This window comes from Sulfuricurvum sp. (assembly GCF_036279695.1).
In the GTDB taxonomy this organism is placed as follows: Bacteria; Campylobacterota; Campylobacteria; order Campylobacterales; family Sulfurimonadaceae; genus Sulfuricurvum.
The window spans coordinates 1-47,970 of the sequence record NZ_DASUIQ010000103.1 but is presented as its reverse complement, the minus strand read 5'-3'; the positions used below and the strand labels follow the sequence as shown (position 1 = coordinate 47,970).

Here is a 47,970-nt window from a genome sequence, read left to right as displayed (position 1 = left end):
TGCTCGAAGCGAGCGGAAATATCACCCTCGAAACCATCGAAGAGTATGCTAGAACGGGTGTGGATGCGATCAGTACGGGGTCTATGGTTCATCAAGCCAATTGGATCGATATGTCAATGAAGATGGATTAAGTAAGTGGCTGACGATCAAGAAAAGACCGAGGAACCCACCGCCAAGAAGCTCGAAGATGCCCGAGCGGAGGGGAATGTCCCCAAGAGTCAGGACATCGTCGGGGTAGCGGTTCTTTTTGTCGCTATTTTAGCCCTTTTGATGATGTTTACCTTTATCGCGGATCGGATGCTTACTCTCTCCCGATACTATTTTTCTTTGATGACTCAACCTCTGGATCGGGAACTGATGCTCGACATCGCTATGGTAACGATGAGAGAGTTTATTATTATGGCGATCCCTATTTCAGTGATCGTAGCCATTGCGGGAGTGCTGGGTACTGTGGCGCAGATCGGGTTTAATTTTACGACCAAACCGCTCGTTCCCAATTTTTCTAAACTCGATCCGATCAAAGGGTTTGCCAACCTCTTTACTCTCCAAAAAGCGCTCGAATCTCTCAAAATAACGTTGAAGTCTTTTACGGCACTGGGGATCGGATTTCTCTATTTTTGGTACTATGTAGAGGAACTTCCGACGGTTGCGCTGTTTACTCTCCAAGATCAGATGCTCTGGTTGCGCGATAAAGCGATTGTGTTAGCCTCGGTGATGCTTATCATTATCTTCATCTATGCCATCATTGATTTGTTTTTGGTACGAAAGCAGTATTTTGATAAGCTCAAAATGTCGCTTCAAGAGATCAAAGATGAGATGAAAAACATGGAAGGGGATCCGCATATCAAGGCGAAAATCCGTCAGATTCAGATGCAGGCGGCGAAAAAGCGGATGATGTCGGCCGTTCCGACCGCCGATGTGGTCATAACGAATCCTACCCACTATGCTGTAGCGATTGTCTACGATGAGACCAAGCACAATGCTCCGGTCGTCGTTGCCAAAGGGGTCGATAATATAGCGATCCAGATCAAAAAGATCGCCCGTGAAAATGGGGTACATATCGTCCAAAATCCGCCGCTTGCCCGTTCTCTGTATGCTGAGGTAGAGCTTGACCGCCCGATTCCCGATATGCTCTTTGCCGCCGTTGCGGAAGTACTGGCCTATGTCTATAAGATGGGCAAAAAACAAAAAGGGTCACGCTAATGGATCGCTGGTATCGCATTTTTGCCGATAAAAGGACGATAGCGGGGGTGTTCTTATTTATTACGTTGGTGCTTGGGGGAGTGTTATGGTATTTGGAGCAAAAAGTGACCTCCCAAACACTGGAGCGTCTAAGCGATCAACTCTCACTGGGATTGAACAATCAGCTTGAAAAAGAGCGTTCTACCGCATTGCGTTATGCTCTGATCCTCTCTCAAAATACCGCGCTGAGCGATGCGCTGGAACAAGAGGACGAGGACAAAGGATTCAAGATTCTCTCGGAGGTGATGGAGTCGATCAAGCTCCATACCGACTCCTTGATCCGATCTCAAATCATCACCTCTGATTACATTATCTTCGCCCGCAGTTGGGATAACTCGTATGCGGGGATGCCGCTGGATTACCATCGTCCCGATTTGCTCTATTTTCAAACCCATAAGAATCCCCGTTCCGCTATCGAAGTGGGGCGAAAGTTGGGAGTAAAAGCAACCGTTCCCGTCTATCACGAGAATAACATGATCGGATTTATCGAGGTGGTCTCTTTCTTTGAATCGACACAGGAGTATTTCGACCGTTTGGGGATCAATATGTATGTTCTGATGGACGCAAGGTTTTATGAGACAGCCGTTTTTATGCAAGAGAATCCTACTATCGCTAAAGAGTATATTTTGGCAAATCCAAAATACACGCAAAGTGATTTAAAGCTCTTAAACGGTGTTAATTATAAAGCCTTAAAAGCGGCTCGCGTTATTTTTAGCGGGGGGCGCTATCTCTTTTATGAACCGATGTTAAACGGTGAGGGGGAGACGATCGGGGCATTCGTCTTTTCACTTTCGCCTAAACAGATCAATACCTACGCCCATTCGGATGAAGAGGACATCTCCTTTTTGATCCATCTCTCCCGTAATGAACTGTATGATGTTATGGTTAAAAAAACATTGGACAAAGGGCAGTTTCAAAGCGTATACGACAAAGAACTTCTTTATCTCAAAGATACGGTTCCCTCCGAAGATCGGGAGCTCTATATGCAAGAGGCTAGAGAGAGGCTCAATGCGTATTCGAAAGAAGAGTTGATAGGTATACTGCTCGATTATAAAGTGACCAAAGAGATAAAGGGGGAGATCAGGTGAGAGTACTGCTGCTCGAAGATGAGTATATGTTACGGGTGAGTATCACCGAATTTTTGGAAGAGATGGGATACGAAGTGGTCGGATTCAGCAACGGAGAACGGGCGTTTGATGCGATCTATGAGACCCATTTTGATCTCTATCTTCTCGATGTCAACGTTCCGGGGATGAACGGGTTTGAACTGCTCCGTACGTTACGAAAAGAGGGGAATAAAACCCCTGCGATTTTTCTCACCTCGATGGTCAATGTGAGCGATTTGCAAGAGGGGTACAAATCGGGATGCTGCGATTATGTCCGAAAGCCCTTTGATCTTACCGAATTGCAAATACGGATTATGCATGCGCTCAAAAGCTTTTATCATGACGGCGAGAGTAAAATCGATTTCGGCTCCGATTTGATCTACGATACCGAAAATTTTACCTTGATGCACGCAGGGGAGAACATCGCACTCTCCAAAACCGAAAAGGAGATTTTTACGGTACTGCTGAAACATACCAATCAAGTGGTATCGGTCGAGATGTTCCAAGATGAGATTTGGGGTGAGTACGTCGATCCCGCCAACATACGGGTACAGATCAATAATCTGCGTAAAAAACTCCCCATCGAGATCATCCAAAATCGACGAGGGTTAGGGTACATCATTGAACGATAATCGCTACGCCCTCAAAAATGCTTTCGTCTATACGATGCTTTTTGCGGTACTGTTATTGGTGCCGACTTATTTGTATGTCACTTATATGAAATATGTTACCGAAATCCAATATGAGTTTAAACTCAAGAGGCAGTCGCATCTCATCATCCGTGCGATGGAGGAGTTTGATCCCAAAGAGAAGCAAAGTTTCGATTATCCGAGGTTTAGGACGTTTCAGTCGGGACTGTATGACATCCATTTTAATCCGATATTCACCTTGATAAAAGCTCCTCTCGATGAGCAAAAAGTGGGGTATCACATTCATGAGGGATATGCGTATCAAGTAGTGGCTCTGCCGGAGGGGCGTTATTTCGATGCATCGTATCTAGTCGTCGGAGGGACAATATCGTATGCACGGATCTATCAGGATGTGGTGATGATCTTGCTCGGGGTTGCCGCGCTGTTTTTTGTCCTCTCCCTCTTTTTCTTGGATCGGTTTGCATTGCCGTTTCAGCGCCTCAATAAACGGTTGGATCAGTTTATCAAAGATTCGATGCACGAGATCAATACCCCTCTTTCCATTATCAACGTCAATATCGACCTCTACCATCGTGCCAATCCGAGTAACAAATATCTGCAACGGATCAAAGCGGCGACGAAAACCCTCTCCACCCTCTATAATGATATGGATTATCTTATCAAAAACGAGCGACTCTCGTTTGAATACGAGCCTATCGATTTTAGCCGATTTTTGAGGGAGCGGTGTGACTATTTTCATGAAGTGGCGGCATTGAAAAACATTACGATTGAACCGAGTATCGAGGAGAAAATCGAGATCGTGTTTAATCCGACCCAATTACAGCGTATTATCGATAATAACCTCTCCAATGCAATCAAGTACTCGAATGAAGAGGGGAAAATCGAAGTGATATTGGAACGCAATCCTGAGAGCTGTATTCTTCGCTTTCGCGATGACGGTGTCGGTATCGAAGATGTGGGGCGCATATTTGAGCGCTACTATCGTGAGAATCAGGACAAAGGGGGATTCGGTATCGGGCTGAATATCGTCAAATCGATTATCGATAAAGCCGGAATCGAACTTCAAATCAATTCAGTTTACGGAAAAGGGAGTACGTTTACCTATACTTTTTATCCTCCTCTTTGTACATCCGCTTAATTTCAAAATTTTTACATAAATTTTACACTCCTGTCCTACAATGTTCCTCGAAAACCAAATAGAGGAGAGCCAATGCGAAAAGTAATCATGCTCGGTCTTGCTACTTTTTTAAGTGCAGCCGATTTATCGCAGGTGATTGAAAGTCCGGATGCGACGGCTATCTTGAAAAAAGATGCCCTTCCTGTAGCCAAACTATATACGATGCCCCAGGGGTGTGTTAGCGATGATAAAGCTGCCATCGCTCGCGGACAATACATTTTTCATAATCTAAACGGGAAAGATGCAAAAGAGAATCCACCTGAAGGGCTTACCCGATTACTAGCGGATGGAAAACCTAAACAAATGGGTAACTGTGTCGCCTGTCACAATATCGAGGGGGCAAAAGGGTACGGTAATATCGGACCTGATTTGAGTAAATACAAAGAACTTTATATGGACAGCGGTGTACGCAATCCTCAGTTCGTGTATCAAAAAATTTCCGATCCTCGTATCGATAATCCGAAATCAGCGATGACGGTTAATTTGGCAAATGGTTTAATGAACGAGCGTGAAGTGTGTGATTTGGTATCCTACATCACAGCAGTCAAAAAGTAAATTCAAGGAGTATTCAGATGGAAAGAAGATCATTTTTAAAAGGTTTTGGAGCAGCGGCGGCGTGTGCGGTAGCACTCCCTCAAATAGCAAGTGCGGCTGAGGAGAAAAAGTCAGCAGGTCCCAATGAGATGAACTATGAGACGGCGGTAGCGGCGATTACCGGCGGTAAAGCGTTGGTCGCATCGAGCAAAGTAAAAATGGAAGCCCCTGAAATCGCTGAAAACGGTGCAGTTGTTCCGGTAAAAATCAGTGTTGATAGCCCGATGAGTGCTAAAGATTACGTTAAAGCGATCCACGTATTGGCATCTAAAAACGGAAATGTTCGTTGTGCAAACATCTATTTGACCCCTGCTAACGGTGAAGCGTATTTCGGAACGCGTGTTAAACTCGGCGGAACTCAAGATGTTGTCGCTATCGCTGAGATGAGTGATGGAACGTTCCTCACCGCGAAACAAAACGTCAAAGTAACCATCGGCGGATGTGGTTGATTTGATCAACCTTTTAGCATAATTAACAAAGATAATAAGGACCTATATTATGAAAACATTGATCAAAATCAAACCAAAAGATTACAAAGTAGGCGATATTGTAAAAATCGACTTTATGGCGATGCACCCGATGGAAACCGGTATGCGTAAAAACAAAGATACGGGTGTGTTGATCCCTGCTGAGTACATCGATGAAGTTAAATTTTCTTTTAACGACACACTGATTACGAAAATGGTGATTTGGGAATCGCTCTCGGTTAACCCTTTGATGTCTATCAGTTTCAAAGTGCCGGGTGCGGGAACACTCAAAGTGGTTGCGAAAGACAACAAAGGGCAAAGTGTCGAGACGACCAGTGCCATTACTCCAAAAGGATAAATCATGCGTACGTTATCAATCACGACGGCATTGGTGTGTTTAGCACTTTTGAGTTCAGTCAATGCGGAAGAGAAACTCAGTATGTCGGATGCGGATAAAGCGATGTATGCGGAACTACTCGAAAACAATCCGGCAGAGATGGAAGTGGGAGAGGGCGAAGCGCTTTTTAACTCTTTGATCGGAACTGCTGCTTATGCCAAAATGTTGGGTGTCAAAGAGAAAGATTTGCCGAAAACGATCGCAGGATTTCCTCGTGTTGTTAAAGCGGCAGGTAAAGTAGTTACTTTGTCTCAATCGCTTCAAATGGCATTGGCTGATCAGGGCAAACCTGTCTCCAAATTGGAAAGTCCTGAAATCGTTAAAATGAGCGCGTATGTCAAATCGTTGGCGAATGGTCAAAAAACTGCTATCGATGTCAAAGCGAATCCTCAAATGAAAGAGATGATGGCTCTAGGAGCGCAAGTGTTTGAAGAGCGTCGCGGCGGTCGCGGACTTTCGTGCAACAATTGCCACAGTGCCGACATCGTCGGGCAACGTCTCCGTATGCAACCGCTCCCTGATTTGGGTGCAAAAGTGACGGCAGCGGCGGGAACATGGCCGGCATATCGTATGACACAGGGACAAATGGTAACTTTGGATAAACGTATGCAACAATGTATGGAAAATGCCCTTTTGGCGAAAATCCCTCTCGGGTCACGTGAGATGGTAGCGCTAGAAGTGTATGTCACCAACAAAACCAAAGGCAACGCGATCCAAATTCCCGGTTTGAAACGTTAAGGGGGAGAGAATGGATTTATCACGAAGAGACTTTTTCCATATCGCCGCCGCTCTTGGGATCGGATTACCGGCTGTTGCCTCTGCAGCAGCAGGTCCTAAGCGTATTGACGAAGTAGGATTAAAAGATATTTACAGCTTCAACGCGAAAGGGAATGTGACGCTGTTGCATATCTGTGATATGCACGCCCATATTAAACCGCTCTACTGGCGTGAACCATCGACATTGATCTCGGCTCCGAATTTGACGGGTACACCGGGATTTTTGTGCGGTGAGTCGTTTTTAAAACATTACGGAATGCAGGGTAAAACCTTGGATGCCTATTTCGATACGTTTATGAATTTCGACTCTCTTGCCCATAAATTCGGAAAAATGGGGGGGATTTCACATATGAAAACCCTCATCAACCACGTCAAAAAAGAGCGTGGTGCCGATAACGTATTGCTCCTTGACTCAGGGGATACGTGGCAGGGGACGGGCGTTGCCCTTAAAACGACCGGTGAAGCGATCGTAAAAGCCCAAAATTACCTCGGTGTAGACGTTATGGTCGGTCACTGGGAATTTACCTACGGTAAAAAACGGGTCAAAGAACTCATCGAGATGTTGAACGCAAAATTTATCGCTCAAAATGTTATCGGCGATGATTCGTTTGCCGATGATTTTGAAGAGTCGATTTTTGAACCCTACACGATTATGGAACGCGGCGGAGCGAAGATCGGTATTATCGGTCAAGCGTTTCCGTTTACCTCTACGGCAAACCCGAAAGAGTTTACCCAAGGGTGGAGTTTCGGTTTACGTTTAGATACGCTTCAAACGTATGTGGATAAACTCCGTAAAGAGGAAAAAGTGGACTGTGTCGTTGTCCTCTCCCATGATGGTTTCAGTGTTGACCAAGAGGTTGCTCGCCAAGTCAAAGGGATCGATTTTATCCTCAGCGGACACACCCATGATCCCTCACCGCGACCGAGCGTTATTAACGGTACGGTAATCATTATCGCGGGAAGCCACGGTAAATATGTGGGACGGCTTGACATCGACATCCAAAATCACAAAGTCAAAGGGTATGAGTACAAACTCATCCCTGTAGCCTCCAACCTGATCCCTGCCGATCCTGAGGGTGAAGCGTTGGTCAAAGAGTTGTACTCACCGTATGATTCTGAACTTTCCGAAGTGTTGGGGATTACGAAAAACACGTTGTTTAAACGCGATACCTTCCACTCGACATTCGATCAGCTGATCAATGATTCGATCATCGATGCGATGGATTCGGATATTTCATTTACTCCGGGGTATCGTTGGGGAACCACGGTTTTGGAGGGTGATTCGATCACGATGGATCACGTCTATGATATGACGGCGATCACCTATCCGAACGTCTATACGTTCGAGCTAACGGGAATGCATATCCGCACCCTTCTTGAAGATATTGCGGATAACGTCTTTAATGCGAATCCTCTCTATCAACAAGGGGGCGATATGAGCCGTCTCGGCGGTGTGACCTATGAGATTCGTGTCGGTGCGCCGAGCGGTAAGCGTATTACCAACATCTTAGTTGGGGGGAAACCTCTGAGTGATTCGAAAGTGTACAAAGTCTCTTCATGGGGCGGTAATTTGCAAAATGCGGGATCAAACCTCAAGGAACAATTGACTCGTCCGGTGTATGATGTTACATCTGCGTATATTCGCCGTCAGAAAAATGTGAACATCAGCGGTAACAGCAATGTCCGTATCATGGATTATGATTGTGGATGTCCGAAAAAAGGTGCGAAAGGGTGCTAAGCACTCTTTTGTAAATCAATCAAACTTAAGGAGTTAGGAATGAAATTAGTTAAACTCAGTATGGTAGCAGCTGCTACTTGTTTATTGGCAACGTCGGCGCATGCGCTCAAAACGGAAGATCGTATCCTCAAAGCGAATTACCAAGTAGAATACACAAAAACACCGGGTGATGTAGAATCAATCGGTGAAATGTTGACAAAGGGTGACGTATACGGACGTCTTCGCTCAAATGCATTTTGGTGGGATTGGGATAATGAAAGTGCTGCGGTTCAAGATAACAACATGTGGGGTCTCGGCGGTAGTTTGGTATTTAAATCCGGATTTTATCACGGTTTCGGAACCACTGTAGGATTCTATGGAACAGCTCCAATGCATGAAAATAATACATTGGGAACCGGTACTACAAACTTCGGTAAAGCGGGTAAAGATACCTATCATACTCGTGCTGATGGTAGCGAAGGCGGAATCGGTGTTGTTGCGGAAGCGTACGGTGAGTTCAAAGCAGGTAAAACGGATGTCAAAGTGGGGCGTCAATTGATTGATAGCATTATGATCGGATCTAATGATACTAAAATGGTTCCACATACTTTCGAAGCGGCTATGATCGAAAATAAAGATATTCCTGATACGGCAATTCGTGCCGGCTATATCATGGCTGAAAAACTTCGTGACCATCAAACGTTTCACAGTGTTATCGCCTATACAAAATATACGGGCAATGATGATTCAGGTGTTCATAAAGGTTTGACACCGGCTAACATTCGTTCAAGAGGGAAAGGTGATGTCGATCCTGAGATGGTATTGGTAACGGCTTCTAATAAATCGATTCCTAATCTAAAACTCGACGGTGAATATATAGCGTTGGACGGATTTTTTAATACCGCTATTCTTGAAGCCAATTATCAAATCAAGCTAAACGATGCATGGACGCTAACTCCGGGGATCCGTTACCTTCGCCAAATGGATGATGGTGCCGGAAAAATCGGTGGTGCTTCATTAGCCGGTAGTGTTACTGCCGCAAATGCCGCATCAAAAGGGTATACCGTTGGTGATAATGTAGACGGAAGTATCATTATGGCGCGTTTAGTAGCGGCAAGCGGACCGTTGGAACTCTCAGCAGGGTATTCAAAAATTGCGGATGATGCCGACATCATTGCTCCGTGGCGCGGATTCCCGACGGGTGGGTATACCCGATCAATGGCACAAGTTGACTGGATCGCTAATACCAAAAACTGGGCAGTAAAAGCGGTTTATAATTTTGATAAAGCAGGATTGGTTCCGGGACTATTGGTTGCAGCAGACTATGAAAATATGAATTTCGATGATAAAAAAGCATTTACATCAACATTTACGGATCGTAATATCCTTCACATAGATGCAACACAAACATTCAAATCGCTTCCAAATACAGAGTTTAAATTCCGTTTTGCAACAGTTGATGCAGATCCGGCATATACCAGTGCAACGGTTCAATCGAGTGTTGATAACAACTCATACAACGAATACCGTTTCGAAATTAACTATCTTTTCTAAAGGCTGAGTGATGAGAGCGTTGTTGGGAACTTTATTGCTAGCCGTGACGAGTTTGAGTGCGTATGATTACGCCCTTAAACCGGTACGTGTAACTCCGGATGTCCATTGCTTTTTCGGCAAACCGGAGATTATGGATAAAACCAACAACGGCAACATCGTCAACAGCTGTTATATCGATGCAGGTGAGGGGTACGTCGTCGTCGATACGGGTCCCTCATACGCCTATGCAGAGTCCGCGTATAACGCAATGAAAAAAATCAAATCCCTCCCCGTTAAACTCGTTATCAATACCCATATCCATGATGATCATTGGCTGGGAAATAACTATTTTACCGAGCAGGGCATTCGTATTTTAGGAACTGATGATTTCAAGGTAAGTGCGGATATGAGCGAGCCTACCCGAATGCAAACCTATATCTCTCCCGAAGCCTACGCTAAGACTAAACCGACGATGCCGACCGAGATGATCAGCACCGATACGACCCTCAAAGTTGGGAATCAAACGTTGGAGTTGAAAATTGCCAAACGCAAAGCCCATACGGTAAAGGATATGGTGGTATATGTTCCGACATCCAAAGTATTGATTGCCGCCGATTTGGTCTTTAATGATCGACTCCCCTCCGTTAGAGGCGGAGACATCAACGGATGGATAGAGGCACTGGATGATTTGGATAAACTAGGTGCGGTGCATGTGGTGGGTGGACACGGAGAGCGAACGGATAAAAAAGCCGCAACTATGACGAGAGAGTATTTTACCCAGATGCGCACCGAGATCCGCTCAGCGATAGCCGAGGGGCTTAGTATCGATGACACTATCAAAAAAGTGACGATGGACGGCTATAAAAAATACAAGCTTTATGAAGGGACACATCGTCATAATGTCGAAGCTTCGTATAGGGTTTTAGAGTGGGAATGATGATGAAACGATTAGCTTTTTTAGGGTGTTTATTCTCTACCATTGCCTTTGGTGATGTCCGTTTTGCGGAACCTGTTCCCTCTATCGAAAAACCGCGTGAAGTCGTCATGGGGATCAGTCACGGAGATGATGAATCGATCCATCACGGTTTGAGCACCGCGAATAATGTCCTCAAATTTTACGGACCCGAAAAGATTCATTTACGAATTGTCGCCTATTATCACGGTATTCGTACATTGCTCAAAAGTGAAAAAGAGATCGCGGTGCGGGTTCGTGCATTGCAACAATACGGTGTCGAATTTGTCGCCTGCGGCAACACGATGGAGACGAAAAAGATCAAAGAAGATCAATTAATCGAAGATGTCGAGATTGTTTCTGCAGGGATTGCCGAAGTGATCGAACGCGCCACTGAGGGCGCATTTTACATTCAACCTTAGGAGTTACAACATGAAAATTCTTCTCATGAGCATATTAGCGGGATTCTTATCCCTTTTTGGCGGTGATCTTCACCTTTTCAGCGTTCCTAACGCAGATGGCAAATACAACGCATCTGTTGTAGAAAAAGCGTTAGAGGCAAACGGTTTTGTGATCTCTGCCAACAGCGAAATGAACGGTCCGTTTATGAAACAGTTCTCTCAAAGCGACTTTAGCCAGTTCAATCTCTTAACGGCGTATCATAAAGTACACGCGGAGAGTTTAGTAAAAGCTCATCCTGATGCGGGAATTTTTGTCCCGATGGGATTCGGTATCTATCAACGTAGTGGTGAAAAAGAGTTGCACGTATCTATTCTTACCGCCGCCGCCATGACAAAAATCGCCGGCTTTAAAGCTAAAGAGTTTGCATTGATCGAAAAAGAGGCTCTCTCATCCCTCAAAAAAGCGTTACCGAATGCGAAGATCACTATGAGCGAAACCTCACTTCCTGCCGAGGGTAAACTACTCAGCCGCTATGTTAAAGCAAGCAGTAGCGAGAGTTGGAAAAGTGACAAAGAAGAGACCGAGATGATGATCGAAGACGGTTTGAAACCTGCCGGTTTTGTGATGTCCAACTTTACCGACTATAACTTTGCTCTCGGCGAAAAGAGCCCGTTTGATTTTTATGATACCTATTCGATCTGTAAACTAAAAGTGATCTATACGGTAGCCAAAACACGTCCGGAAGCGGCGGCATTTGCTCCGTGTACCTTGATGGTGTATAAGAAAAAAGATGCGAATGAAATCGTTATGGGATTTCCGGGTGTGTATAACTGGATGAGCAGTGCTCGTGTTAATGACCCTGAAGCAAAAGCCGTGTTAGTACAGGCACAAAAAGATTTTGAAACGGTTCTGCAAAGTACGGTTGAATAAAATAAAGCATCATTTAACTTTTTCTTAAACTTAATCCTCTTATACTGAGCAGCAGCGAGGTATAAGATGATCAAAACTCTTTTTACTATCTTTTTTATAGTGAATATTCTTTTTGTTTCTTGCTGGGGGCAATCTGAGTCAAATGGCAAACCAACTGCTGTTATCGGCGTTTTGGCATTTCGTTCCAAAGCCGATACCCTCAAAGAGTGGCAGCCCTTAGCCGCTTATCTGAGCACAAAAATTCCGACACACCGTTTTTCTATTCGTCCTCTTACGTATGCCGAGTTCAATGAAGCCGCCGCAGCGGATAAACTCGATTTTATGTTTACCAATCCCGAACACTATATCTATCTCTCCGCGAAATACGGGGCGAGCCGGATGGCAACGCTCATTCGTGCGAATATCGGCGGAGAAGAGTTAACCCAGTTTGGCGGGGTGATTATCGCACGCTCTGATCGTAAAGAGATTCAAACGTTGAGCGATTTACGGGGTAAAAATATTGCCGCCGTGGATGAACTCTCTCTTGGAGGCTATTTAGCTCAGCGTGTATTGCTCAAAGAAAACGGAATTGATATAGTCGAGGAATCGAGTGTCCAATTCACCGATATGCCGCATGACAAAGTGGTCTATATTGTCGAAAGCGGTTCGGCGGATGCGGGGTTCATTCGCACGGGTGTATTGGAAAAAATGGTAAAAGAGGGGAAAATCGATCGCCATGATTTCAAGATTATCCACCGAATAGGAAATTTTCCTCAGGCGCTTTCCACACCCCTTTATCCCGAATGGCCGTTTGCCTCGTCCAAAAAAACGGATCGCTATTTGGCAAACAAGGTTGCAATCGCACTGTTGAATCTCCCTTACGGTTCGGAAGTGACCAAAACAGCAGGATATTACGGATGGAATATCCCCCTCTCGTATGAAGATATTCGGATGATGATGCAGGAACTTCGTCTAAAGCCTTACGACACCGCACCGGAATTTTCACTTAGTGATGTTATTCAACGCTATGGACTCATTGTCATTGTATTGCTTAGCGTGGGGATCGCTCTATTGATATTTTTGTTTGCGAATATGAGAGGTTTGGCGAATCGGTTGCGTTTTAAATCGGAGTCATTGGAAAAACAAATGGCCCTTATCCAAGAGCATGAGAAATCTCTTCGACGTGCCGCCGGTGTGTTTCATAACTCCCGAGAGGGGATTGTCATCACCGATCCGAATAAGATTATTATTGAGGTGAATGAAGCGTTTTGTGAATTGACAGGTTATACGCGAGAGGAATCGATTGGACAAAAGCCGCTGATATTGCGTTCAGGGACACACGACAAAGAGTTTTACGATCAGCTGGATGAAGCGATCAATACGACAGGGACATGGCGCGGTGAGATATGGAATAAAAAAAGAAACGGTGAGTTGTACGCGGAGTTTTTACGTATCGATACGGTACGGGGAAAAAATGGAGAAGTGGAAAACTATATCGGTATTTTCAGTGATATAACCGAGCATAAACAACGCCAAGAACAGCTCCATCATATGGCGAATTATGATCCGTTGACCAATCTCCCGAACCGTCACCTCTTTATGACGCTGGCAGAACAAATACTATCATTCTCTAAACGGAAAAAATCCAAAGCGGTCGTCTCTTTTCTCGATTTGGATGGTTTTAAAAACGTGAATGACGAGTATGGGCATGATGTGGGAGATAACGTTCTGCGTCAAGTCTCCCACCGTTTGGAAAAAGAGCTGCGTCAAAGCGATGCGATTGCCCGTATCGGAGGAGATGAGTTTGTCATCGTTTTTTGTGATGTTAACTCGATAGCTGACGTTCAGCCTCTTCTTGAACGCATATTGAATACGTTAAGAGAACCGTTTTTGGTGAATGGGAACTTGATGAATATCGGAGTAAGTATAGGTGCCGCATTTTATCCCGACCACGGAGAAGAGATTGAGAGTCTCGTTCGTCATGCCGATGCGGCAATGTACCGTTCCAAAGAGAACGGACGCAACAGAATAACCTATTTCGATCAAGAGAAAATGGGGAGAGACGTGTTATAATCTCCATATTTCCGCCTGAACATAGGCACGTTAGAGTATTTATGCCTTTATCCCTGATCGATACCTCTCGTCATATCGTGTTAATTGCCCATATCGATCCCGATGCCGATTCGTTGGGGTCAGCGTGTGCTTTTTACTCTCATCTGATTCGGACGCATAAAAAAGTGACCCTTTTCTGCGCTTCCGAGCACATCGATCCGAATCTCGCTTTTATACCGTGGTTTGAAAAATTCACCCACCGTTTTCCGGAAGATGCCGATTGTATGATCAGCTTTGATTGCGGCAGTTATGCTCGGCTTGGAGTTGACAGAGCGTTGCCGCTGATTGTCTTTGATCATCATGAGAGCAATAACGGCTACGGAACCCACACGATATTCAATACCGATGCGATCAGTACGACGGAAGTCGTTTATGAGTATTTTGTTGCCAACGGTGTAAAAATCAATGGTAAAATAGCGACGGCACTTTATGCGGGACTGCTTGACGATTCGAAATGTTTCCGTGCGAGCGAATGCAGTGCCAAAACATTTGCGATGGCACACGCATTGAACGAGTTAGGTGCCGATCACGCGCTATGCTGTGAGTGGCTTTTCAGACGTCGTTCGCTCTCTTCGCTTCGAGTGCGCGGATTTTTGCTTAAGCAGATGACATTATTAGCGGATGGACGGCTCGCTTTGTTTGAGGTTCCCCTCTCACTGTCGGAAGAGAGCGGGGCGAGCGTAGCAGAGTGCACGAGTGTTTTGGATGAGGCTCTGGAGATGCGATGCGTCCAAATCTCACTCATGATTATCGAACGTCCTAATGGCGGTATCAAGCTCTCTTTGCGTAGTGAGGGGCTGATCAATGCGGCAAATATGATGACCCCTTTGGGCGGCGGCGGACATGCCAAACGTGCCGGTGCCGTTTTAAGAGAAGAAAATCAAAACAAACGTGTCAAAGATTTAATAACCATGATAACAAAGGAGTTGGTGTGAGAAGAGGCCGAAATAATTCGGGAATAGTCGGATGGATAATAGTCGTAGCGGTATTGAGCGCATTAGGTTTTATGGCATTTTCGCCTCTTTTTGAGAGAGATGAGCCGAAAGTGACACTATCTCAACAAGGGTACTGGAATTTTAGAGATCCGATCCATGTTAGTGTCGAAGATGCAAGCGGATTGAAATCCTTTAAAGCGACCCTTTCAACACCGCATGATGAGTGGGTAGTCGCTGATCAAAATACGCCGTCAAAAGTCACCAAACAATCGTTTGATATTCTCCCTCCCAATGGGGTTCGACGTGTTGAAGCGACATCTATTGTCCTTAAAATCGAAGCGACGGATAACAGTTTGTGGGGACTTTTTATGGGGAATACCTATAAACAAGAGATCACCTTGGTAATCGATCAGCGTCAACCGCTCCTTTCCATTATCGCCAACTCCTATAAAATCCAAAAAGGGGGCTCGGCAATCGTTATTTTCAAAGCGGAAGATGCGAATATGGAGAGTTTGAAAATTCAGACCAATTTCGGGAAAACCTTTACCGCACAGCCGTTTATCAAAAAGGGCTATTATGCCTCTTTGCTCGCTTGGCCGGTTCAAGAAGCGAGTTTTAGCGCTACGGTCGTTGCCCGTGATAAAGCAGGAAATGAAGCCAAAAGCGGTATCCCTCTTCGTCTCAAAGATCATGTTTACAAAGTATCGAATATCGAACTTAAAGATCAGTTTTTAGACGGTAAAATCGCTGAACTCGCCAATACCTATGAGCAAACGGCAGGGGTAGATGATCGGTTGCAGCAGTTTAGTATCATCAATGAAAAAGTGCGCAGTGATAATGAAAAAATCATTCACGATATTACCTCAAAAGTCTCGACCAATTTGGTGAGTGATTTCCAACCTGCTCCGTTTTATCCGCTAGTAAACGGTCAAAAGGTGGCTGATTTCGGGGATCACCGTATCTACAGTTATCAAGGGAAAGAGAACCTTTCCAATGCCTACCATATGGGGCTTGATTTAGCGAGTATCCACATGGGAGTGATCACGTCATCCAACGGGGGGAAAGTAGTATTTGCTCAGAATAACGGCATTTACGGAAATCTGCCGATCATTGATCACGGCTTTGGGCTTTATACCCTTTATGGACATTGTTCGGAGTTGAGTGTTCAAGAGGGAGACAGTGTTGCAGGGGGGCAGCAAATTGCTAAAACGGGTCTGAGCGGATACGCGATGGGAGATCACCTCCATTTTGGAATATTGGTACAGGGGATTGAGGTGCGTCCGGAAGAGTGGATGGACAGTAAATGGATCAGCGATAATATTACCAGTGTCGTTGATAACGCCAAAGTTATCATTAACCAACGCTGAAACACGCTATAATTTCTCTATTAGTTTAAGAGCGAGGGAAACACCCATTATGATGCAAACAACGATAGGTAAAAGTGTCGAACTCGTAGGGATCGGTTTGCACCGAGGCTCTCCCGTTAAACTGCGACTTGAGCCTTTAGGTACCAACAGCGGGATTGTTTTTTATCGCAGTGATGCGGGGGTATCGATCCCGCTTATCCCTGAGAACGTCGTTGATACCAAAATGGCAACGGTCATCGGGCGTGAGGGGGTTACGATTTCAACCATCGAGCATATGCTCTCAGCAATTTACGCGTATGGTATCGATAACCTTCGTGTTATTGTCGATGCGGATGAGGTTCCGGTAATGGACGGCTCATCCATGAGCTTTTGTATGCTTCTCGAAGAGGCAGGGATAGTTCCTCAAGATACCCCTAAAAAAATCATGCGGATCAAAAAAGAGGTGATTGTTCAGGAAGGGGATAAGTATGTGAAACTGATCCCCTCCAATGACATGAACTACGATTTCACAATCAAATTCTCCCACCCCGTTATCGATCAGCAAAGCTATGTTTTAGCCTTTACCAAAGAGAACTATAAAAAAGAGATCGCCCGCGCACGAACGTTCGGATTTGTCCACGAAGTGCAGTATCTCCGTTCCAAAGGGCTTGCCCTTGGCGGAAGTTTGGAAAATGCGGTGGTATTGGACGATAAAAAAGTCCTTAACCCCGAGGGGCTTCGCTTCGGCGATGAGTTTGTCCGTCATAAAATCCTCGATGCGATCGGGGATATGTCGTTGATCGGGATGAACTTTATCGGCAACTACGAAGCGTTCGCGGGGAGCCATGATCTCAATCACAAATTGACGTTGGAGCTTCTCAAAGACCCCGCCAATTATGAGATCGTCGAACTTGCGTACGCAGAGTCCAAAGAGTTGGCCAAAGCGTATGCATGACGCCCTCGTCGTCGCGCTGAGTTCTCCCGTTCTTATCGGCGTTTACAAGGACGGCTCTCTCATCGAAGAGATACGTGATGATGGGATGAGCTCGGATGTGTTGGCAGAGATATTTGATGATTTGTTGAAGCGGTATACGTTTGAGCATTTTATCTATGCCAAAGGACCGGGGAGTTTTATGGGGATCAAGGTCACCTATCTTTTTCTCAAAACCCTCAGTATCACGAAAAAAGTTCCCCTTTTAGCAACGGATGCGTTCTTTTTTAACCAAAATAGCCCCATCAAAGCGTACGGAAAGCTCTATTTTGTTAAAAATAGCACAGAAATTGAGTTAAAGCCGCTGACCTCACCGGAGAGTGTTGCTTTTGAACTCCCAAAAACTATCGATTTAGAAAAATTTGATTCGGACAATCTCCCCTATTATGGGATTGATGCCGTAGGATAAGGAAGCCGTTTGTTCGTTAGTGTACCTGCAACGAGTGCCAATTTAGGACCGGGATTTGACTCATTGGGTCTTGCCGTCGATTTACGTAACCAAGTCGAATTGGTTCCGTCACGATTTTTTGCCGTCTCTATCAAAGGGGAGGGGGAAAACAACCCCCGCCTCAAAGGGAACAACCTGTTCGTCTCGATTTTCAACGAACATTATCGCCGTCTCACCCAAAAACGGCAAAATTTCAAATTTACGTTTTACAACCAAATCCCGATGTCACGCGGTTTAGGGAGCTCTTCAGCCGTCATCGTGAGCGCGATCAGCTGTGCCCATGAAGCGGCGGGGGTAAAAGTCTCCAAACGCCGTATTCTCAACCACGCACTGGTGTATGAGTCTCATCCCGATAACATTACGCCTGCGGTTATGGGTGGATTTAATTCGGCGATGGTGGAGAAACAAAAAGTGTTCTCCCAGCAAAAACATCTCCCCGATTATCTCAAAGCGGTCGTTGTTATCCCTAACAAACCGATCTCAACGGCTAAATCGCGCACGACCCTGCCTAAATCGTACAGTAAAGAGAACGCCGTGTTTAATCTCTCTCATACGGCGGTGACGGTCGGGGCATTTTTTAATGAGGATTGGGAGATGCTTCGTCTTGCAACCCAAGATCGGTTCCATCAAAAAGTGCGGATGAAAATGTTGCCGGAACTCTTTGCCGTCCAAAAAATGGCGTACGATAACGGGGCATTGATGTCGACATTGTCGGGCAGCGGCTCGACTTTTTTCAACATGGTCTATGACCAAGACGCCCAGATGCTCGCCGATAAATTCAAATCTGAATTCACCGATTTTGAGATCAAAATTTTGGGGTTTGACAACGACGGTTTAGTTGTCGAACGATAACTAAGAAAGTATTGGATATAATGGCGCAAAAGTTACATCAGCCTATCCGCATGTGCGTGGTATGTCGTGAGCGCTTTGCTCAAGTAGCACTTTTACGTCTTCAATGTCGCAACGGGTTATTGGAACCTTATGCGAACGGAGGGAGAAGTTTTTATATGTGTCGATCGTGTGTTGACCATAAGAAAACTCCGGGTCAGTTGTCCCGTCAATGTAAAAGCGGCGCTAGCATAGAGCTGATGAATCGGTTAAAGGAGATCATCGTTAATGATGGATAAAGTTAGAGTTCATGAAATTGCCAAAGAGCTTGGTATCAATTCAAAAGAGGTAGTGGACAAAGCAGCTGCAATGGGGCTCAATGTAAAAACTGCCTCAAGTTCGGTTTCGATCGAAGAAGCTGAGCAAATCATGAACTATATCATGAGCGGGGCATCGACGGAAACGGCGGCACCCAAGTCCTCCCCAAAAACACCTATCGCAGAAGAAACTCCGGTTGTTGCAGTAGCAGCTGTTGAGAGTATCAAGGTAGCACCGGTCGCCGAAGTAAGTGAAGAGAATACGGATGTCGTAGCTCCGGAAGAGGAAGCACCGAAACGTTCTGGGCTAAAAATCGTCAAGAAAAAACGTCCTCAGGAAGAAGAGTTTGTTGCTCCTGTACGTCATGAGAACACTCCGGTTTCGAGTTACGGAAAACTCAGTGAGCAAGCTCAACGTGAGTTAGAAGCGAAACGCTCTAAAAAAGCTCAAAGCAATAACGCTCCGGTTCAGAAAAAAGATCAAGGGGTACGTCTTGACATTTTCGGCGGCGGGATCTCTGACATCTCTATGGACTACGAAGAAGATCAAGTCGTATTGATGGATTTCAACGATCTGGGTGCTTCGTTGCCGCCTGAAGAAGAACAAAAACCGAAAGAGAAAAAGCCGATCGGTCGTAATTCAGGTAAAAAACAAGGCTCTAACCGCAATAAACCGCGTCAAGTATCTCGTGAAGCTCGCAAACGTTATACCAAAGATGCAAAAGAAGATGAAGTAATTACTCATGTTGAGATTGCGGAAGATGTGCGTGTTTATGAATTTGCAGAAAAAGTAGGGCAAAGTATCTCTGCGGTTATCAAAGTTCTTTTTGACCTCGGAATGATGGTGACCAAAAATGACTTCTTGGGCAAAGACGAGATCGAAATCTTGGCAAGTGAATTCGGTGTCGAAGTAACGACTATCGATCCGAAAGATGCCTTTAACCTTGAGAGTGCATACGATGAAGAGCATGAAGACAGTGAGGGTGCGGTAGAGCGTCCTCCGGTTATTACGATCATGGGGCACGTTGACCACGGTAAAACCTCTCTTCTTGATGCGATTCGTAATGCCAAAGTAGCGCACGGCGAAGCGGGCGGAATTACGCAGCACATCGGTGCCTACTCGGTTGAACAGCACGGTAAACTGATCACATTCCTCGATACTCCGGGGCATGAAGCGTTTAGTGCGATGCGTTCTCGCGGTGCACAGCTCACCGATATTATCGTCATCGTTGTTGCGGCGGATGACGGAGTTAAACCTCAAACCCGCGAATCGGTAAAACATGCGCAAGATGCGAAAGTTCCGGTTATCGTAGCGGTGAACAAAATGGATAAACCGGGTGCGAACCCTGATATGGTAAAAGCACAAATGGCGGAACTCGGACTTAACCCTACGGAGTGGGGCGGAGACGTCGAGTTTATCGGTGTATCGGCAAAAGCGATGACCGGTATCGATGAACTTTTGGAAGCGATCTTGCTTCAAGCGGAAGTGATGGAACTCAAAGCAAACCCTGAAGTTATGGCAAAAGCGGTTGTTGTTGAGTCTACGTTGGAAAAAGGGCGTGGACCGGTTGCTACCGTTATCGTTCAAAACGGAACCCTACACGTTGGTGACAACATCGTGTGCGGCGGTGCTTATGGGCGCGTCCGTGCATTGATAAACGACCGAAAAGCACAGCTTAGAGAGATCGGACCGAGTCAGACTGCCGTGGTTGTCGGACTTAGCGATGTACCGCCGTCAGGTGAAGTGATGATGGCGATGGAGAGCGATCGTGAAGCGCGTGAAGTAGCACAAAAACGTGCTGAGTATGACCGCCACCGCGAGCTTTCTCACAGTACGAAAACGACGTTGGATGAACTTGGTTCATTGATCGCTGAGGGTCGTTTGAAAGCCCTTAAAGTGGTTCTTAAAACAGACGTTCATGGTTCACTCGAAGCGATTAAATCGGCTCTTGCCGAATTGCGTAATGAAGAGGTCAAAGTTGAAGTGATCTCCAGCGGTGTCGGCGGTATTACCGAAAATGACGTCGCATTGGTAAACAACAGCGAAAACTGTGCCCTACTCGGGTTCAATGTCCGTCCGACGGGTAATGTCAACGCTATGGCAAAACAAATGGGTGTAGAGATCAAAACCTACTCTATCATTTATCAGTTGATCGACGATGTCAAATTGTTGCTCGGCGGTATGATGGCTCCGCAATTCCGTGAAGAAAATACGGGACAAGCGGAAGTACGTGATACGTTCCCTATGCCGCGCGGCGCCGGAACGATTGCAGGATGTGTGGTCGTTGACGGTAAACTCGTACGCGGCGGAATGGTTCGCGTTATCCGTGAGGGTGTCGTAATCCATGAGGGTGATTTGACCTCATTGCGCCGTTTCAAAGACGATGTCAAAGAGGTTACCAAAGGGTTCGATTGTGGTGTTGTCCTCAACGGCTATACCGATGTAAAAGTGGGTGACGTTATCGAAACCTTCAAAAAAATCGAGACTAAAGTAACCCTGTGACACCGGCACAAATCAAAATCAAGCGAACGGAGTCGATTCTCAAAGAGTTGATTCCTGAAGCGATCAGCCAGCTCTCCGATGCCCGTGTACGTGAAGTGGATGTTATTGACGTTCACTGCTCACGCGGTCGAAGCGATGCGAAAGTCTATCTCGATCCGCACGATTACACGCCACAAGAGCAAGCGGCATTTTTGAAACTGCTTGAAAAAGCCCGTCCTATCATCGAAGAGCACTGCATGAAAGATCAAGGGTGGTTCCGTAGTCCACGTATGACTTTTGTGTTTGATGATACCCTCAAACGAAGTCAAAATATCGAGGCACTGTTTGCCAAAATCGCCAAGGAGAAAAAAGATGAGTCTTGAATCTGACATCAAAAAAATGGTCGAATCGATCGGCTTGTCTCTTTACGATACGGCTGTTTTTAACGAAAATGAAAATACGATCTTCCGTGTCAGCGTGACCGCACCGGGCGGTGTGACACTGGATAAATGTGTTGAAGCGACCCATCTGATCTCTCCGTTGTTGGACGTAACCTCTCCTGTCGGCGGTGAGTACCGTTTGGAAGTGAGTTCTCCGGGGATTGAACGTAAACTCAAAACACTGGATCATTTTGCTCAATCGATCGGTGAAAAAGTCGTTTTTTCGACCATCAGCAAAGAAAAATACGACGGTGAAGTGGTTTCGGTTGAAAATGAAGAGATCACCATTAAAACCAAAGAGGGGGAAACACACAGTGTCCCTTTCCGCTCTATCAGCAAGGCTAAAACCTACTTCGAGTGGTAATGAAACCCTCAGACGCATATCATGCTATGTCCCTTGCCCTTGAAGCGGCGTGGGACTATCAACTCCTAACTTTCCCTAATCCTGCCGTCGGTGCAGCGTGTATATCTGCGGATGGTTTAATCCTATCACACGGTGCTCATAAAATCGCGGGCGGTCCCCATGCTGAAGTGTATGCACTGCGGGATGCTTACACACTCCTCAGCGGAGACAACACTATTGCCCAATGCGACGATTCCCACACTATACACGATTATCTCCGAACCCACAACAACGGACTTTTTAAATCGATTTCGATGGCGGTAACGCTGGAACCGTGTTCCCACAGCGGAAAGACCCCATCATGTGCACTCCTTATCCGAGATTTAGAGATTAAAGAGCTTTTTATTGCCTGCAAAGATCCTAATCCTGAGGCGGCAAACGGGGGCAAAATTCTCGAAGATGCAGGGATTAAATGTACTTTTGGGGTGATGGAATCTGAAGGGCAAAAACTATTAGAGCCGTTTATCCAGTGGCAAAATAATCCCTTTGTATTTTTTAAATGGGCACAGCGTTTGGACGGGACGATTGATAACGGAACGATCAGCTCAGAAATGTCTCGTGAACATGTCCACGCCCTTCGTGATAGATGTGATTTGATCGTGATCGGAGGCAACACGGTGCGACAGGATCGCCCGACGCTCGATGCACGCTTAGTAGAGGGAAAGGCTCCCGATGTGTTGATTTATTCGCATAATGAGGAATTTGATCGATCAATCCCCCTCTTTCATATCCCTAATCGTCACGTTTTTATTGCCGCTGATTTTGAGCGGATTAAAGAATACCGTTTGGTTATGATCGAAGGAGGTGCGGGGATGTTTGAGGCGAGTCGTGCTGTATGTGATTGGTATCTCAGTTACATTGCACCCAAAATCGGAGGCGGTTCACACACTCTTGGACGCGTTACAGAGGATTTTGAGGTTCTTAGCGCTAAAATCACCGATAATATTATCCTTTGGATGAAGAAAAAATAGGAACGTTTATGACCAAGCAAGAAAAAATCGTATCGATGTTCAATGATATAGCACCCACATACGATCGAGCCAATCGGGTGCTTAGTATGGGTGTCGATACCTTTTGGCGCCGCAGGGCGTGCGATTTGGCGTTTGGTTATTGCTCTACCAAAAATATCGATTCGATTGTCGATGTTGCGTGCGGTACGGGTGACATGATGGGCTACTGGAGCCGTCGTGCCGATAAAGCAGGGATTCGTGTGAGTGAAATCGTAGGGGTTGATCCTAGCGAGGGGATGGTCGGGGTCGGACGCGAGAAATTTCCGACGATGACATTTCATATCGCCCCTGCAACCGAGCTTCCAAAACCGGAAACTTCTGCGGATATTATCAGTATCTCCTATGGTATCCGTAACGTCGTCGAGCGACAAGCAGGATTGCGCGAGTTTAACCGTGTCTTGAAAGCCGGAGGATTGGTGGTAATCCTCGAATTTATGAAAAATGAAAATCCGTCCATGCTCGGAAAAGTGCGTGATTGGTACATGAACAATGTTCTCCCACGCATCGGCGGTTTGATCTCCAACAATTACGAAGCCTACCGCTATCTCCCCGATTCGATCGAGGGATTTTTGACCGTTGCCAAGATGAGAGGCGAACTCGAAGAAGCGGGTTTTGAGATGCTTTACACGAAAAGCTTTTCGATGGATATTTCGACATTGATGATTGCCCGTAAAAAGTAACTCGATGGCAACAACGCTCAGTGTCTCTTCTCTCAATGAGCAGATTAAGACGCTACTCGAAACCTCCTTTGAATTTGTCAGCGTCGAAGGGGAACTCTCCCGCGTGACCAAACACGGTAGCGGACACATCTACTTCACCCTCAAAGACAACGATTCCGCTATCAAATGTGTGATGTTCAAGGGTAATGCCGCACGACTCAAGTTCTCTCTCGAAGAGGGGGCGCATATCATCTTGCACGGGGCACTCAGCCTCTACAAACCGCGCGGTGAGTATCAGATCAATGCGTTTAGTGCCGAACCCTACGGGGCTGGGGCTTTGGCGGTAGCGTTCGAGCAGCTCAAACAAAAGTTGGAATCAAAAGGGTACTTCGACCCGACACGCAAAAAAAGCTTTCCTAAATTCCCCCAAACGATTGTTTTAGTCACCTCCGCGACGGGGGCGGCATTGCAGGACATGCAGCGCGTTGCATCGCATCGATGGCCGCTGGTCAAACTCATCGTACTCGATGTATTGGTGCAGGGCTCAAATGCGGCGGGACAGATTGCTGATGCTTTGCGTTATGCGGATACACTGAATGCGGATGCGGTCGTTGTGGGACGAGGGGGCGGAAGTATCGAGGATTTATGGGCGTTTAACGAGGAGATTGTTGCCGATGCCATTTTCGCCATGCAAACACCCGTAATGTCGGCGGTGGGGCATGAGATCGACTGGGTTATCAGCGACTATGTGAGCGATATGCGCGCCCCTACCCCGAGTGCGGCAATGCAGATGCTTCTCCCCGATCAAAACGAGCTATACCAAAGTCTCGATGAGCTTCGCAACAGTGCTTATGGAATGGTTGCACAACGACTGGAGCGCAAACGTGAACAGCTTCTCTCTATGCAGGAAGCGTTTAAACGTCACGGAGTAGAACATCGTTTGGAGGTTCAACGCGAGCTGGTCAAAGAGCTGCGGGAACGTTTGAACCGACAGATGATGCAGCGCTTAGAGCAAAGCCGCCGTGAGCTTTCCCCGCTTGTGGATCGACTAAACCAAAGCATCGAATCGACATTGCGACAAAAGCAGTTTATGATTACACAGCTCACCGACGGGTTCAATGCCAATCATCCTAAAAATAAAAACAAAAGCGGATTTGCGCAGATCGCCCGTGAGGGGAAAGTGATCGATTTGGATGAACTAAGTGTCGGAGAGCAGTTCGATGCGATGAATGATCATCGCATGGTAAGAGCGGAAGTGGTGGAAATTATTTCAATGTAACGGGTGGGAAGTACATGTGAGCCAAACTGGCTCCCTCCGCCGCGAACTGTTTTAAAAATTTGTCCATCGGGTCTTCTTTATTCCACACCGGCTCTTTAACTTTGCTCAGTGTTTCAACCCGTTTTTTGGCATCGTATTCGACGCCTATGCTATCGACTAAGCCTACTTTTTGGGCTTGGGCGGCGGTAAAGATATGGGCATCCGCATACTCACTGCTACGGTTTACATCAAGTTTTCGAGCGCGTGAGACATCGGCGACAAACATCGCATAGGTTCCGCCGATCACTTTGTCGAGTTCCGCCCGCTCGACATCGCTCCATTCACGGTCAAACGTACCCACTTGTTTATACGTTCCTGCATGGACGACTTGGGTTTTGACCCCCACTTTTTCCATGAGTCCTGAGATGTCGGCACCCTCCATGATCACGCCGATCGAGCCGATCATACTTCCCGGATTGGCGATGATCTCATTTCCCCAGATAGCGGAGTAATAGCCGCCGCTTGCCATGATTCCTGCGGCGTAGACGACGGTCGGTTTGGCTTCACTGAGACGTTTGATGGCGTAGGCGATTTCAACGGAAGGGGCAACGGCTCCGCCGGGGGAGTCGATGCTGAAGAGTACCCCTTTTACCTCTTTGTTTTCACGCGCTTCGTCAATCTGTGTGACGATAGAGGTCGCATCTAAAATCGGACCTGTTAGGGCGATTTTTTGGAGATTGTGGGGGGTGATACCGTCTTCGCCCGAGGGGAGGATAAGCCATAAAACGATGAGCACTAAGACGGTCGCTTTGAAATGCTCTTGGATAAATTTTAGCCCTCTTGCCAGACAGCTACCGATTGTTTTGATGATGTCCATCATTTGATTTTCTCCCCTTGGATATAGACCGATTGGATATTACGAGGCTGAGTAATCAGATGGATAGGCAGTTGCTCGTTGATCGGATAGTTCACTCGCATAATCAAGAAATCAGCATCGAACGTTGGGATGATTTTACCACAATTCAGACGCAATGCCTCCGCCGCATTTGCGGTGACGCTTTGCCACAGGGAATGGGCTAAGGAGACTAGATCATCCTGAGGGTGGATAAAAAGGGAAATTTTCATCTCCTCAAACAGATCGAGAGCATAGTTGGAACTGAGTCCGTCAGTTCCGCAAACGAAGGGGATATGGTGTTCCCCTAGACGGGCTAAGTCGAGCACACCGTTGCCCAGCAGTCGGTTGGAGATAGGGCAATGGATGATCGTGTGATTCCCCTCGGCGATGGTGGATAGCTCTTTGTCCGAGGCTTGAACCGCGTGGGTAAAGAGGGTGGGGGTGTCACGAAAATAGCTCAAAAACTCCTCGGCCGTATTGGCGGCTTGGGTCTGTTTGAGGAAGTTTTTGAAAAACGGTTCAAACGCTCCGCTGTTACTCTCCAACCATTCGCGCTCGGCGGTACTTTCCATGAAATGGGAGGTGACGCGAAGTTCTTTTTCACGGGCATATTTGAGGGCTTTTTGGATCAAAATACGGTGGACGGAGTAGGGGGAATGGATGGCGATAGAGGGGTAGAACCCTTCGCGCTTTAGCTCTTGGGAGGCAAAGAGACGCTCTTGGAAGTTTCCGTACAGGGCATCCGCCATTTGGGGATCTGAGCCGATAAGTTCGTTGAAATAGACCACTTTTTGAGGTGCTTTGAAGCAGGGAGCCAAATCGAACCCGTACGAACTGACCGCCCCGAACGCCGTGATACCGTTGGAGAGCATCGTATCGATGGCACGCGCTGTGCATTCATCGTCACATTCGTTGATCAGCTCATCACGCGCGGCGATAACACTGGAAAGCCACGGCATAAACTCGCCGTAGGTGAGGGTGGAACGGTTGGCGCTAAACTCCAAATGGACATGGGCATTGATAAGCCCCGGAACCAAAACCGACCCCTCTCCCAACTCTAAACATTGATCACTATAACGCTCACGGAGATCGTCGTTCGAGGCGACTTCCAAAATGGTTTTATCAAATACGATACCGTGATCACGGAGGATCACTCCGTCGGTAAAAATTGCATCACATAGAAAGATTTGCACATAGTCCCTTTAGTGGGTAATTTAAAAAAAAGAGAGTATAACATTCGGAGGGGAAAACTCCCTTTAGAGAGGAGATTTTTTCCCAAGATTTGAGCGATTTAGTTCCTTATAATATAGAACCCCTTATAATCTATCCTTAAAACAGAAATCAAGGTTTATCAATGAAAGTAGTCGTTATCCAAGGACCGAATCTCAATATGTTAGGAGTTCGGGAACAACAAGTATACGGACCGATGCGTTTGGAGCAAATCCATGCACAAATGAAAGAGGTCGCAACCCAAAACGGTATCGAGATCGAGTTTTATCAAAGCAATTTAGAGGGTGAGATTGTCGATCGTATCCAAGAGTGCTACGGCGATGCGGACGGGATTATCATCAACCCTGCGGCATACACCCACACCTCAATCGCGATCCGCGATGCGATCAGTGCGGTCAACCTTCCGACGATCGAAGTGCATATCAGCAACATCTACCGCCGTGAAGAGTTTCGTCAAAAAAGTATGACTGCTCCGGTATGTACCTCGTCGGTAATCGGTTTCGGACCGTTCGGATACCATTTGGCGATGGTGGGGATGATGCAAATCCTCAGTGAGATCAATGCGATGCGTCAAGCGCAAGCCGCAGCAGTGCAAGGTGCAGAAGAAGAGTAATGGCACTGCGCCGTACACTAGATGATAGACATAGTATCTATGTCGATCGCAATTTCCCCAAAACACTCTCCCAAAAAGAGGGGTACCGCTACCGAGTCACCTTGGGAGTGGGGGGAAATATCGGAGATGTACGGCGACGGATGAACCATTTGTGGTTCTATTTGCGACGATCGCCTCTTGTGTCGGTGCTTCGAAGCGGTGTGATTCTCACCAATCCCCCTTTCGGGTATCTGGCGCAGAGTGATTTTGAGAATACGGTGATCGAAATCGCGACATCGCTGCAACCCAGAGCACTGTTACGGTTGATTTGGCGGATTGAAAAGCGTTTTGGGCGGTGTCGCAGTTTTGCGAATGCGCCGAGGACGTTAGACTTGGATATACTATTCTTTGAGAAACGTTTTATTCGAACGAAAGAGTTGAGTATTCCTCATCCTCATTGGAGTGCGCGGGTCAGTGTGACGATTCCGCTTGGAAGTTTGGCTCGTCAGAGCGTACGGAGACGATATGAAAATCTTGACATTTAGCGGTGCTACCCCTGCCGAAGCGCTCAAAAAAGCGCAGTTGGAGGTGGGTGAAGAGGCGATGCTGATCGAAACGCGCGAAGTACAAAAGAAATCATTAGGTAAAAGTGCATTGTACGAAATCGTGGTCGGAGTCGAAGAGAATGCAACTCCTCCGGCGCCAAAAGCAAAGCAAAAGAGTGAAGAGCCGTTTATGAAGCAGCGTCCGTTGGCGCAAAAAAGCAGCGATGTTTTGTACAACATCTCCGAAGCGGCGAAACAGATCTCAAAAATCGCCGAAGTGACCGAGGAGGATCGCCCCTCTCGTCAAGCTCCTATGAGAGAGAGCGAAGACCTCAAACGGATCAAAGAGGAGATCGAAAAACTCGGCGACAAAGTCAAACTGATCCAAAACATGTTTTGGTCTGAAAAATCCCCCAAAACGACTGCCGCAATCCCACCTGAATTTGCCGAGATTTACCGTCTTGCCCAAGAGAGCGGTATGGATCAGGACCATTTGGATGAGATCATGCATCTTACGCTGGAGCATATGCCCTCCAAAATGAGAGAGAGTTCCGAGACCGTTAAGCGTTATTTCCAAGTCTTGATGCGTAAAATGATTCCCGTTCGGATGGAGAGTGCTCCGAAGTTAGGGAGTAAAAAAGTGATCATGCTCGTCGGTCCGACGGGGGTGGGTAAAACGACCTCTATCGCCAAACTCGCCGCACGCTTTTCGTATTTGCTGGAGAAAAAATACAAAGTAGGTCTCGTAGTGCTCGATACCTACCGTATCGGAGCGGTAGAGCAGTTGATGCAATACGCTCGGATGATGAAACTGGGGATCGAGACGGTCGTTGATCCTCCGGAGTTCTCAAGCGCTCTCAATGCGCTCCGCTATAGTGATTATATTTTGATCGATACGATGGGCTCCTCTCCGTATGACAAAGGAAAAATCGAAAAGATTTATGAGTGTCTTCGGGAGAACAATACCGAATATACCGTCGATGTCGTGTTGGTCATGCCAAGCTCGATCAAATACGATGATCTCAAAGCAACCTATGAGAACTTCGCTCCGTTGGGGATCGATACGATGATGTTTACCAAGCTCGATGAAACCAGAGGGTTCGGAAATATTTTCTCTCTCGTGTATGAGACGAAAGTACCGATCAGCTACTTCTCGGTCGGGCAGGAAGTCCCTGAGGATTTGGTAGCGGCGACCTCTGACTTTTTGGTCGATTGCTTGATGAACGGATTTAGCAGAGGTGAGCGTGTATGAACCATCAAGCTTCTAAACTTGAAGCCCTTGTTAACCAAAACCGAACCATAAAGGCGAAAAAAACCCGTTTTATCGCGATTACGAGCGGTAAGGGGGGGGTCGGAAAAAGTACGATCAGCTCCAATATGGCGTTTATCATGGCTAAATACGGGCTAAAAGTCGGGATCTTCGATGCGGACATCGGGTTGGCGAATCTGGATGTCATGTTTAACGTCAAAATCAAAAAGAATATTTTGCACGTTCTCAAAGGGGAAGCGACCGTCGAGGAGATATTGGTTCCGATCGGAGAGAATCTTGTCCTCATCCCCGGCGAAAGCGGTCAAGAGATTTTTAAATATGCCTCTGGTGGGCTGTTTGAACGGTTCATGGATCAGGCGAATGTATTGGATGATTTGGATGTGATGATCATCGATACGGGGGCAGGGATCGGAGAGCATATACAGCTCTTTTTACGTGCCTGTGACGATGTGATTGTCGTCACTGTCCCTGATCCGGCCGCGATTACCGATGCCTATGCGACGATCAAAGTCACCTCACGGCTGCGTGATGAGATCAATGTCATTATGAATCAGGTACGCTCCAGCAAAGAGGCTGAGTCACTGTTCGAAAAGATTCATAAAGTGGCAGCCGCCAATATCGGGGGATCGTTACGATTGAGTTACTTGGGACAGATCTCGAGTGATCCGAAAATATCCTCAAGTGTCAAAAAAAGGGCCCTTTTTTCACAAGAGTTCCCGAACGCTACCCCGACAAACGAATTAGAACTGATTGTTAAGCGGATCGCAAAAAAACTGGAACGAAACGTGCTCGTAGATCCCAAAGAGAGCGGTTTGGGCGGGCTGTTTAAACGTTTGATGGATCATTTTTGATCCAAACGTGCCCATTTACGGTGTGATTCATACTGCTTTTTTCGCGGTTGTGCAAAGAGAAGGATAAGGTATATGCGGGGTTCGAATTTTGTCTCGTTTTTAACAGTACAGGGCTTTTTTATCGGTATTGTTTTTGGGATATTGCAATCGGATTCGGCGGAGAGCTTTTTGGGATATGTTGTCCTCATCAGCCTCTTTTTCTACCTGTTTGCCCACCTGTGCGTTGGATTCTTTTTCCAATCACTCGGGGTCAAGGCACAAACTTTTCCGAAAAAAGCGCATGAGCATAACCTCGATTTCTTTGTACGTGAGATCAATAAGCGCGAACAGTTTATCGACGCTTTTTATACACATAAATCAGAGTTACTTGATGATCAAGGACGGGGGCAAAGATGAGCGGTACCAATGCTTATACGCAAGAGCTGAAACATCGTGAGGATCAATTAGCGATTCAGTTTCTTCCTGCCGTTAAAGCGATGTCGTTTCGTCTTAAAGAGCGTCTTCCGAGTTCGATTGATTATATGGATTTATGTGCTATCGGCACCGAAGAGTTGGTCAAATTGGCACGCCGCTATGATGAGAGCCAAAACGACTCATTTTGGGGCTATGCAAAAACACGTGTCTACGGCGCAATGCTCGATTATCTCCGTTCACTCGATATGGTAAGCCGATCCAGCCGACGGCTGATCAAAGAGATCGATCACGCGATTGAGGTCTATATGGCCGATCATGATGATGAACCAAGTGACGGTGAACTCGCCGTTATATTGGGAATCGAAGAGGAAAAAGTACGCGAAGCCCGTATCGCATCCGATATTTATACCGTTTTGCCGTTGGATGATCAGCTAGGTACCCCCGAAGAGAGCGGGATGCTGGAGCGGTTGGAACACGAAGATCTGATCGAAGCGATACAAGAGGTGTTGATGACGTTTGAAGAGCGCGAACAGATTATTATTCAGCTCTATTATTTCGAGGAACTGACACTCAAAGAGATCAGTGAGATTGTCAACATCACCGAATCGAGAATTTCACAAATACATAAAGCGGTTATTCGGCGTATCCGCGACGCGGTAGGAGGGCAGTAATGGCAGATATTTTATCCCAAGAAGAGATTGATGCCCTTTTAGACGTTGTTGATGATGAGGGCGATGGGATCTTAGAATCCAACGACGATCCTCTATTTCCGCAGCGTCAAATCACCCTTTACGATTTCAAACGTCCTAACCGTGTCTCTAAAGAGCAGCTTCGCGCCTTTAGAGGGATTCATGACAAGATGGCGCGTTCCATTGCATCCCAAATTTCGGCGATCATGCGTTCCATCGTAGAGATTCAGCTCCATTCGGTCGACCAAATGACCTATGGGGAATTTTTGATGTCGCTCCCTAACCCGACCAGCTTTAACGTCTTTTCGATGAAGCCGCTCGAGGGGAACGGTGTTTTGGAGATCAACCCTTCTATCGCCTTTCCGATGCTCGATCGGATCTTGGGTGGAAAAGGGGAGCCTTTCGAAGCCAACCGCGAGTTCTCCGACATCGAACTCTCCCTTTTTGAGACGATTTTGCGGGTAATGATGGGGACATTGCGTGAAGCGTGGGGTCCTGTTACCGATCTCTATCCGCAGGTCGAATCGAAAGAGTCGAGTCCGAACGTCGTCCAAATCGTTGCCCAAAATGAGATCGTTGTGATGGTCGTTATGGAGATTATCATCGGGCACAGTTCGGGGATGATGAATATCTGTTATCCCGTTATCGCGTTGGAGCCGGTATTGCCGAAGTTGGCGAGTCGCGATTTGATGCTGAATGAAACCAGTTCGAAGAAAAGCCGTAACCAAGAGCTTCAAGTTCTCCTCGGGGGGGCACATGTCAATGTTGAAGTAAACCTTGGGGAAGCGGAATTGGGGCTTCATGAGCTTTTGGATTTAGGGGTGGGCGATATAATTCGGCTCAATATTCCGGCCGATGATGTGGTCAATGTCAGTGTGGATGGAAAAGCCCGTTTCGTCGGTCAGATGGGGCTACGGCGATTTAGAAAATCGATCCAGATCACATCTCTGATCGATACCGAAAAAGATGCCGTTAAACGGGCACTTAAAGAGTTTGAAAATAAACGAAAAGCTCGTATCAGCGGGGTTAAAGAGATGATCCGCGGACCAGTAGATGAGGAGGACGATGATGAGTGATTTTCCCGGAGTATTTGCGAGTGAAGCAATCGCTACGATAGAGGGGTTGACAGGTCAGGCACCGCTAATCAGCTTAAAAGAGTCCGAAGATATTTCGATTATCTCTAATGTGATTCCTCCGATTGCACAGATCCATGTGAGTTTCAGCGGTGCCGCGGCAGGTCGCGGTATTGTGATGATGCCTCCGCAACTCGCTACGGCGCTGGGGGACATGATGCTCGGCGGTGACGGCGAAGCTCACGATACGATGTCGGATGAAGACATGGATGCGGCCAAAGAGATCGTTTCCAATATCGTAGGGGCGATGAGTACCACTCTGGCATCCCAAAAAGAGCTTCCAAAATTTACGATCAAACCCGAACGTGCGGAGTTTATCTCGGAAAACGGTGAGGTTAATCTGGACGGATATGCCAAAATGTTCGTTTTTACCTTCGCACTGGGATCGATCAACTCGTTGATGATGTTAGCGATCGATGAAACGATCAATAATGCATTGAGCGGTGAACAGCCGAGTCCACACAAAGCAGCTCCAAGCGGGAATATTTTTGATGCTCCGCCTCCGGAACCGGCAGTGAAACTCGATGACGGCGAGATGAAGAATATCGGATTGATCATGGGAGTCAAGCTCCCCGTCCGTGTTCGGATCGGTAAGAAAAAAATGCTTCTCAAAGATGTTCTCAGTATGGACATCGGTTCGGTCATCGAGCTAAACCAGCTCGCGAACGATCCTCTCGATATTCTGGTGGATGACCATGTAATCGCGCAAGGGGAAGTGGTGATCGTTGATGGAAACTTCGGGGTTCAGATCACCTCTATCGGAAGCAAACGAGACCGTTTGAATAAATTAAAAGGATAAGAATGGCTCAACGGCATGGCAAAAAAAAAGTATATGAAAGCAGCCGCTATGTTAAAGACATTAAATCAGCGGACGTTTGGAGTGTCTTTAAAATAATTGCCGACTTCGTTCAGGGATTTGACGAACTGGGAGATTTGGGCCCTTCGGTCACGATTTTCGGAAGTGCCCGTCTGGATGAAAACCATCCCTATTATCAACAGGCAATGACGTTAGCCAATATGCTCGGTGAGAGAGGGTATAACGTGATTACCGGAGGGGGACCGGGGATCATGGAAGCCGCCAATCGGGGTGCGTATGAGAACGAAGCGGTTGAATCGATCGGTCTGAATATCGAGCTCTCTACCGAGCAGCAACCCAACCCGTATATCACCAAAGGGCAGAGTTTTGACTACTTTTTCTCCCGAAAAGTGATGCTCGTCAAATACTCGATGGCGTATGTTATCTTCCCCGGAGGGTTCGGTACGCTCGATGAGATGTTTGAAGCGTTGACCTTGATTCAAACCCGTAAAGTATGGGGAGTCCGTTTGTTCGTTGTCGGAACCGAATTCTATACTCCGCTCGTGCAATTTATCAAAGATAAAATGTTGGCGGAGGGGATGATTGATGAAAAAGATGTACGTCTTATCAATTTGACCGATGATTTGGATTTTGTGGTGCAAGAGATTGAGAAGTCACTTATCTCTCAAATACAAACGATGGAGCGAGAGGGGTTAACCGATACCAAGTATTATAAAGCGCTCACATCGCATACCGATGAGGTACACTCTTATGCGGGACAGGGAAGCAGTTAGTGGGCAAAAAAGTATTGATCGGGATGAGCGGCGGGGTTGACTCGACCGTTTCGACACTGTTACTCAAAGAGCAAGGGTATGAGGTAGAAGGAGTTTATATGAAACTCCATTCCAAACCCGGCTATCATGAGATCCATCAAGCACGTGCGCAGAGAGCGGCGGACTTTGCAGGGGTAAAACTCCATATCCTCGACCTTCAAGAGGAGTTTAACGCAAAAGTGTTTACCCCTTTTATCGAAACCTACCGTGAGGGTAAAACGCCGAATCCGTGTGCACTGTGTAACCGTAATATCAAATTCGGAGCGATGGTGGCTTTTGCCGACACGATAGGTGCCGATTATGTCGCAACGGGGCACTATATTCGTCATGACGGGCAATACCTCCTTCAAGCGCATGATGACACGAAAGATCAGAGCTATTTTCTCTTTTACATCGATCCAACATTGGTGAAGCGATTGCTGTTTCCTTTGGGTGAACGGCACAAAAGCGATATAAAAGCCTTCGCGGCAAGTATTGAGGGGCTGGAGTCGTTTGCATCGCAAAGCGAATCAAGTGAGATCTGTTTTGTCGAAACGACCTATATGGATGTTCTCAAACCTTACGTTCCGGTTGATCAGGAGGGGGATGTCCTCAACATGGACGGTAAAGTCGTCGGTAAACACAAAGGGTACATGCACTATACGATCGGTAAGCGTAAAGGATTTACGGTCAACGGAGCGCATGATCCCCATTTTGTCGTCGAGATCAAGCCTGACACAAACCAGATCGTCGTAGGGACTCGCGAGGATTTAGAGTGCAGACGTGTGGAGCTGGAACGGGTTAATATGTTTGATGATCGCACCGAGTTTGAGTGTGACGTCAAACTTCGCTATCGCACGACTGCGGTGCGATGTTCGGTCAAAATCGAGGGCGATCATGCGGTGGTTGAACTCCATGAACCGGTACTCGGTGTCGCCTCAGGGCAGGCGGGCGTGTTTTATGAGGGAGAAAAACTCCTTGGCGGCGGGTGGATCGTTTGATCCGTTTCAAAAAGAAAATCATCGCCGCAGGGATTATCGGCAACGTCATCGAATATTACGACTTTGCCCTCATCGGCTTTTTAGCGGTGATGATGGGACACCTCTTTTTCCCCTCTAACGATCCTTTTCTCTCTCTATTAGGCTCTTTCGGCGCATTTGCCGCAGGGATGATCATGCGTCCTGTCGGGGCATTGGTATTCGGTCATATCGGCGATCGTGTCGGACGGCGGTATGCACTGATGGGGTCGCTCATGATGATGGCGCTTCCTACCTTTTTGATCGGTTTTTTACCCACTTATGGACAGATAGGGATATTGGCTCCGATCCTTCTCGTGGCACTTCGGATGATTCAGGGGCTCTCTGTGGGGGGCGAATATGCCAGCTCCATCGTCTATCTCGTAGAGCAATCTTCCCCTAACCGCCAAAACCTCTACGGCTCATTTGTCTCGGTCGGTGCCAAAATCGGTATGGCGCTAGGCTCAGGATTATGCGGAGCGTTGCTGTGGTATCTTGGAGAAGATGCGATGGGAGAATGGGGATGGAGAATCCCGTTTTGGGCGAGTATCGTTATTGCGGCGGCAGGGCTCTATTTACGCCGTAATCTCGCCGACAATTATGTGCCGAGTGACGATAAAACCGTCCCTATCGTAGCGATTTTAAGACATCATCGCCGCGAGTTTTGGCAGTTTCTTACAATCGCCTCGTCGATTTGGATTTTTTACTATACCGTCTTTGTGTACCTTCCGATTTGGTTGGAAAAAAGTGCCCATCTCTCAAAAGTAGAAGCGGGACAGATCAATACGCTCTCGATAGTCATTGGGGTGATATTTATCCCTTTGATGGCGATGGTAGCCGATAAAATCGGTTCGTTTCGTGTTATGCGGACGGCGGCGTTAGCTTTGGCACTCGGTATCTATCCTTTGATGGTCGGGATGAGTATCGGCGGGTATTGGGTTGCATTGGGGGGAAGTTTGATCTTGGTGGTACTTTTATGTGCTTTTCAAGCCCCTATTTTTGCCTCGACGGTGATGGCACTCAACTATCACGGGTATCGGGCATCGTTTACGGCAGTGATTTTAGGAAGCGCCGCAGGGATTGTCGGGGGATTAACCCCCATGCTTATGACATCGCTCGAAAAATTCAGCGGTGATCCGTACGCCCCCGCATCTCTTATCGCGGCAACATCACTGCTCGGATGGATCGTTCTTAGACGTGCACCGGTTTAAAGAGTGATTTCATCAATGGAAACTGCATGATTTTTTCAGGGTTGGTTTCGCCGTTGATATTCACGATTTTGAGTCGTCCGTAGCCGTTGTTAAAATCGTTCGCCAAATCGTAAACCACTCCGACGATGGTGAGTTTTCCGCTCTCCACATCCCCTTTAAACTCTTTTTGGGCGTAGTATGCCTGTTGATGGACATTACCGATAACCGCCGCAAGCCATTTTGACTCTTCGGTGCCGCTTAGAGATGTTTTTCTTAGCGCTAATGAAAGGGAATCGAGTTCGTTAATGATATGCGGTCCCTCGGCTGAGTAATCGCTCAGAGCCGCTTTGATCGCACCGCATCGCGAATGCCCGACGATGATGAGTAGAGGGGTGTTGAGGTGGCGTACACCGTATTCGACACTCCCCATGTTGGAGCTGAACTGATTTCCGATGTTACGGATGATAAAGAGGTCGTTCTCAGATGTTTTATCGAGAGCATCGCTTTGAAAACGGGAGTCCGAACATCCGATGACCGTAGCACGAGGATGTTGGGAATTTTTCATTTTTTCAAAAAAAGCGGAACCTTGATGGTTGACGTAGTAATCGTTTTGGGCGATCACTTCACCAAACATTTTGTTAGCCATCTCTTGTAACTCTGCGGTATTTGGCGCAGCGTGAGCCGAACTTGCGTGAGCATCGGAATTGGCTAAGACCAATGAACCGGAGGTAAGGGCGAAGAATTTGAGAAACGTACGCTTGTTCATAGGGTGATCCTTTTTAGTTCGTTGATAAATTATAGCGAAATGTGACCGAGATGAGACCGCTCATAGGTTATAATTATAAATAAAAATGTTAGATCGGTATTACACAATACATTTTTAGCCTCTAAATAGAGTATGTCACGGAATAGTATAAAGGGTTTTTCATGTTGGCAAAAGAGTATTACAGTTTTAAAAAATCGTTGGATGAAAAAGGGATCATGGTCTCTTTTAGCGGCTTCGTTTCAGAGGGGATTTTGTTTGCGCTCGGTGAAGCGCTAAAGCAAAAGATGACACTGGACGATACCGATATGAATACGGCTAAGAAAGTATTTTCGGTATTTGTCGAGCAGGTTCAAAATGTTATCCGCTATTCGTCGGATCGCGTCGAGGGAGATGTGGGGCGAAAAGTAGAGTTGGGGAGCGGTACGATCACCGTCGGTCATGAGGGGGAGAAATTTTTTATCGTCTGCTCCAATACGGTCGATAACGCCGATGTATCGATGCTGAGGGAGCGTTTGGAAATTTTGAAAACGCTTGACAAAGACGGTTTGAAAGCATACTACAAAGAGAAGCTTCGAGAAGAGCCGGAGGCTCAGAGTAAAGGGGCGACGATAGGGCTAATCGAAATTGCCCGAAGAGCGAGTGAACCGATTGAATTCGATTTTGAGAAGATCGATAATGAGAGTTCATTTTTTTGTTTAAAAGCGTATATTTAAGAGGGAGGAGTAGAGATGGAAAACATTATTCGAGAAGCAACAGAGAGAACTCCGGCCGTCATTTTTGATTTTGAGAACGGAGTGTTTAGTTTTAAAGGGGAGTCGTATCCCGAAGATGCCTCGGCATTTTTCGGTCCGCTGCATAAAGCGCTCGATGAGTTTTTGAATGGGGCATTCGAGGGAGAGATCGTTTTCAATGTTGAGTTTGAGTATTTCAACAGCTCCAGCGCGAAAGTGTTGATGAACCTTTTTCAACTGTTGGAAGATGCCGCCGAAACCAAAGGGAAAAATACCGTTATCAATTGGTACTACAACGAAGATGACGATACGATGCAAGAGTTCGGGGAAGATTTCGCTTCCGATATGGAACATGCTGCATTTAATCTTTGCGTATTAGGGTAACGGATGGCACCCGAATCAAAAAACGGTGATTTTACTATCTTTGACAATGAAGAAAGAGTTATAAAACAAGCCGAGGAGTTGGCAACCAGCTTTGATGCCCACGCGAAACTCGTGCATGACAATATGAAGAGCCTAGCACAGGGGTATCGCCGAAGTTTTAGAGAACAGCAACGGCTTATCCGCTTGAGCGACCGACAGCAAGAACAATTGCGACACATGACGGTAGAACTTCAAGATGCCAATGAGCGCCTAGAGGAACAAGCCCAAAAGTTAGAAGGGCTTAACAGTGCACTGCAAGAAGAGATCGCACAGAAAAAGATTCTCGAAGCGGAGTTACGCGCAATTGCTATGATAGATTCGCTGACGGGTGTATATACACGGCGGCAACTGCTTGAGTTTGGAAACAATGAGCTCAAACGGTTCTTACGAAAGGAACACGCATTATCCCTTTTGATTCTCGACATCGACCACTTTAAAAAGATCAATGATACCTATGGACACAGTGTCGGAGACAGTGCCCTTAAACATTTTTCGGAGGTTTGTAAAAACTCTCTCCGTACCACCGACATTATCGGGCGTATCGGGGGTGAAGAGTTTGTGATTATCATGCCGGATACGGAAGTGGATGAGGGGTATAGCGTCGCCGAGAGGGTGCGCATGAATGTTGCTGAAGCTCCCTTTTTGATCGGTGATGCCGAAGGCGCATTTGCTCTTACGGTTAGTATCGGATTGTACCAATTTACCAAAAATGACCATTCGTTTGAACACGCATTGTCCAAAGCGGATAGCGCACTTTATGAAGCAAAAGGGGCAGGGAGAAATAATGTTACTATTTTTAAAGAGGGTTTTTAGTGCTATTTTTCTGATTTCAATGCTCATGACGACCGTATATGCGGAAGTGAAAACGGTTAAAATCGGGGTGCTCGCCCATCGGGGTGAAGATGTCGCTCGTACAATGTGGCAACCGACGATGGAGTATTTGACACAAACGATTCCTGAGTATAATTTTGAGCTTGTCCCTCTCGATTTTAAAAAACTTTATCGTGCGGTGGGGGCGAAGCAGGTTGATTTCGTCGTCGTGAATACGGGGCAGTATATTGAATTGGAAGCGTCCTACGGGATCAGTCGAATCGCTACCTTGACCAACCGAGGTCCTGAGGGGTGCCTGTGCAACCGATTCGGAGGTGTCTTTTTAACCAAAGCCGCCAGTCCGATCAATACACTGAGCGATATGAAAGGGAAAACGCTTTTATCGGTAGATAACTCTTCATTCGGTGGTTGGCTGATGCAGCTTCGGGAGATGAAGGCAGTCGGCATCGACCCTGAGAGTGATATGCAGGTCAAAACGCTGGGCGATCATGAAAAAGTCGTTCTCGGGGTATTACACGGCGAAGGGGATGTCGGGGTGATCCGTTCGGATATTTTGGAACGGATGGCGAGTGAGGGCAAAATCAATCTAAGCGATATTAAGGTTATTAACAAACAAGTGACAACCGGAAAATTTCCCTATCAATACAGTACGCGCCTCTACCCTGAATGGCCCTTTAGCAAGCTTTCAGACACAGATGATCATTTAGCACAACTGGTTGCGGTGGCATTGTTGGAGATGCCCGAGAACAGCGAAGCGGCTAAAGCGGCGAAGATACGAGGGTGGTCGGTACCTGCTGATTATAATCCGGTACACGAACTCTATCGCGAACTCAAAATCGGACCTTATAAAGATCTCGGCAAGTTCAATTTGATCGATGTCCTCAAAAAGTACTGGATTGTCCTTGTGCTTGCTCTTGCTTTTATGGTTCATTTACTCGGTTCATTGCGACATGCCCGAAAACAACAGCAAGAGCTTCAAAAAGAGAAAGCAGCGCTCGATGAAGCACACGCTAAACTCGACCATGCCAACTCGTTGGTGATGGAGAGTATCGGATATGCCCGCAAAATTCAAGAGGCTTCATTGCCCGACAAACATGCCCTAGATGGTGCTATAGCCGATATTTTTGTCTGTTGGGAACCGCTTCATGTTGTCGGTGGGGATTATTTCTGGATCGAAAAGATTGGGAAACAATGTTTTATTGTCGTGATCGATTGTACGGGGCACGGTGTTCCGGGGGCGTTTATGACGATGGTTGCATCCGCAGCCCTTCATAGAGCTATCCACGATCTAAAAATCAGTGACCCTTCGGAACTCCTTGTTGCTATCGATGAGCGGGTACGGACAAAATTACGTCAGGATTATCCTGAGAGTACGTCGGATGACGGTTTGGATTGTGCTATCTGTGTTTACGATATGGAAAGCCGTATGTTGACCTATGCGGGAGCTAATTTGCCTCTGATCTATGTCGAAAACGGCACATTGAATGAGTTGAAGCCGACGAGGGCAAGTTTGGGATACCGCAGTATACGCCCTAAAAAACCGTTTGAAAACTATACGATCTGTGTAACGGAAGGGATGTCGTTTTACATGCTGACGGATGGTATATCCGATCACATGGGAGGCTCACCGAGACGACTTCTGGGACGAAAACGTTTGGGTGATATTATCCTGCAAAATCAAAAGTTGAGTATGAATGAGCAGATGAAACATATCGAAGCGCAGCTCGAAGCGTATCGCGGAGATGAACCGCGACGGGATGATATGACATTGATCGGATTTAGACCGATCTGAGTCTCAGATCTTTAGGGTTGATCGGTTCCGTTTTGCTCATTAGCGTTCTCTTCATTAGAGGGGAGTTCATTCGGTGTTTCAGCGGAGTCGGTCGGCGCGAATAAATCGCTTATGCTTTGGTTGCTCTCTTGAGAGGCACTCTCTTGTTTCGTCGGTGTCATCACCTCTTTAAAGTCAGGAATGACGACCCCTCTGCGTTTGAGAATTTTGTAGATGATACGGGAACGGTTTTGGACATATTTTTGATCCCCTGTAGGATCGTATTTGATCGGGTTAGGAAGTACCGCCGCCAGACGGGCTGCTTCACGCCCCGTAAGGTTTTTGGCACTTTTATGATAGTAATGGCGAGCCGCCGCTTCGATTCCGAAAATCCCATCCCCCCACTCGGCAACATTGAGATAGATCTCTAAAATACGGCGTTTGGAGAGGGTTTGTTCGATACGCCATGTGATGATCGCCTCTTTGACTTTTCGCACCGGATTTTTGCTCGGAGAGAGGTAGAGATTTTTGGAGAGTTGTTGGCTGATCGTACTTCCTCCGGCAACTTTCCCTTTTTTTAGGGTTTTCTCGAGCGCTTGCTCCATCCCCGCTACATCAAAACCGTCATGATTCCAGAACTTATCGTCCTCTCCGATCAATACCGCTTTGATCACATTCGGGGAGATTTGCGACATCGGAACCCATTTTTGGGTGATCTCCATATCCCGATTTTGCTCTGCCCACTCCGCTTCGCGATACTCCATAAAAGCGGTTGGGATCGGATTCGTCTCTTTTAAATCGGATACATTAGGGTAGATAAAATAGCGTCCGATGTCGATCACCCCTCCTAGGAGGATGAGGATAAAAAAAAGTTTGAGTTTAGACATGATTATTCCATATTGAGTTTAGGTAGATGCCATTGTTTGGTAACGGCTAAAAGACGTAAAAAAATTGCGAATGTTGCAACGCCTGCGACACCCCATGTGTTGATCAAATCCATCTGCACCAAAAGGAGGAGTAAAACGGAAACGATAATAGCGATAGAACCGTAAAAATCGCTGATGAGAACCGAAGGGACTTGGTTGATCATCGTATCGCGCAATACCCCTCCACCGACTGCGGTGAGAAAGCTGAGGATCATCACTCCGAAGAAATTGAACTCCACCTCGATGGCGAGCAATGCCCCCGTAATGCTAAATGCGACTAGACCGATCGTATCGGAGATGATAAAGAGCCATTGACGTTCCAGTTGCTTTTTACGATAAAGACGAAAAGCAAAAGCGAGAAAAATGGTGACGATCACGGTGATAGCGGGGTAGTATTCGTTAAAAGCAAACGGGATGCGTCCCAAGATGACATCCCGCACGACCCCTCCACCCAGTGCAGTGAGGGACGCGGAGATGATAAGACCCAAAAGATCGAGATTGTTCCGCACCCCGACCAAAAATCCACTCAGAGCAAAGGCGATGATCCCGAGAATATCGGCAGCGAGAACAAGGTTAAATTCAGACATTTGCTACGCGGTAGTTTTCTTTGAAAGAGACGTAACGCTGAGCGGAGGCATAAAGCTCGGCAACCTCTTCATTGGTTAGCTCACGGACTACTTTCGCCGGACTTCCCATGATGAGAGAGCGGGGAGGGAAGACTTTGTTTTTGGTCACCAATGCCCCTGCACCGACGATGGACTCTTTACCGATCACGGCACCATCGAGGATCGTGGCGGACATCCCGATCAAACACGCATCTTCAATCGTACATCCGTGTAGCATGACTCGATGCCCTACGGTCACGTCATTACCGATAATCGTCGGATAACCGTCCGACATATCGTCACGTTTATGGTGGGTGATGTGTACCATGCTGAGATCTTGGATACTGGTGCGATCACCGATTTTGATGAAGTGGACATCGCCGCGAACGACACTGCCAAACCAGATGCTGACATCTTCGCCGAGTTCTACCCGTCCGATGACATCGGCGGAGGGGGCAATCCATGTTCTCTCACCGATCGTAGGGGAGTAGTGCAAATAATTTCCGATCATAAAGGGTTCCTTTTAGCTCTCTTTGAATAATCGTGTTGTGAGTTGCTGCACGTAATTCGGAGTTTGTTTTTTGACCGAATTATACACTTTGTTCGTATGGGTTTCAACGATGCTGTGGCTGTTGATCAGGGTTTGTCCCTCAGAGCTTACTTTGAGATACGTTCCGTCGCTTTGGAGCTCATGGGCGAGAACATTGTCAGACGTTTGCAACTGCAAAATCTGGAGCAGTTTGTTCGATGATTCTTCACCCGCTATCGGTGTCAATAGTTCGATACGGCGCAATAGATTTCGCGGCATCCAGTCGGCGCTGGAGATATAGGTTTGCGGAGAGGAGTGTTTAAAATAGAAAATACGGGCATGCTCGAGGTATTTTCCGATGATCGAGATAACACGGATATTATCACTCATCCCTTTAACCCCAGGACGCAGACAGCAGACACCGCGAATGATGAGCTCGATTTTTACCCCCGCCTGAGAGGCTTTATAGAGGGCACGGATAATATCTTCATCCACCAGAGCATTCATTTTTGCGATGATGACCCCCTCGCTCCCCATACGGGTTTCGTTATGGATGAGGGAGAGGATTTTCGGTTTGATCTGGGTCGGTGCCATGTAGAGCTCGGCCAGTTTCCCTTTTTTGCTAAATCCGGTCAAAAAGTGGAAAAATCGGGTCATATCATAGGTGATCGCATCGTTACTGGTCATATAGCTGATATCGGTATAGACGGTTGCGGTGGATGGGTTATAGTTCCCTGTCCCCAGATGGGCGTATTGTTTGAGTTTTCCGTCCACACGGCGGGTGATGAGTGCCGCTTTCGCGTGTACTTTAAATCCGGTGATACCGTAGATAACGTGTGCTCCGGCACTCTCCAGCGCTTTTGCCCATTGGAGGTTGTTCTCTTCGTCAAATCGGGCGCGCAGCTCCACCATGACGGTAACCTGTTTTCCTGATTCGGCGGCGGCAATCAGCGATTGGACGATAACCGATTTGGAACCCGAGCGGTAGAGTGTCATACGGATAGAGACGACATCGGGATCTTTGGCGGCCGTTTGGATGAGACGAACGACCGGTTCAAAACTCTCAAACGGGTGAAACAAGACGAGGTCTTGCTTATCCAAAATGGTGTAGAGGCTCTCGTCCGAATCGAGCGGCGGCAGGTTTCGCGGTTTGAAACTCGGAACATTCAGATGGGCAAAATCTTTGTTTCCGACCACTTGCCACAGCGCACCGAGATTGAGATACGTTTGGAATCGGTAGATGTCGTCTTTGAAAACATTGGCGTGACGGTTGAAAAAGTTTAGCAGATCGTCGTCGGCATGGTTGCTGAGTTCCAATCGGACGATTTCCCCTTTTTTACGGAGTTTCAGCCCCTCTTCGAGGATCTCCATAAAATCGTCCGCCTCTTCCTCTTCGATGGCGATGTCGGCATTTCGGGTGATACGGAATGCTGAGAATTTGATCAGCTCATAGCCGGGGAAGAGGTCTTGGATATGTTCGGAGACGACACTACCGATCGGGATGTAGATGCGGTTGTCTATATCGACGAAGCGCGGCAATACGCGCGGAATACGGATAATCCCGTAGCGCTCGACACTCGGATCGTCTTTGTCTCGGAGTTTGACGATTTGCCCGAAACTGAGGTTGTTCAGGTGAGGAAACGGGTGGGTCGCATCGACGGCGATGGGGACGATAACGGGGTAGATATTCTCTTTGAAATATTTATCGAGAATATGCTGTTGTTGCGTCGTGGTCTCTTTGTACGATTTAAAAAAGATCCCCTCATGTTCCAATTTTTCCATGATCCCAAGAAGGCACCCCTCAACCTCTTGCTGCTCTTTGTGGAGGTAGCTTCGGATTTCACGCAACTGATGCAAAGGGGTGAAGCGATCCGCTCCCGAGACATTGACCCCCGCACTGAAAAGTTTTTTAAGACCCGCGATACGGATCATATAAAATTCATCGAGATTGGTTCCGTAAATCGCCAAAAACTTGAGTCGCTCAAAAAGGGGGAGCGATTCATCTTGGGCTTGTCGCAAGACGCGGGTATTAAATTGGAGCCATGAAAGCTCCCGATTGATATAAAGTGCTGGATCTTTGTAATTGTTAGGCATGGTTTCTACCGATTTTGGTTTTAAGTTAACGGGATTATATTATACTTATCGTTACAAAAAAGGAACACTATGTCTACATTTCAAATTTTAATGTTCGGGGCGACACTTTTTTTCGCATATCAGATCTATCGACACGTCCAAACACTTCAAGACCCTCCACCCCAAAAAGCCCCTGAACCGCGCGAAGATAGCGCTGTTTTCTCTGAAGAGGCTTTGGTGCGGGAAGCAGATGATGCGTATGAACGCGGAGAGGTTAAGGCAGCCAAAGAAATTTTGGAAGAGGCATACAAAATTCAGCCGAATAATCCCGAAATTATCAATAAGCTCGCATTTGTTACGGCAAAAAGCGGTGATCGCCTCAAAGGGATCGAATTGTATGAGAAGTCGTTGGAACTCGATGAAAACGATGATCTGACCCACAATGCGATCGCTTCGCTCTACCGATCCGAGAGGGCGTATGAACGCGCACAGGATCATTATCTCAAAGCGATTGAGATTGATGACGCGTATGCTCAGACGTTTTATAACTACGGTAATCTATTGGTTGATATGGATGAGGTCGAGGAAGCCCGAACCATGTATAAACGGGCATTGGAACTACAAAGCGACTTCCCTCAGGCTCGCGAGGCACTTTTGTCATTAGGAGATAAAGCATGATCGATCATCAAGCCCGTCTTGCCGTTTTGATCGACGCGGACAACTCACAACCCTCTATTATCGCGGGGCTCATGGATGAGATCGCCGCGCACGGTATTGCCAGTGTTAAACGGATATACGGCGACTGGACCGATACCAAACTCAAAGGGTGGAAAAGTATCCTTCTCGAACACGGTCTCCATCCGATGCAGCAGTTTGCCTACACGACTGGGAAAAATGCCACCGACAGCGCGATGATTATCGATGCGATGGATCTGCTTTATACGAAAAACTTTGACGGTTTTTGTATCGTCTCCAGTGACAGCGATTTTACCCGTTTGGCGAGCCGTATCCGCGAATCGGGGATCAAAGTCTACGGATTCGGGGAGCAAAAAACGCCCAAAGCGTTTATCGGCGTGTGCGACAAATTTATCTACACCGAAAATCTCCGCCGCGACGCCAACCATAAAGAAGCGGTCGGAGCCAAAATCAAACCGGACAACAAAGCTCTTTTGGCATTGGTACGAAATGCGGTGGAAGATACGACCAACGAAGCGGGATGGTCGTATCTGGGGTCTATCGGACAAAATCTGATCAACAAATCCCCCGAATTTGACCCCCGCAGTTACGGCTACAAAAAGCTTCTCGATCTGATCGAGGGGTTGGGTGAATTTGAGTTTAAATTTTCCGATCCTCTCTCGGGCTCACAAGCGGTACACGTCCGTCTCAAACGGCATAAAAGGAGTTATGAAAAATGACGGTCAAAGAGATATACAGCTACCTTGATAGCCTCTCTCCGTTTGCGATGCAGGAGGGGTGGGATAACTCCGGTCTGCTTGTCGGCGATTTCGCCCAAAAGATCACCCATGTGGTACTGAGCATCGACATCGATGAAGAGCTGATTGAGTCTATCCCTGAGAATGCGTTGTTGATTACCCACCATCCGGTTATTTTTGGCGGACTCAAACAGTTGCAATTCAACCAATACCCCGCAAAAATCGTGGCACCGATGATTCGAAAAAACATCACCAATATCGCGATGCACACCAATTTCGACCAAACGCATCTCAATGATTACGTTGCAACGGAGGTTTTAGGGTATCCCATTATCGCCAAAGAGGGGTTTGTCGCCTATCTCGGAGTGGATGAACCTTATGAGACGTTCGCTGCAAAGATCAAGATGGCGTTAGGTCTCCCCCACACCCGCGGGGTGAAATGTCATGAGCATATCCGAACCTGTGCATTGGTAACCGGATCGGGTGCATCGTTGATGCGAAATATTGAGGCCGATTGCTTTTTGACGGGCGACATCAAATACCATGACGCAATGGAGGCTTCATCTCTCGGATTATCGATGATTGACATCGGACACTATGAGAGCGAGCGCTATTTTGGCGAGGTTTTAGGGGGGTATTTGGAAAAATTAGGATTGAGTGTTATAATTTCACCATCTAAGAACCCCTTCACCTATCTTTGAGCTAAAATTAGGTAATCGTGTAACTCCAAAAGGAAACGTATGAACAAACACCTTGAACAATTAATCGAGCTCTCTCATGTTGACAAAGAGATCGATGCGTTTGAACCGCAAATCGAAGAAGCAAACCTTCAGTACGAAGCGCTTCTCGCAACTAAAAACGGTATCATGAACGAAGTTAATACTCTCAAACAAGAGATTAAAGACGAGCAAATCAAAAAGCAAAAAAATGAACTTCACCTTGCTGAACTCTCTGCAAAACTCGAAGAGAACGGCCGTAAAAGCAGTGAAGTTAAAACTGAACGCGAAATGAAATCGCTTCAACTCGAAGAAGAGATCGCTAAAGAGCAAGTGAGCTTTGCGAACGAAGAGATTGAACGTTTGGAAAAATTGATCGATCACAAACAAGGCAAAATCAACGAGCTAGAAGCAAAAGCGACTGAAATCGAGGGGAGTATCTCTACGGTAAAAGCCGATGTTGATGTCAAATTGGCACGTATCGATGAAGAGCGCAAAGAAGTTTTCGCCCGTAAAGAGACTTTGGTCGGTGCGATGAACCAAAAAGGGTTATCGTTTTACCAAAAAATCCGCCGCTGGGC

The 47,970-nt window shown here is 46.8% G+C and carries 52 protein-coding genes and 1 pseudogene; 46 read left to right on the top strand and 7 right to left on the bottom strand.

What is annotated here, in order from left to right; genetic code table 11:
• The 27 genes and pseudogenes from VFW36_RS10200 to xseA form a co-directional block, all read left to right on the top strand.
• Positions 1 to 131, top strand: a pseudogene (locus tag VFW36_RS10200) (nicotinate-nucleotide diphosphorylase (carboxylating)); the annotation flags it as partial.
• A 4-nt stretch (positions 132 to 135) separates the two neighbouring features.
• Entirely contained in the window at positions 136 to 1,203 is a 1,068-nt protein-coding gene (flhB, locus tag VFW36_RS10195) for a flagellar biosynthesis protein FlhB (protein ID WP_329658706.1), read from the top strand.
• A complete protein-coding gene (locus tag VFW36_RS10190; protein ID WP_329658705.1) occupies positions 1,203 to 2,330 on the top strand; it encodes a cache domain-containing protein in 1,128 nt (375 codons plus the stop codon). Before flhB ends, VFW36_RS10190 begins: the two co-directional genes overlap by 1 nt.
• Positions 2,327 to 2,980 carry a response regulator transcription factor gene (locus VFW36_RS10185; RefSeq protein WP_329658704.1) on the top strand — a complete coding sequence of 218 codons (654 nt, stop codon included), beginning with the start codon at positions 2,327 to 2,329 and terminating at the stop codon, positions 2,978 to 2,980. The genes VFW36_RS10190 and VFW36_RS10185 overlap by 4 nt, the downstream gene beginning before the upstream one ends.
• Entirely contained in the window at positions 2,970 to 4,136 is a 1,167-nt protein-coding gene (locus VFW36_RS10180; RefSeq protein ID WP_329658703.1) for a HAMP domain-containing sensor histidine kinase, read from the top strand. Before VFW36_RS10185 ends, VFW36_RS10180 begins: the two co-directional genes overlap by 11 nt.
• A 72-nt stretch (positions 4,137 to 4,208) precedes the next feature.
• Positions 4,209 to 4,730, top strand: a complete 522-nt coding sequence (gene soxX, locus VFW36_RS10175) for a sulfur oxidation c-type cytochrome SoxX (RefSeq protein ID WP_295011669.1) — start codon at positions 4,209 to 4,211, stop codon at positions 4,728 to 4,730.
• Between the two features lie 17 nt (positions 4,731 to 4,747).
• Positions 4,748 to 5,218, top strand: coding sequence for a thiosulfate oxidation carrier protein SoxY (soxY, locus tag VFW36_RS10170; RefSeq protein ID WP_295011667.1), 471 nt, complete (start codon positions 4,748 to 4,750; stop codon positions 5,216 to 5,218).
• A 49-nt stretch (positions 5,219 to 5,267) separates the two neighbouring features.
• Positions 5,268 to 5,594, top strand: coding sequence for a thiosulfate oxidation carrier complex protein SoxZ (gene soxZ / locus VFW36_RS10165; RefSeq protein ID WP_295013901.1), 327 nt, complete (start codon positions 5,268 to 5,270; stop codon positions 5,592 to 5,594).
• 3 nt (positions 5,595 to 5,597) lie between these two features.
• A complete protein-coding gene (gene soxA / locus VFW36_RS10160; RefSeq protein WP_329658702.1) occupies positions 5,598 to 6,371 on the top strand; it encodes a sulfur oxidation c-type cytochrome SoxA in 774 nt (257 codons plus the stop codon).
• Between the two features lie 10 nt (positions 6,372 to 6,381).
• Positions 6,382 to 8,148: a thiosulfohydrolase SoxB gene (gene soxB / locus VFW36_RS10155; protein WP_329658701.1), complete on the top strand. Its 1,767-nt coding sequence runs from the start codon at positions 6,382 to 6,384 to the stop codon at positions 8,146 to 8,148.
• A 39-nt stretch (positions 8,149 to 8,187) separates the two neighbouring features.
• Positions 8,188 to 9,681: an OprD family outer membrane porin gene (locus VFW36_RS10150; protein WP_329658700.1), complete on the top strand. Its 1,494-nt coding sequence runs from the start codon at positions 8,188 to 8,190 to the stop codon at positions 9,679 to 9,681.
• A 10-nt stretch (positions 9,682 to 9,691) separates the two neighbouring features.
• Positions 9,692 to 10,597 (top strand): MBL fold metallo-hydrolase, encoded by a 906-nt coding sequence (locus VFW36_RS10145; RefSeq protein WP_329658699.1) that lies wholly within the window; start codon positions 9,692 to 9,694, stop codon positions 10,595 to 10,597.
• Positions 10,598 to 10,599: 2 nt separating this feature from the next.
• Positions 10,600 to 11,034, top strand: a complete 435-nt coding sequence (locus VFW36_RS10140) for a DsrE family protein (protein ID WP_329658698.1) — start codon at positions 10,600 to 10,602, stop codon at positions 11,032 to 11,034.
• A 10-nt stretch (positions 11,035 to 11,044) separates the two neighbouring features.
• A complete protein-coding gene (locus VFW36_RS10135; RefSeq protein WP_329658697.1) occupies positions 11,045 to 11,944 on the top strand; it encodes a DUF302 domain-containing protein in 900 nt (299 codons plus the stop codon).
• A 66-nt stretch (positions 11,945 to 12,010) separates the two neighbouring features.
• Complete coding sequence (locus VFW36_RS10130; RefSeq protein ID WP_329658696.1) at positions 12,011 to 13,996, top strand: PhnD/SsuA/transferrin family substrate-binding protein; 1,986 nt, start codon at positions 12,011 to 12,013, stop codon at positions 13,994 to 13,996.
• A gap of 41 nt (positions 13,997 to 14,037) precedes the next feature.
• Complete coding sequence (locus tag VFW36_RS10125) at positions 14,038 to 14,970, top strand: DHH family phosphoesterase (protein ID WP_329658695.1); 933 nt, start codon at positions 14,038 to 14,040, stop codon at positions 14,968 to 14,970.
• Positions 14,967 to 16,337, top strand: coding sequence for a M23 family metallopeptidase (locus VFW36_RS10120; protein ID WP_329658694.1), 1,371 nt, complete (start codon positions 14,967 to 14,969; stop codon positions 16,335 to 16,337). The genes VFW36_RS10125 and VFW36_RS10120 overlap by 4 nt, the downstream gene beginning before the upstream one ends.
• Before the next feature lie 49 nt (positions 16,338 to 16,386).
• Positions 16,387 to 17,271, top strand: a complete 885-nt coding sequence (gene lpxC / locus VFW36_RS10115) for a UDP-3-O-acyl-N-acetylglucosamine deacetylase (RefSeq protein ID WP_329658693.1) — start codon at positions 16,387 to 16,389, stop codon at positions 17,269 to 17,271.
• The gene (locus tag VFW36_RS10110; protein WP_329658692.1) at positions 17,264 to 17,716 is read left to right on the top strand and encodes a hypothetical protein; all 453 of its coding nucleotides are present in this window, start codon (positions 17,264 to 17,266) and stop codon (positions 17,714 to 17,716) included. The genes lpxC and VFW36_RS10110 overlap by 8 nt, the downstream gene beginning before the upstream one ends.
• A 9-nt stretch (positions 17,717 to 17,725) precedes the next feature.
• Positions 17,726 to 18,607: a homoserine kinase gene (gene thrB, locus VFW36_RS10105; RefSeq protein WP_295013873.1), complete on the top strand. Its 882-nt coding sequence runs from the start codon at positions 17,726 to 17,728 to the stop codon at positions 18,605 to 18,607.
• 20 nt (positions 18,608 to 18,627) lie between these two features.
• Positions 18,628 to 18,882 (top strand): DUF448 domain-containing protein, encoded by a 255-nt coding sequence (locus VFW36_RS10100; RefSeq protein ID WP_329658691.1) that lies wholly within the window; start codon positions 18,628 to 18,630, stop codon positions 18,880 to 18,882.
• A complete protein-coding gene (gene infB, locus VFW36_RS10095) occupies positions 18,872 to 21,403 on the top strand; it encodes a translation initiation factor IF-2 (protein WP_329658690.1) in 2,532 nt (843 codons plus the stop codon). Before VFW36_RS10100 ends, infB begins: the two co-directional genes overlap by 11 nt.
• Entirely contained in the window at positions 21,400 to 21,765 is a 366-nt protein-coding gene (gene rbfA, locus VFW36_RS10090; protein ID WP_329658689.1) for a 30S ribosome-binding factor RbfA, read from the top strand. Before infB ends, rbfA begins: the two co-directional genes overlap by 4 nt.
• Complete coding sequence (locus VFW36_RS10085) at positions 21,755 to 22,186, top strand: ribosome maturation factor RimP (RefSeq protein WP_329658688.1); 432 nt, start codon at positions 21,755 to 21,757, stop codon at positions 22,184 to 22,186. The genes rbfA and VFW36_RS10085 overlap by 11 nt, the downstream gene beginning before the upstream one ends.
• Positions 22,186 to 23,196, top strand: a complete 1,011-nt coding sequence (gene ribD, locus VFW36_RS10080) for a bifunctional diaminohydroxyphosphoribosylaminopyrimidine deaminase/5-amino-6-(5-phosphoribosylamino)uracil reductase RibD (RefSeq protein WP_329658687.1) — start codon at positions 22,186 to 22,188, stop codon at positions 23,194 to 23,196. The genes VFW36_RS10085 and ribD overlap by 1 nt, the downstream gene beginning before the upstream one ends.
• Positions 23,197 to 23,204: 8 nt before the next feature.
• Positions 23,205 to 23,915 carry a bifunctional demethylmenaquinone methyltransferase/2-methoxy-6-polyprenyl-1,4-benzoquinol methylase UbiE gene (ubiE, locus tag VFW36_RS10075; RefSeq protein ID WP_329658686.1) on the top strand — a complete coding sequence of 237 codons (711 nt, stop codon included), beginning with the start codon at positions 23,205 to 23,207 and terminating at the stop codon, positions 23,913 to 23,915.
• 4 nt (positions 23,916 to 23,919) lie between these two features.
• On the top strand, positions 23,920 to 25,173 hold the full coding sequence (xseA, locus tag VFW36_RS10070; protein ID WP_329658685.1) for an exodeoxyribonuclease VII large subunit: 1,254 nt from the start codon (positions 23,920 to 23,922) through the stop codon (positions 25,171 to 25,173).
• Here xseA and sppA read toward each other — a convergent pair.
• Entirely contained in the window at positions 25,160 to 26,032 is an 873-nt protein-coding gene (sppA, locus tag VFW36_RS10065) for a signal peptide peptidase SppA (protein ID WP_329658684.1), read from the bottom strand. The genes xseA and sppA overlap by 14 nt on opposite strands.
• Entirely contained in the window at positions 26,029 to 27,240 is a 1,212-nt protein-coding gene (gene mqnF / locus VFW36_RS10060; protein WP_329658683.1) for an aminofutalosine deaminase family hydrolase, read from the bottom strand. The genes sppA and mqnF overlap by 4 nt, the downstream gene beginning before the upstream one ends.
• Positions 27,241 to 27,401: 161 nt before the next feature.
• On the opposite strand from mqnF, the gene aroQ reads away from it, so the two are divergent.
• The 11 genes from aroQ (at position 27,402) to VFW36_RS10005 (ending at position 36,606) form a co-directional block, all read left to right on the top strand.
• Positions 27,402 to 27,890, top strand: a complete 489-nt coding sequence (gene aroQ / locus VFW36_RS10055; RefSeq protein ID WP_329658682.1) for a type II 3-dehydroquinate dehydratase — start codon at positions 27,402 to 27,404, stop codon at positions 27,888 to 27,890.
• Positions 27,890 to 28,414 (top strand): 2-amino-4-hydroxy-6-hydroxymethyldihydropteridine diphosphokinase, encoded by a 525-nt coding sequence (gene folK, locus VFW36_RS10050; protein ID WP_329658681.1) that lies wholly within the window; start codon positions 27,890 to 27,892, stop codon positions 28,412 to 28,414. The genes aroQ and folK overlap by 1 nt, the downstream gene beginning before the upstream one ends.
• The gene (gene flhF, locus VFW36_RS10045) at positions 28,395 to 29,666 is read left to right on the top strand and encodes a flagellar biosynthesis protein FlhF (protein WP_329658680.1); all 1,272 of its coding nucleotides are present in this window, start codon (positions 28,395 to 28,397) and stop codon (positions 29,664 to 29,666) included. The genes folK and flhF overlap by 20 nt, the downstream gene beginning before the upstream one ends.
• A complete protein-coding gene (locus tag VFW36_RS10040) occupies positions 29,663 to 30,535 on the top strand; it encodes a MinD/ParA family protein (RefSeq protein WP_329658679.1) in 873 nt (290 codons plus the stop codon). Before flhF ends, VFW36_RS10040 begins: the two co-directional genes overlap by 4 nt.
• Positions 30,536 to 30,607: 72 nt before the next feature.
• Positions 30,608 to 30,931, top strand: a complete 324-nt coding sequence (locus VFW36_RS10035) for a hypothetical protein (RefSeq protein WP_329658678.1) — start codon at positions 30,608 to 30,610, stop codon at positions 30,929 to 30,931.
• Positions 30,928 to 31,620 (top strand): RNA polymerase sigma factor FliA, encoded by a 693-nt coding sequence (locus VFW36_RS10030; protein WP_329658677.1) that lies wholly within the window; start codon positions 30,928 to 30,930, stop codon positions 31,618 to 31,620. Before VFW36_RS10035 ends, VFW36_RS10030 begins: the two co-directional genes overlap by 4 nt.
• Positions 31,620 to 32,714 (top strand): flagellar motor switch protein FliM, encoded by a 1,095-nt coding sequence (gene fliM, locus VFW36_RS10025; RefSeq protein WP_329658676.1) that lies wholly within the window; start codon positions 31,620 to 31,622, stop codon positions 32,712 to 32,714. Before VFW36_RS10030 ends, fliM begins: the two co-directional genes overlap by 1 nt.
• On the top strand, positions 32,707 to 33,570 hold the full coding sequence (fliY, locus tag VFW36_RS10020; protein ID WP_329658675.1) for a flagellar motor switch protein FliY: 864 nt from the start codon (positions 32,707 to 32,709) through the stop codon (positions 33,568 to 33,570). The genes fliM and fliY overlap by 8 nt, the downstream gene beginning before the upstream one ends.
• 2 nt (positions 33,571 to 33,572) lie before the next feature.
• Positions 33,573 to 34,361 carry a TIGR00730 family Rossman fold protein gene (locus VFW36_RS10015; protein ID WP_329658674.1) on the top strand — a complete coding sequence of 263 codons (789 nt, stop codon included), beginning with the start codon at positions 33,573 to 33,575 and terminating at the stop codon, positions 34,359 to 34,361.
• Positions 34,361 to 35,380 (top strand): tRNA 2-thiouridine(34) synthase MnmA, encoded by a 1,020-nt coding sequence (gene mnmA / locus VFW36_RS10010; RefSeq protein WP_329658673.1) that lies wholly within the window; start codon positions 34,361 to 34,363, stop codon positions 35,378 to 35,380. Before VFW36_RS10015 ends, mnmA begins: the two co-directional genes overlap by 1 nt.
• The gene (locus tag VFW36_RS10005; protein ID WP_329658672.1) at positions 35,368 to 36,606 is read left to right on the top strand and encodes an MFS transporter; all 1,239 of its coding nucleotides are present in this window, start codon (positions 35,368 to 35,370) and stop codon (positions 36,604 to 36,606) included. Before mnmA ends, VFW36_RS10005 begins: the two co-directional genes overlap by 13 nt.
• Here the strand turns inward: VFW36_RS10005 and VFW36_RS10000 are convergent.
• On the bottom strand, positions 36,587 to 37,351 hold the full coding sequence (locus tag VFW36_RS10000; RefSeq protein WP_329658671.1) for a carbonic anhydrase: 765 nt from the start codon (positions 37,349 to 37,351) through the stop codon (positions 36,587 to 36,589). The genes VFW36_RS10005 and VFW36_RS10000 overlap by 20 nt on opposite strands.
• A 161-nt stretch (positions 37,352 to 37,512) precedes the next feature.
• Between VFW36_RS10000 and VFW36_RS09995 the strand changes: the two genes are divergently transcribed.
• From VFW36_RS09995 to VFW36_RS09980, 4 genes are read left to right on the top strand one after another with little or no spacing between them, the layout of a single operon-like run.
• Positions 37,513 to 38,064, top strand: a complete 552-nt coding sequence (locus tag VFW36_RS09995) for a SiaB family protein kinase (RefSeq protein ID WP_329658670.1) — start codon at positions 37,513 to 37,515, stop codon at positions 38,062 to 38,064.
• A 15-nt stretch (positions 38,065 to 38,079) separates the two neighbouring features.
• On the top strand, positions 38,080 to 38,466 hold the full coding sequence (locus tag VFW36_RS09990; RefSeq protein WP_329658669.1) for a DUF1987 domain-containing protein: 387 nt from the start codon (positions 38,080 to 38,082) through the stop codon (positions 38,464 to 38,466).
• Between the two features lie 3 nt (positions 38,467 to 38,469).
• Positions 38,470 to 39,318: a GGDEF domain-containing protein gene (locus VFW36_RS09985; RefSeq protein WP_329658668.1), complete on the top strand. Its 849-nt coding sequence runs from the start codon at positions 38,470 to 38,472 to the stop codon at positions 39,316 to 39,318.
• Positions 39,290 to 41,128, top strand: a complete 1,839-nt coding sequence (locus VFW36_RS09980) for a PhnD/SsuA/transferrin family substrate-binding protein (protein ID WP_329658667.1) — start codon at positions 39,290 to 39,292, stop codon at positions 41,126 to 41,128. Before VFW36_RS09985 ends, VFW36_RS09980 begins: the two co-directional genes overlap by 29 nt.
• Before the next feature lie 11 nt (positions 41,129 to 41,139).
• On the opposite strand, the gene mtgA is transcribed toward VFW36_RS09980, so the two are convergent.
• Genes mtgA through VFW36_RS09960 form a run of 4 tightly spaced genes read right to left on the bottom strand, consistent with a single transcriptional unit; the run spans position 41,140 to position 45,261 of the window.
• The gene (gene mtgA, locus VFW36_RS09975; RefSeq protein WP_329658666.1) at positions 41,140 to 41,994 is read right to left on the bottom strand and encodes a monofunctional biosynthetic peptidoglycan transglycosylase; all 855 of its coding nucleotides are present in this window, start codon (positions 41,992 to 41,994) and stop codon (positions 41,140 to 41,142) included.
• A 2-nt stretch (positions 41,995 to 41,996) separates the two neighbouring features.
• Positions 41,997 to 42,620 (bottom strand): trimeric intracellular cation channel family protein, encoded by a 624-nt coding sequence (locus VFW36_RS09970; protein ID WP_329658665.1) that lies wholly within the window; start codon positions 42,618 to 42,620, stop codon positions 41,997 to 41,999.
• Positions 42,613 to 43,149, bottom strand: coding sequence for a gamma carbonic anhydrase family protein (locus VFW36_RS09965; RefSeq protein WP_329658664.1), 537 nt, complete (start codon positions 43,147 to 43,149; stop codon positions 42,613 to 42,615). The genes VFW36_RS09970 and VFW36_RS09965 overlap by 8 nt, the downstream gene beginning before the upstream one ends.
• 12 nt (positions 43,150 to 43,161) lie before the next feature.
• On the bottom strand, positions 43,162 to 45,261 hold the full coding sequence (locus tag VFW36_RS09960; protein WP_329658663.1) for an RNA degradosome polyphosphate kinase: 2,100 nt from the start codon (positions 45,259 to 45,261) through the stop codon (positions 43,162 to 43,164).
• Positions 45,262 to 45,330: 69 nt separating this feature from the next.
• Between VFW36_RS09960 and VFW36_RS09955 the strand changes: the two genes are divergently transcribed.
• The 4 genes from VFW36_RS09955 to VFW36_RS09940 form a co-directional block, all read left to right on the top strand.
• Positions 45,331 to 45,918: a tetratricopeptide repeat protein gene (locus VFW36_RS09955; protein WP_329658662.1), complete on the top strand. Its 588-nt coding sequence runs from the start codon at positions 45,331 to 45,333 to the stop codon at positions 45,916 to 45,918.
• The gene (locus VFW36_RS09950; protein WP_329658661.1) at positions 45,915 to 46,655 is read left to right on the top strand and encodes an NYN domain-containing protein; all 741 of its coding nucleotides are present in this window, start codon (positions 45,915 to 45,917) and stop codon (positions 46,653 to 46,655) included. Before VFW36_RS09955 ends, VFW36_RS09950 begins: the two co-directional genes overlap by 4 nt.
• Entirely contained in the window at positions 46,652 to 47,374 is a 723-nt protein-coding gene (locus tag VFW36_RS09945; protein WP_329658660.1) for a Nif3-like dinuclear metal center hexameric protein, read from the top strand. Before VFW36_RS09950 ends, VFW36_RS09945 begins: the two co-directional genes overlap by 4 nt.
• Before the next feature lie 39 nt (positions 47,375 to 47,413).
• On the top strand, positions 47,414 to 47,970 hold a 557-nt coding region (locus VFW36_RS09940), incomplete at its 3' end, for a hypothetical protein (RefSeq protein WP_329658659.1).

Bases quoted from the DNA above. Each gene is read 5' to 3' on its own strand.
- soxA (WP_329658702.1), top strand. From the start codon at position 5,598: ATGCGTACGTTATCAATCACGACGGCATTGGTGTGTTTAGCACTTTTG.
- VFW36_RS10110 (WP_329658692.1), top strand. From the start codon at position 17,264: ATGCATGACGCCCTCGTCGTCGCGCTGAGTTCTCCCGTTCTTATCGGC.
- VFW36_RS09945 (WP_329658660.1), top strand. From the start codon at position 46,652: ATGACGGTCAAAGAGATATACAGCTACCTTGATAGCCTCTCTCCGTTT.
- VFW36_RS10035 (WP_329658678.1), top strand. From the start codon at position 30,608: ATGCGGGGTTCGAATTTTGTCTCGTTTTTAACAGTACAGGGCTTTTTT.
- VFW36_RS10085 (WP_329658688.1), top strand. From the start codon at position 21,755: ATGAGTCTTGAATCTGACATCAAAAAAATGGTCGAATCGATCGGCTTG.
- VFW36_RS09970 (WP_329658665.1), bottom strand. From the start codon at position 42,620: ATGTCTGAATTTAACCTTGTTCTCGCTGCCGATATTCTCGGGATCATC.
- VFW36_RS10140 (WP_329658698.1), top strand. From the start codon at position 10,600: ATGAAACGATTAGCTTTTTTAGGGTGTTTATTCTCTACCATTGCCTTT.
- VFW36_RS09980 (WP_329658667.1), top strand. From the start codon at position 39,290: ATGTTACTATTTTTAAAGAGGGTTTTTAGTGCTATTTTTCTGATTTCA.
- ribD (WP_329658687.1), top strand. From the start codon at position 22,186: ATGAAACCCTCAGACGCATATCATGCTATGTCCCTTGCCCTTGAAGCG.
- VFW36_RS09960 (WP_329658663.1), bottom strand. From the start codon at position 45,261: ATGCCTAACAATTACAAAGATCCAGCACTTTATATCAATCGGGAGCTT.
- VFW36_RS09990 (WP_329658669.1), top strand. From the start codon at position 38,080: ATGGAAAACATTATTCGAGAAGCAACAGAGAGAACTCCGGCCGTCATT.
- VFW36_RS10135 (WP_329658697.1), top strand. From the start codon at position 11,045: ATGAAAATTCTTCTCATGAGCATATTAGCGGGATTCTTATCCCTTTTT.
- VFW36_RS09985 (WP_329658668.1), top strand. From the start codon at position 38,470: ATGGCACCCGAATCAAAAAACGGTGATTTTACTATCTTTGACAATGAA.
- VFW36_RS10125 (WP_329658695.1), top strand. From the start codon at position 14,038: ATGCCTTTATCCCTGATCGATACCTCTCGTCATATCGTGTTAATTGCC.
- VFW36_RS10030 (WP_329658677.1), top strand. From the start codon at position 30,928: ATGAGCGGTACCAATGCTTATACGCAAGAGCTGAAACATCGTGAGGAT.
- VFW36_RS10100 (WP_329658691.1), top strand. From the start codon at position 18,628: ATGGCGCAAAAGTTACATCAGCCTATCCGCATGTGCGTGGTATGTCGT.
- soxB (WP_329658701.1), top strand. From the start codon at position 6,382: ATGGATTTATCACGAAGAGACTTTTTCCATATCGCCGCCGCTCTTGGG.
- VFW36_RS10015 (WP_329658674.1), top strand. From the start codon at position 33,573: ATGGCTCAACGGCATGGCAAAAAAAAAGTATATGAAAGCAGCCGCTAT.
- mtgA (WP_329658666.1), bottom strand. From the start codon at position 41,994: ATGTCTAAACTCAAACTTTTTTTTATCCTCATCCTCCTAGGAGGGGTG.
- ubiE (WP_329658686.1), top strand. From the start codon at position 23,205: ATGACCAAGCAAGAAAAAATCGTATCGATGTTCAATGATATAGCACCC.
- VFW36_RS09995 (WP_329658670.1), top strand. From the start codon at position 37,513: ATGTTGGCAAAAGAGTATTACAGTTTTAAAAAATCGTTGGATGAAAAA.
- infB (WP_329658690.1), top strand. From the start codon at position 18,872: ATGATGGATAAAGTTAGAGTTCATGAAATTGCCAAAGAGCTTGGTATC.
- VFW36_RS10145 (WP_329658699.1), top strand. From the start codon at position 9,692: ATGAGAGCGTTGTTGGGAACTTTATTGCTAGCCGTGACGAGTTTGAGT.
- VFW36_RS09955 (WP_329658662.1), top strand. From the start codon at position 45,331: ATGTCTACATTTCAAATTTTAATGTTCGGGGCGACACTTTTTTTCGCA.
- VFW36_RS10000 (WP_329658671.1), bottom strand. From the start codon at position 37,351: ATGAACAAGCGTACGTTTCTCAAATTCTTCGCCCTTACCTCCGGTTCA.
- xseA (WP_329658685.1), top strand. From the start codon at position 23,920: ATGGCAACAACGCTCAGTGTCTCTTCTCTCAATGAGCAGATTAAGACG.
- soxY (WP_295011667.1), top strand. From the start codon at position 4,748: ATGGAAAGAAGATCATTTTTAAAAGGTTTTGGAGCAGCGGCGGCGTGT.
- folK (WP_329658681.1), top strand. From the start codon at position 27,890: ATGGCACTGCGCCGTACACTAGATGATAGACATAGTATCTATGTCGAT.
- soxX (WP_295011669.1), top strand. From the start codon at position 4,209: ATGCGAAAAGTAATCATGCTCGGTCTTGCTACTTTTTTAAGTGCAGCC.
- VFW36_RS10040 (WP_329658679.1), top strand. From the start codon at position 29,663: ATGAACCATCAAGCTTCTAAACTTGAAGCCCTTGTTAACCAAAACCGA.
- sppA (WP_329658684.1), bottom strand. From the start codon at position 26,032: ATGATGGACATCATCAAAACAATCGGTAGCTGTCTGGCAAGAGGGCTA.
- VFW36_RS10190 (WP_329658705.1), top strand. From the start codon at position 1,203: ATGGATCGCTGGTATCGCATTTTTGCCGATAAAAGGACGATAGCGGGG.
- soxZ (WP_295013901.1), top strand. From the start codon at position 5,268: ATGAAAACATTGATCAAAATCAAACCAAAAGATTACAAAGTAGGCGAT.
- lpxC (WP_329658693.1), top strand. From the start codon at position 16,387: ATGATGCAAACAACGATAGGTAAAAGTGTCGAACTCGTAGGGATCGGT.
- fliM (WP_329658676.1), top strand. From the start codon at position 31,620: ATGGCAGATATTTTATCCCAAGAAGAGATTGATGCCCTTTTAGACGTT.
- VFW36_RS09965 (WP_329658664.1), bottom strand. From the start codon at position 43,149: ATGATCGGAAATTATTTGCACTACTCCCCTACGATCGGTGAGAGAACA.
- VFW36_RS09950 (WP_329658661.1), top strand. From the start codon at position 45,915: ATGATCGATCATCAAGCCCGTCTTGCCGTTTTGATCGACGCGGACAAC.
- VFW36_RS10130 (WP_329658696.1), top strand. From the start codon at position 12,011: ATGATCAAAACTCTTTTTACTATCTTTTTTATAGTGAATATTCTTTTT.
- VFW36_RS10150 (WP_329658700.1), top strand. From the start codon at position 8,188: ATGAAATTAGTTAAACTCAGTATGGTAGCAGCTGCTACTTGTTTATTG.
- flhF (WP_329658680.1), top strand. From the start codon at position 28,395: ATGAAAATCTTGACATTTAGCGGTGCTACCCCTGCCGAAGCGCTCAAA.
- aroQ (WP_329658682.1), top strand. From the start codon at position 27,402: ATGAAAGTAGTCGTTATCCAAGGACCGAATCTCAATATGTTAGGAGTT.
- fliY (WP_329658675.1), top strand. From the start codon at position 32,707: ATGAGTGATTTTCCCGGAGTATTTGCGAGTGAAGCAATCGCTACGATA.